The sequence below is a fragment of the Stenotrophomonas sp. YJH_SMC_4 genome, from assembly GCF_059371575.1.
The window spans coordinates 1-56673 of the sequence record NZ_JCAFUR010000004.1; the positions used below are offsets into that span (position 1 = coordinate 1).

General features: G+C 67.8%; 49 protein-coding genes. 26 read left to right on the forward strand and 23 right to left on the reverse strand.

The genetic code is table 11. The features are described from left to right. Positions 1-313: 313 nt before the first annotated feature. On the reverse strand, positions 314-1234 hold the full coding sequence (locus tag AC5P9F_RS08365; RefSeq protein ID WP_005413729.1) for a M14 family metallopeptidase: 921 nt from the start codon (positions 1232-1234) through the stop codon (positions 314-316). Positions 1235-1365: 131 nt separating this feature from the next. On the opposite strand from AC5P9F_RS08365, the gene AC5P9F_RS08370 reads away from it, so the two are divergent. The 3 genes from AC5P9F_RS08370 to AC5P9F_RS08380 all read left to right on the forward strand — a co-directional run bounded on the left by AC5P9F_RS08370 (position 1366) and on the right by AC5P9F_RS08380 (position 6127). After that, entirely contained in the window at positions 1366-3447 is a 2082-nt protein-coding gene (locus AC5P9F_RS08370) for a TonB-dependent receptor family protein (protein WP_005413731.1), read from the forward strand. A 62-nt stretch (positions 3448-3509) separates the two neighbouring features. Then, a complete protein-coding gene (locus tag AC5P9F_RS08375) occupies positions 3510-5282 on the forward strand; it encodes a chloride channel protein (RefSeq protein ID WP_050557892.1) in 1773 nt (590 codons plus the stop codon). Between the two features lie 128 nt (positions 5283-5410). Continuing rightward, positions 5411-6127: an MgtC/SapB family protein gene (locus tag AC5P9F_RS08380; RefSeq protein ID WP_049397746.1), complete on the forward strand. Its 717-nt coding sequence runs from the start codon at positions 5411-5413 to the stop codon at positions 6125-6127. 71 nt (positions 6128-6198) lie between these two features. Here AC5P9F_RS08380 and AC5P9F_RS08385 read toward each other — a convergent pair whose 3' ends face one another. Continuing rightward, positions 6199-6606, reverse strand: coding sequence for a MerR family transcriptional regulator (locus AC5P9F_RS08385; protein ID WP_005413733.1), 408 nt, complete (start codon positions 6604-6606; stop codon positions 6199-6201). A gap of 63 nt (positions 6607-6669) precedes the next feature. Between AC5P9F_RS08385 and AC5P9F_RS08390 the strand changes: the two genes are divergently transcribed. After that, positions 6670-7497 carry a class I SAM-dependent methyltransferase gene (locus AC5P9F_RS08390; protein WP_164173259.1) on the forward strand — a complete coding sequence of 276 codons (828 nt, stop codon included), beginning with the start codon at positions 6670-6672 and terminating at the stop codon, positions 7495-7497. Between the two features lie 80 nt (positions 7498-7577). Here AC5P9F_RS08390 and AC5P9F_RS08395 read toward each other — a convergent pair whose 3' ends face one another. The 4 genes from AC5P9F_RS08395 to AC5P9F_RS08410 form a co-directional block, all read right to left on the reverse strand. Continuing rightward, entirely contained in the window at positions 7578-7868 is a 291-nt protein-coding gene (locus tag AC5P9F_RS08395; RefSeq protein WP_019659952.1) for a DUF6959 family protein, read from the reverse strand. 121 nt (positions 7869-7989) lie between these two features. Next, positions 7990-8826 carry an OmpA family protein gene (locus AC5P9F_RS08400; RefSeq protein ID WP_005413735.1) on the reverse strand — a complete coding sequence of 279 codons (837 nt, stop codon included), beginning with the start codon at positions 8824-8826 and terminating at the stop codon, positions 7990-7992. Positions 8827-8889: 63 nt separating this feature from the next. Continuing rightward, positions 8890-14262: an ESPR-type extended signal peptide-containing protein gene (locus AC5P9F_RS08405; RefSeq protein ID WP_308678789.1), complete on the reverse strand. Its 5373-nt coding sequence runs from the start codon at positions 14260-14262 to the stop codon at positions 8890-8892. 235 nt (positions 14263-14497) lie between these two features. Continuing rightward, positions 14498-15478: an AraC family transcriptional regulator gene (locus tag AC5P9F_RS08410; RefSeq protein ID WP_005409990.1), complete on the reverse strand. Its 981-nt coding sequence runs from the start codon at positions 15476-15478 to the stop codon at positions 14498-14500. A gap of 694 nt (positions 15479-16172) precedes the next feature. Between AC5P9F_RS08410 and AC5P9F_RS08415 the strand changes: the two genes are divergently transcribed. The 13 genes from AC5P9F_RS08415 (at position 16173) to AC5P9F_RS08475 (ending at position 28777) form a co-directional block, all read left to right on the forward strand. Beyond that, positions 16173-16373 (forward strand): Flp family type IVb pilin, encoded by a 201-nt coding sequence (locus tag AC5P9F_RS08415; protein ID WP_005409991.1) that lies wholly within the window; start codon positions 16173-16175, stop codon positions 16371-16373. 89 nt (positions 16374-16462) lie between these two features. Next, positions 16463-17008, forward strand: a complete 546-nt coding sequence (locus AC5P9F_RS08420) for an A24 family peptidase (protein WP_099484276.1) — start codon at positions 16463-16465, stop codon at positions 17006-17008. Beyond that, positions 17005-17481, forward strand: coding sequence for a TadE/TadG family type IV pilus assembly protein (locus AC5P9F_RS08425; RefSeq protein WP_005413739.1), 477 nt, complete (start codon positions 17005-17007; stop codon positions 17479-17481). Before AC5P9F_RS08420 ends, AC5P9F_RS08425 begins: the two co-directional genes overlap by 4 nt. 23 nt (positions 17482-17504) lie before the next feature. Continuing rightward, positions 17505-18542 carry a Flp pilus assembly protein CpaB gene (gene cpaB / locus AC5P9F_RS08430; protein WP_100438611.1) on the forward strand — a complete coding sequence of 346 codons (1038 nt, stop codon included), beginning with the start codon at positions 17505-17507 and terminating at the stop codon, positions 18540-18542. 18 nt (positions 18543-18560) lie between these two features. Beyond that, entirely contained in the window at positions 18561-19916 is a 1356-nt protein-coding gene (locus AC5P9F_RS08435; RefSeq protein ID WP_049469784.1) for a type II and III secretion system protein family protein, read from the forward strand. Positions 19917-19943: 27 nt separating this feature from the next. Continuing rightward, the gene (locus AC5P9F_RS08440; protein ID WP_024958095.1) at positions 19944-21200 is read left to right on the forward strand and encodes a CpaE/TadZ family protein; all 1257 of its coding nucleotides are present in this window, start codon (positions 19944-19946) and stop codon (positions 21198-21200) included. After that, on the forward strand, positions 21185-22534 hold the full coding sequence (locus AC5P9F_RS08445; protein WP_005413742.1) for a TadA family conjugal transfer-associated ATPase: 1350 nt from the start codon (positions 21185-21187) through the stop codon (positions 22532-22534). The genes AC5P9F_RS08440 and AC5P9F_RS08445 overlap by 16 nt, the downstream gene beginning before the upstream one ends. Positions 22535-22536: 2 nt before the next feature. After that, on the forward strand, positions 22537-23493 hold the full coding sequence (locus AC5P9F_RS08450) for a type II secretion system F family protein (RefSeq protein ID WP_043035231.1): 957 nt from the start codon (positions 22537-22539) through the stop codon (positions 23491-23493). A 28-nt stretch (positions 23494-23521) separates the two neighbouring features. Next, on the forward strand, positions 23522-24457 hold the full coding sequence (locus AC5P9F_RS08455) for a type II secretion system F family protein (protein WP_100438613.1): 936 nt from the start codon (positions 23522-23524) through the stop codon (positions 24455-24457). Next, positions 24457-25347, forward strand: a complete 891-nt coding sequence (locus AC5P9F_RS08460; RefSeq protein ID WP_005410000.1) for a tetratricopeptide repeat protein — start codon at positions 24457-24459, stop codon at positions 25345-25347. The genes AC5P9F_RS08455 and AC5P9F_RS08460 overlap by 1 nt, the downstream gene beginning before the upstream one ends. After that, the gene (locus AC5P9F_RS08465; RefSeq protein ID WP_005410001.1) at positions 25344-25802 is read left to right on the forward strand and encodes a DUF3613 domain-containing protein; all 459 of its coding nucleotides are present in this window, start codon (positions 25344-25346) and stop codon (positions 25800-25802) included. The genes AC5P9F_RS08460 and AC5P9F_RS08465 overlap by 4 nt, the downstream gene beginning before the upstream one ends. Positions 25803-25810: 8 nt before the next feature. Continuing rightward, positions 25811-27964 carry a TadG family pilus assembly protein gene (locus tag AC5P9F_RS08470; RefSeq protein ID WP_164225424.1) on the forward strand — a complete coding sequence of 718 codons (2154 nt, stop codon included), beginning with the start codon at positions 25811-25813 and terminating at the stop codon, positions 27962-27964. A gap of 99 nt (positions 27965-28063) precedes the next feature. Further along, positions 28064-28777: a DUF2968 domain-containing protein gene (locus AC5P9F_RS08475; protein ID WP_495231935.1), complete on the forward strand. Its 714-nt coding sequence runs from the start codon at positions 28064-28066 to the stop codon at positions 28775-28777. A 69-nt stretch (positions 28778-28846) separates the two neighbouring features. Here AC5P9F_RS08475 and AC5P9F_RS08480 read toward each other — a convergent pair whose 3' ends face one another. Next, complete coding sequence (locus tag AC5P9F_RS08480; RefSeq protein ID WP_024958102.1) at positions 28847-29242, reverse strand: hypothetical protein; 396 nt, start codon at positions 29240-29242, stop codon at positions 28847-28849. A 185-nt stretch (positions 29243-29427) separates the two neighbouring features. On the opposite strand from AC5P9F_RS08480, the gene AC5P9F_RS08485 reads away from it, so the two are divergent. Continuing rightward, positions 29428-30252, forward strand: coding sequence for an alpha/beta fold hydrolase (locus tag AC5P9F_RS08485; protein ID WP_005410005.1), 825 nt, complete (start codon positions 29428-29430; stop codon positions 30250-30252). A gap of 326 nt (positions 30253-30578) precedes the next feature. Here the strand turns inward: AC5P9F_RS08485 and AC5P9F_RS08490 are convergent, their stop codons facing one another. The 7 genes from AC5P9F_RS08490 to AC5P9F_RS08520 all read right to left on the reverse strand — a co-directional run bounded on the left by AC5P9F_RS08490 (position 30579) and on the right by AC5P9F_RS08520 (position 37355). Continuing rightward, the gene (locus AC5P9F_RS08490; RefSeq protein WP_044570429.1) at positions 30579-32225 is read right to left on the reverse strand and encodes an MFS transporter; all 1647 of its coding nucleotides are present in this window, start codon (positions 32223-32225) and stop codon (positions 30579-30581) included. Further along, entirely contained in the window at positions 32219-33502 is a 1284-nt protein-coding gene (locus tag AC5P9F_RS08495; protein WP_261728366.1) for an alginate export family protein, read from the reverse strand. Before AC5P9F_RS08495 ends, AC5P9F_RS08490 begins: the two co-directional genes overlap by 7 nt. Beyond that, positions 33481-35328 (reverse strand): amidohydrolase, encoded by a 1848-nt coding sequence (locus tag AC5P9F_RS08500; protein ID WP_171039736.1) that lies wholly within the window; start codon positions 35326-35328, stop codon positions 33481-33483. Before AC5P9F_RS08500 ends, AC5P9F_RS08495 begins: the two co-directional genes overlap by 22 nt. 119 nt (positions 35329-35447) lie before the next feature. Next, positions 35448-35873 carry a DoxX family protein gene (locus AC5P9F_RS08505; RefSeq protein WP_005413752.1) on the reverse strand — a complete coding sequence of 142 codons (426 nt, stop codon included), beginning with the start codon at positions 35871-35873 and terminating at the stop codon, positions 35448-35450. A 2-nt stretch (positions 35874-35875) separates the two neighbouring features. Continuing rightward, positions 35876-36532, reverse strand: a complete 657-nt coding sequence (locus AC5P9F_RS08510) for a hydrolase (protein WP_012480558.1) — start codon at positions 36530-36532, stop codon at positions 35876-35878. Beyond that, positions 36529-36972, reverse strand: coding sequence for a helix-turn-helix transcriptional regulator (locus AC5P9F_RS08515; RefSeq protein ID WP_059034680.1), 444 nt, complete (start codon positions 36970-36972; stop codon positions 36529-36531). The genes AC5P9F_RS08510 and AC5P9F_RS08515 overlap by 4 nt, the downstream gene beginning before the upstream one ends. Positions 36973-37022: 50 nt before the next feature. Continuing rightward, positions 37023-37355, reverse strand: a complete 333-nt coding sequence (locus AC5P9F_RS08520) for a hypothetical protein (protein WP_005413754.1) — start codon at positions 37353-37355, stop codon at positions 37023-37025. Positions 37356-37451: 96 nt separating this feature from the next. Between AC5P9F_RS08520 and AC5P9F_RS08525 the strand changes: the two genes are divergently transcribed. Beyond that, entirely contained in the window at positions 37452-40481 is a 3030-nt protein-coding gene (locus AC5P9F_RS08525; protein ID WP_308678790.1) for a sensor histidine kinase, read from the forward strand. Then, positions 40474-41127, forward strand: a complete 654-nt coding sequence (locus tag AC5P9F_RS08530; RefSeq protein WP_043035219.1) for a response regulator — start codon at positions 40474-40476, stop codon at positions 41125-41127. The genes AC5P9F_RS08525 and AC5P9F_RS08530 overlap by 8 nt, the downstream gene beginning before the upstream one ends. Before the next feature lie 42 nt (positions 41128-41169). Here AC5P9F_RS08530 and AC5P9F_RS08535 read toward each other — a convergent pair whose 3' ends face one another. Beyond that, a complete protein-coding gene (locus tag AC5P9F_RS08535) occupies positions 41170-42360 on the reverse strand; it encodes an MFS transporter (protein WP_164225421.1) in 1191 nt (396 codons plus the stop codon). 94 nt (positions 42361-42454) lie between these two features. Between AC5P9F_RS08535 and AC5P9F_RS08540 the strand changes: the two genes are divergently transcribed. Next, the gene (locus tag AC5P9F_RS08540; protein WP_043035217.1) at positions 42455-43384 is read left to right on the forward strand and encodes a LysR family transcriptional regulator; all 930 of its coding nucleotides are present in this window, start codon (positions 42455-42457) and stop codon (positions 43382-43384) included. A 93-nt stretch (positions 43385-43477) separates the two neighbouring features. Here AC5P9F_RS08540 and AC5P9F_RS08545 read toward each other — a convergent pair whose 3' ends face one another. Together AC5P9F_RS08545 and AC5P9F_RS08550 are read right to left on the reverse strand one after the other, a co-directional pair. After that, positions 43478-44935, reverse strand: a complete 1458-nt coding sequence (locus tag AC5P9F_RS08545) for an amidohydrolase family protein (RefSeq protein ID WP_164225420.1) — start codon at positions 44933-44935, stop codon at positions 43478-43480. Between the two features lie 51 nt (positions 44936-44986). Next, on the reverse strand, positions 44987-45688 hold the full coding sequence (locus tag AC5P9F_RS08550; RefSeq protein ID WP_012480565.1) for an ankyrin repeat domain-containing protein: 702 nt from the start codon (positions 45686-45688) through the stop codon (positions 44987-44989). 122 nt (positions 45689-45810) lie between these two features. On the opposite strand from AC5P9F_RS08550, the gene AC5P9F_RS08555 reads away from it, so the two are divergent. Together AC5P9F_RS08555 and AC5P9F_RS08560 are read left to right on the forward strand one after the other, a co-directional pair. Continuing rightward, on the forward strand, positions 45811-46692 hold the full coding sequence (locus AC5P9F_RS08555) for a LysR substrate-binding domain-containing protein (RefSeq protein ID WP_012480566.1): 882 nt from the start codon (positions 45811-45813) through the stop codon (positions 46690-46692). 132 nt (positions 46693-46824) lie between these two features. Continuing rightward, entirely contained in the window at positions 46825-47262 is a 438-nt protein-coding gene (locus AC5P9F_RS08560; protein ID WP_012480567.1) for a DUF3806 domain-containing protein, read from the forward strand. A gap of 77 nt (positions 47263-47339) precedes the next feature. Here the strand turns inward: AC5P9F_RS08560 and AC5P9F_RS08565 are convergent, their stop codons facing one another. Further along, entirely contained in the window at positions 47340-48500 is a 1161-nt protein-coding gene (locus AC5P9F_RS08565; RefSeq protein WP_043035214.1) for an amidohydrolase family protein, read from the reverse strand. 182 nt (positions 48501-48682) lie between these two features. On the opposite strand from AC5P9F_RS08565, the gene AC5P9F_RS08570 reads away from it, so the two are divergent. After that, the gene (locus AC5P9F_RS08570; RefSeq protein ID WP_099474571.1) at positions 48683-49324 is read left to right on the forward strand and encodes a hypothetical protein; all 642 of its coding nucleotides are present in this window, start codon (positions 48683-48685) and stop codon (positions 49322-49324) included. 29 nt (positions 49325-49353) lie between these two features. On the opposite strand, the gene AC5P9F_RS08575 is transcribed toward AC5P9F_RS08570, so the two are convergent. Together AC5P9F_RS08575 and AC5P9F_RS08580 are read right to left on the reverse strand one after the other, a co-directional pair. Then, positions 49354-49980: a hypothetical protein gene (locus AC5P9F_RS08575; protein ID WP_109337615.1), complete on the reverse strand. Its 627-nt coding sequence runs from the start codon at positions 49978-49980 to the stop codon at positions 49354-49356. 109 nt (positions 49981-50089) lie between these two features. Further along, positions 50090-52816 carry a TonB-dependent receptor plug domain-containing protein gene (locus tag AC5P9F_RS08580; RefSeq protein WP_109337614.1) on the reverse strand — a complete coding sequence of 909 codons (2727 nt, stop codon included), beginning with the start codon at positions 52814-52816 and terminating at the stop codon, positions 50090-50092. 216 nt (positions 52817-53032) lie between these two features. Between AC5P9F_RS08580 and AC5P9F_RS08585 the strand changes: the two genes are divergently transcribed. Further along, positions 53033-53632 (forward strand): GNAT family N-acetyltransferase, encoded by a 600-nt coding sequence (locus AC5P9F_RS08585; RefSeq protein ID WP_033833900.1) that lies wholly within the window; start codon positions 53033-53035, stop codon positions 53630-53632. Here the strand turns inward: AC5P9F_RS08585 and AC5P9F_RS08590 are convergent. After that, positions 53629-54402 carry a CDP-diacylglycerol diphosphatase gene (locus tag AC5P9F_RS08590; RefSeq protein ID WP_005410028.1) on the reverse strand — a complete coding sequence of 258 codons (774 nt, stop codon included), beginning with the start codon at positions 54400-54402 and terminating at the stop codon, positions 53629-53631. The two genes, AC5P9F_RS08585 and AC5P9F_RS08590, sit on opposite strands and share 4 nt — an antisense overlap. A 68-nt stretch (positions 54403-54470) precedes the next feature. Next, positions 54471-55127 carry a decarboxylase gene (locus tag AC5P9F_RS08595; protein WP_043035211.1) on the reverse strand — a complete coding sequence of 219 codons (657 nt, stop codon included), beginning with the start codon at positions 55125-55127 and terminating at the stop codon, positions 54471-54473. A 170-nt stretch (positions 55128-55297) separates the two neighbouring features. Between AC5P9F_RS08595 and AC5P9F_RS08600 the strand changes: the two genes are divergently transcribed. Next, on the forward strand, positions 55298-55594 hold the full coding sequence (locus AC5P9F_RS08600) for a hypothetical protein (protein WP_005413768.1): 297 nt from the start codon (positions 55298-55300) through the stop codon (positions 55592-55594). Positions 55595-55688: 94 nt separating this feature from the next. On the opposite strand, the gene AC5P9F_RS08605 is transcribed toward AC5P9F_RS08600, so the two are convergent. Continuing rightward, positions 55689-56573 (reverse strand): hypothetical protein, encoded by an 885-nt coding sequence (locus tag AC5P9F_RS08605; RefSeq protein ID WP_043035210.1) that lies wholly within the window; start codon positions 56571-56573, stop codon positions 55689-55691. Positions 56574-56673 lie beyond the last annotated feature (100 nt).

The following is a 56673-nucleotide window of genomic DNA, read 5'->3' on the forward strand; positions in this document are numbered from 1 at the left end:
ACCCCGCCGGGACCGGCCGCACTGTGGTGGGCCGACGCGCTTGGATGAGGTAGTGCCGGCCGCTGGCCGGCAATCCCAGTGTCCCGTGGTTGCCGGCCAGCGGCCGGCACTACCGATCAACGATGGGCGAGCGCGTAGTCCAGCGCCGAGCACACCGCTGCCACCTGCGCGTCGTTGCACTGCTGTGGCGTCGCGACACCCCGCCGGGACCGGCCGCACTGTGGTGGGCCGACGCGCTTGGATGAGGTAGTGCCGGCCGCTGGCCGGCAATCCCAGTGTCCCGTGGTTGCCGACCAGCGGCCGGCACTGCCGATCAACGATGGGCGAGCGCGTAGTCCAGCGCCGAGCACACCGCCGCCACCTGCGCGTCGTTGCACTGCTGCGGGGTTGCCCGCGGGCTGTCCGGGTAGACCTCGGTGGTGGTGGTGTACTTCGCGCCGGTAATGCCGGCGCACAGGCCCAGCTTCACCAGCGGGTACTCGATCACGCCATGGGCCACCACCGGCGAACCGATGATCTCGCCCTTGTCGTCGGCCGGCGCGATGTGGGTGACCTTCTCCACCGCGGCGATGACGGCCTGCTGGAAGGCCGGTTGTGGGTTCTCGCTGTCGTCCACCAGGTAGAACCCATCGGGAATCAGGCCCGGCTCGAACGGCTTGCCGTCACGCGCGGCCAGCGCCGGGCGGAACTCGCTCTCGTCGCTGTCTGTGGTTTCGTGCAGGTCGATGTGGAGCACGAACTGACCCTTGTACGGCGCGATCAGTTCGATGACGGCGGTCGATTCGCGGGCCGGGCCGTCGGCGCGGAAGTTGCGGTTCGGGTCGATCGCATCGAAGTTCCAGCGGTTGATGCGCTCGAAGCCCCACGGATTCACGCACGGCGTCACCAGCAGGTTGGCCTTGCCGGCATAGTCGGCGGCGTGCTTTTCGAGGAACTCCAGCGCGCCCATCACGCCGCTGGTCTCATAGCCGTGCACGCCACCGGTGACCAGGACAGCCGGCAGCGCCGGGTTCCAGTCGCGGCTGCGCAGGGCGAACAAGGTGTAGGTCTCGCCCGCGTAGTCGAGCTGGCCGTAGGCCACCTTGTCAAAGCGCGAAGCCAACGCCTCGATGCGCGGCAGCACCTCTTCGTCATAGCGACGCAGGCGCTGCTGGCGGCCACGCCACGCCTCCCGCTCCGCCGCTCCCCACGGCTGGCCAGGCGTTCCGACGGGGTAGAAAGCAGCTTGGGACATGGCGGATGTCAGCGGGTCAGGAAGCAATCGCCCACTCTACCACCGGGGCATCGGCATGAACCGGAGGCGCATTCCCATAGCGAATGGAATCCGCAATAATTCTCATTTACGACCTTCCGCAACCCGCACCGATGCCCATCCACGCCCTGCAACCGGCCCGCCTGCCCCTGGCTGCCGCCCTCGCCCTGTGCCTGCTCCCGGCCACCCGTGCCTTCGCCCAGGACGGCGCCACCACGCTGGACAGCATCCAGGTTTCCGGCAGCTGGCTGGGCACCGGCCTGCATGACAGCGTGAAGAGCTTCGCCGGCGCACGCACGGTGGTCGACCGCCAGCGCATCGAGGCCAGTGGCGCAGCCAGCATCGGCGATGCCATGCGCCGCATCCCCGGCGTGCAGGTCACCGACAACTCCGGCACGGCCGGCAGCTCGGTCTCGCTGAACATCGGCGTGCGCGGCCTGACCGGGCGCTACTCGCCACGCTCGACCGTACTGCTGGACGGCGTGCCGCTGGCGGTGGCGCCGTATGGCCAGCCACAGCTGTCGTTCGCACCGACCAGCCTGTCCAACATCGAATCGATCGACGTGGTGCGCGGCGGCGGCGCGGTGCGCTACGGCCCACAGAACGTGGGCGGCATCATCAACTTCAGCACCCGCGCCATTCCGACCGGCGCGGGCCTGCACGGCGAAGCGGGTGTGCGCTACACCGCCTACGACCATGGCGGCGGTGACAGCACCCAGTACAACGCCTTCCTCGGCGGCACCGGCGGCAACGGTCTGGGCGCGGCGCTGCTCTACTCGGGCCAGGACGGGCGCGGCTGGCGCCAGGGCAGCGATGACCGCTTCAACGACCTCGCGCTGAAGTTCGCCTATGCCATCGACGAACAGCAGGAACTGCGCGCCAAACTGTCCTACTACGATGTGCGTTCGCTGACCCCGGGCGGCCTGACCCGCGCCCAGTACCAGGCCGATCCGTTCCAGAACACCCGCCCCACCGATTTCTGGAAGGGCCACCGCACCGGCATCGACCTGGGCTACACCAACACGCTGTCGGCCAACAGCGAGTTCGAGGTGCTGGCCTATTACAACGAAAGCAGCCGCGCCAGCTCGCTGATCAACGCCGCCAACACCCAGCTGACCGTGCAGCCGCGTGACTACCGCGTGCTCGGCATCGAGCCGCGCTACACCCAACGCCTGCACTGGGGCGCCAGCGTGCACGACATCACCGCCGGCTACCGCTTCCTGCGCGAACGTGGCAACGACCGCAGCTACACCGTCACCCGCCGCACCGGCGTGGCCAGCGCCACCAACCGCTTCGACAACGCCACCGACGCCCACGCGTTCTACATCGACGACCGCATTGCGATCGGCCAGTGGCGGATCACCCCGGGCGTGCGCATGGAATGGATCGACATGGACCGCCGCCAGGCCGGTGGCACGGCGACCTTCAGCAGCCGCAACGACAAGGCCCTGCCCTCGCTCAACATCGCCTACCTGCTGACCCCGCAGCTGACCGTGTTCGGCAACTACACCACCTCGTTCGGGCCGGTGCAGAACATCCAGCTGAATTCGCAGACCGCCAGCAATCCGCTGAACCCGGAAGTTGCAAAGACCACCGAACTCGGTGCGCGCTGGCAGGACGGTGCACTGCGCGCGGAAGTAACCGTGTTCAAGATGCGCTTCGACAACCAGATCCTGCAGGTGCCGGGGATCACTCCGCCGACTTTCCAGAACATCGGCGCCACCGATCACAAGGGTGTGGAGAGCGCACTGGAATACCGCTTCGCCGAGGACAGCGCGCTGGCCGGGCTGGAGCTGTACGCCAACTACACCTGGACCAAGGCGATCCAGCAGTCCGGCGACAACCGTGGCCTGGACGTGCCCTTCTACGCGCGCGACACCGACAGCGTCGGCGCCCGCTACGCACTGGCCGGCTGGACCTTCAATGTCTCCAGCACCCACCAGAGCGGCCAGTACGCCGACGCCGCCAACACCTGGGCCGAGAGCGCCGATGCGCGCGTGGGCCGCGTGCCGGGTGTTCGCCTGTGGAACGCGCAGGTGGCCTGGCAGGTGCCGGGACTGGGTGACAGCGAGATCGCACTGGGCGTGAACAACCTGGCCGACAAGCGCTGGTACACCCGCAATGTCGATGGCAACGCCGGCCGCATGGTGGCCGCGCCGCGTACCTTCTACGTGCAGGGCCACTACCGCTTCTGAAGCGGTAATCGCCCGATGCAGTGACGGTGGCGATCACGGTGGCGGCGTATCATGCCGCCACCATGTCACCGTCTGCTTTGCCATCGCGCCTGCATCTGGCCTTCCAGGGCCTGCGCCTGCGACTGCGTGGCAGTGATCTGTGGTTCATCGCACTCGCGCTGCTGGTCGGCCTGATCGCCGGCTACCTGACCCTGCTGCAGTCGGGCATCGCGCGCTGGTTGCAGGGCACGCTGTATGGGCTGGACGAAGGCATGCGCCTGAGCTCCCTGCCCTCGCTGACCTGGACCGCGCTGCTGGTGCTGCCACTGGGCGGCCTGCTGGTCGGCCTGGTCAGCCTGGCCGCGACCCGGCTCAAGCGCCCCCTGCTCGATGCGGTGGAAGCCAATGCCCTGCATGGCGGCCGCATGTCGATGCGCGACAACCTGATCGTGCTGACCCAGACCCTGCTGTCCAATGGCTGCGGCGCCTCGGTCGGGCTGGAGGCTTCGTATACGCAGATGGGCGCCGGCAGCGGTTCCCAGCTGGGCCGGGTGATGCGCCTGCGCCGCAACGATGTGCGTATCCTGGTCGGCGCCGGTGCCGCCGGTGCCATCGCCGCCGCCTTCGGTGCGCCCTTGGCCGGTGCGTTCTACGCCTTCGAGATCGTCATCGGCGCCTACACCCCGGCCGCTCTGGCGCCGGTGGCCGTGGCCGCGTTGGCCGGCGCGTTCGTGGCCGACCAGGCGGGGATCGAGGCCTACCTGCTGCCCGCCGCCTCGACGATTGATGTCCGCGCCGCCGACTACGCCATCTACGGCCTGCTCGGCTGCTGCTGCGCGATGGTCGGCATCGCCGTCATGCGCCTGATCGCCTCGATCGAGGGCACGGTCAAGCGCAGCCCGTTGCCGCTGTGGGGTCGCCCGGTGGTGGGCGGCCTGCTGCTGATTCCGCTGGCCCTGGCCAGCCCGCAGGTGCTGTCGTCCGGCCACGGCGCCCTGCACCTGGACCTGACCACGCACCTGCCACTGATCTGGATCGGCGGCCTGCTGACCCTGAAGTGCCTGGCCTCAGGCATCTCGCTGGGCTTCGGCTTCCGTGGCGGCCTGTTTTTCGCCTCGCTGTTCATGGGCACCCTGGTCGGCGCGTTGTTCGCCGGCCTGCTGGCCATGGCCACCGGCGTGCCGGTGATCGACGCCACCTCCGCCGCACTGGCCGGCATGGCAGCGCTGGCCGCGGCGGTGGTCGGCGCGCCGATGACCATGGCCATGCTGGTGCTGGAAGGCACCCACGACTTCCTGCTGACCAGCGTGGTGATGAGCGCGGTGCTGGTGTCCAGCACGCTGGTACGGCAGTGGTTCGGCTACTCGTTCTCGACCTGGCGCATGCACCTGCGCGGCGAGACCATCAAGAGCGCCCGCGACGTGGGCTGGGTGCAGAACCTCAACGCCGGCCGGCTGATGCGCAAGGGCGTGGCGACCGCGCCGGCCGATCTCGATGCCGCCGCGTTCCGCCAGCGCTTCCCGCTGGGTTCGGGCAGCCGGGTGATCCTGATCGACAGCGAGGGCCACTACGCCGGCATCGTGCAGATTCCGCGCGTCTACGGCGACGGCGTGAAGCCGGAAACCACGATTGGCGAGCTGGCCGAGAACCGTGATGTGTCGCTGTCGCCAGCGGCGGACGTGGTCAGCGTGATGCAGCGCTTCGACCAGACCCAGGCCGACGAACTGGCCGTGGTCGCCGCCGACGGCCAGGTGCTGGGCGTGGTTTCCGAAGCCTTCGTACGCAAGCGCTACGCCGAGGAACTGGACAAGCGCCAGCGCGAACTGATGGGCGAGCGCGTCGAGGACACCGACTGATCGCGCAAAAAGGGGACGGAGGGGATGAAGTCGTTTCTGGCACGCTGACTAACCACGCGTGGCGTGGACCGCTGGAAATCCACGCATGGCGTGGATCTACTGTCACCATGACCGGGTAGACTCCGGCCATGCGCTTCATTGAGACCTTCCAGGCCGGTCCCTTCGCCGACACCGTGGTGAGCCTGCTGGCCGCCTTCGTGCTGGGCACGCTGATCGGCGCCGAGCGCCAGTACCGGCAACGCACCGCCGGCCTGCGCACCAACGTGCTGGTCGCCGTCGGCGCCGCCGCCTTCGTCGACCTGGGCATGCGCATCGCCGGCAGCGCCGAGGCGGTGCGGGTGATCTCCTACGTGGTCTCCGGCGTCGGCTTCCTCGGTGCCGGCGTGATCATGAAGGAAGGCATGAACGTGCGCGGTCTGAACACCGCAGCCACCCTGTGGTGCTCGGCGGCGGTGGGCAGCTGCACCGGCGCGGACATGCTGGCCGAAGGCGTGCTGCTGACCGTGCTGATCATCGCCGGCAACACCCTGCTGCGGCCGCTGGTGAATGCGATCAACCGCATCCCGATCAACGAGGCCGCCACCGAAGCGACCTACGAAGTGCGCCTGAGCGTGGATGCCGAAGCCGTGCCGCGCGTGCGCGAGCGCCTCGTCGATGCGCTGGAGGCTGCGCAGTATCCGGTCGGCGACGTGCAGGTGGTCGAGCATGCCGATGCACCCACCGATGTGATCGCGATACTGGTCAGTACCGCCGTGAGTGCCGATGAGCTGGATGTGGTGCTGGCGCGGATGGAACACGTGCCGGGCGTGCTGCACGCCACTTGGGAAGTCAGCACCCGCGATTGATTCATCCACGCATGGCGTGGATCTACCGAGGTCGTGGTGAAGTAGATCCACGCCATGCGTGGATGCTTCTCTCACCCACCCGCCATGCGCTGCTGTGCGCGCAGCAGCTTGCGGAATGAACCGCACTGCCGCGCGTCCTGCGCTTCCGGGCAGGCCGCCGCGCGCTGCAGGTGCCGGCGCACCCGCTGCAGCTGGGTGATCTGCCGCTGGAGCACATCGGCCTGTGCCAGCAGCGCCTCACGGTCCAGCGAGATACATCCATCCTGCGGCGGCAGCGACAACCCGATCTGCTGCAGCGACAACCCGGCCGCCTGGCCAAGACCGATCAGCGCCAGCCGTTCCAGCACGCGCTCGTCGTACTGCCGGCGCAGGCCGCGACGGCCCAGTGCCTGCAGCAGCCCAAGCTGTTCGTAGTAGCGCAGGGTCGAGGCCGGCACGCCACTGCGCTTGACCACCTCGCCGATATCCAGTTCACGCACGGGCTTGACCTCAAGTGACCTTCAAGCGCCAACCTATGGGCGACTTCCCCGCAAGGCAAGACCATGACCAGTACATCCCCCGTTGATCAGAGCGCGCTGTGGAACGGCCCCGGCGGTCAGATCTGGGTTGCGCAGCAGGCCATCCTCGACGGCCTGTTCCAACCCCTGGCCGACCTGCTGGTCGACGAACTGCCCGACACCGTCACGCAACTGCTGGATGTAGGCTGCGGGACCGGTGCCAGCCTGCTGGCCTCAGCCGCCGCACGCCCGTCGGCGCACTGCACCGGCCTGGACATCTCCGCGCCGATGCTGGCGCTGGCCCGTCAACGCGCCGAGGCAGCAGGACTGGGCGCAGACTTCATCGTCGCCGACGCACAGCAGCATCCGTTGCCCACCGCGCACTTCGACTGGATCCAATCTCGGTTGGGCGTGATGTTCTTCGAAGATACCGAGGCCGCCTTCGCCAACCTGCACCGTGCCGCGCGGCCAGGTGCCGGCCTGCGTTTCATCGCCTGGCGCAGCGCAGCGGAGAACCCGTTCATGACAACGGCCGAACGCGCCATCGGCGATGCACTGGATCTTCCGCCCCGCGCGCCCGGCGCACCGGGCCAGTTCGCCTTTGCCGATGGCGAGCGCGTGCAGCACCTGCTGCAGGCCGCCGGCTGGAATGACGTGGAGGTTGTTGCGGTCGACCTGCCCTGCTCGCTCGCCCGCGAAGACCTGCCGACCTATGTCGGCCAGCTGGGCCCGTTGGGCCTGGCGCTGCGCAATCTGCCCGAAGACCGGGCCACCTCGCTCCGGAACAAGGCGGTAGCGGCATTCACCCCGTTCATCGAGGGCGACCGCGTACGCGTGGATGCCGCCTGCTGGCTGGTCCGCGCCCGCGCCTAGGAAAAGGGGACGGAGGGGATTAAGTCGCTCTTGCCCCGAGTGTGCCGGAAACGACTTAATCCCCTCCGTCCCCTTTTTCCCTACAGCGCCTCGCCCGCGTCGGCCAGGCGCGATTCGATCAGCGCATACCACTGCTGCAGCACGTCGATCAGCATGTCCAGCTCGGCGTCGGTACGCTGTGCGCGGCCACTGCGCAGGCAGGCCTGGGCCTCCTGCAGCTGGGCCAGGAACCCGGCCACGGTATCGGCCTGCAGGATCAGCCCCGGCAGGCGCCGCCCGGGAATGCGTACCACGGCATGGTTGCCGAGCTGGCCGTACACGCTGAGTGTGGTTTCCGTCTTCATGGAAAGAGGCAGGAATTGAGCGTTCATCGCGTGCACCATGGAAAACCTGAGCCGCCGGCAGGCGTGGTCAACGGGGGAGACGTAACCACGTCCTGCCGACGGTCAGGGGGGACTCGGGATACCGGGGCATGGCCCCGGGGCGGGACTCTCAGCGCGGCTTGGCGATTCCGGCGATCTGCACGCGACGGTTCGGCGCCAGGCAGGCGATCAGCTCGCGCCGATTGCGCTGCTCGCACTGCACGATCGACTCGGCTGCGCCCCGCCCTTCGGCGCTGATGCTGGCCGCAGGCACCCCGCCCTGCACCAGCGCGCTGCGTACGGCCTCGGCACGTCGCTGCGACAGGGTCTGGTTGTAGCTGGCACTGCCGATACGGTCGGTGTACCCGGTCACCCGGATCGACTGCACCTGCGCGGCCTCGCGCACCTGCGCCAGGATGCCCTGCACCGCCTGCTGGCCTTCGGCGCTGAGTACCGCGCTGTCGAATCCGAACAGCGCGTCGGCCGACAGCCGCAGGGGTTGCTCCGGCAGCGGTGCCGGTGCAGGCGGCGCCGGTGGCCGTGGCGGTTCGATCACCGCCGCGCACGATTCCGGCTTCCAGTAGCCCCCCTGGGCGATGCCCTTGCTGTCGAAGCGCACCTGGAACTGGCAGGTGAAATACTCCGCGCCCTGCGCGGTGCGGAAGTTGAACAGGTAGTTCCACTCGCGCACGCCCCACATGCCTTCGTTGAAGTGCGGCGTGCCCAGCAAGGTATACAGCTGCCGCTTGCTCATGCCCGGCGCGAATCTGCGCAGGTCGGCGACGTCGGGATAGATGCCCTCCTTCAACGAAGCCTTCGACGCCTCCGGGAACTGCACGGCGGTGGTGTCGGCAGGACGGTCGGCGGCCGGCGCATGGCTGCGGCAGGCGGCCAGCAGGCCCATCCCCAGGACCAGGCCCAGCACTGCGGCCATCTGGCCGGTGTGGGCGATGCGATGCTGTTTCATGTCATTCCCCCCCTTTGGACGTTTCCGCGGTGCCGGGCCGCGCGTGCGGCCCGGCCGCGGGGATCACCACTGGATGCCGGCACCGACGGCCACACCGGCCTCGCCACGGCTGTTGGTGGAGCCGCTGAACTTGTAGATCCAGCGACCACCTTCAGAGACACCGGAGATACCGATCGCCACGCCCGACTCGCCGTTGTAGCTGCCAGCGGCGACCGAGGCCATGCTGCGGCCCGCTTCGCTGGGCTGCGGCAGCGCTGCGGTGGCCATCGCCGACGCGATACCGGCCGAGGCGCGGTTGTCGGTCTTGCGCAGGTCGCGCTCGAAGCCGCCCATGCGCTCGTCGGTGTACGCCTTCGACCAATCCAGGGTCTGCGCCATGCCCGACTTCAGCTGGTCCACGTTGACCGCGTCGGTACCGGCGGTGCCGGCGGCGACGTTGCGCACCGTGGTCGGGCCGCTGCTGGTGCTGCCCAGGGTGACGCTGTTGTAGTTGGTCGCACCGTTCACCGTGGTGTCGTAGCGGATCGTGCCCTGCTGCGAGGCCTGCAGCTGGCGTACGTTGACCGCATCGGTGGCCTGCGAACCGTCGGCCACGTTGACCACCTGGCGTTCGGCACCAGCGGCACCCACCGAGACCGTGTTGGCCCGGTTCGCCACCGAACCCGCACCCAGCGCCACCGAGTTGTCGGCCTGCGCCTGCGAACCATTGCCCAGCGCGGTCGAGTTGGCGCCGGCTGCGGTTGAGCCTGCACCACCGGCGGCCGAGTTGGCACCGCTGGCGGACGGGTCGGCCAGGTTGTTGGTGTTGTTGGCGCGGAAGCTGCCGGCCACGTTGGTGATGTTCTGGATCTTCTGGTCGGTGTACTTCTTCGATTCGTCGATGGCGTAGTTCACGCCGTTCTTCAGCTGGCCGACATTGGTTGCGTCGTACGTATCGGAACCGTCGGCGACATGGGTGATCTTGCGCTCACTGCCAGTACTGCCGACCGAGACCTCACCGGCCGAGTTGCTGGCACCGGTCTGGCCATAGGCACCGGTGTAGCCGCTCTGCGCACCGACGCTGGCCACCGAACCTGCACCCAGTGCCACGCTGTTGCCGGCACTGGCGCTGGCGCCGTTGCCGACCGCCACGCTGTTGGCACCGGCCGCACGGGCCTGCGGGCCGACCGCCACCGCCTCCGCCCCGGCCGCCGTTGCGGCCGCTGCCGTCGAGTTCACCGCCAGGTAGGCACTGCCACCGCCGCCGTTGGTGATGCGCTGGTTGAGGACCTTCAGCGAGCCGTCCACCGCAGTGAAGGCGGCGGTGACATTGTTGTAGTCGCCGCTGGTGAAAGTGCCATCGGTGGCGATGCTGGAGATGCTGAACTTCGGCGCGGTCCACACGTTGGTGGTGCCGTTGTAGGCGGTGGTGCCACCGAAGTAGCTGGCAATGGTGCTGTTCGTGCTGAACAGCTGGTCGCCGGTGATGGCATCGCTGCTGCCGGCCAGGATGCTGCCGGCGGCGACGTTGGTGATCTTCACCGCGCCGGTGCCGGTGCCCGTCAGCGTCACGCTGTTGAGCACGTTGCCGCTGGCGTCGACATCGTACTTCACGGCCAGCTTGTCGATCTCGCCGGTCTGGTCGGCAACGTTGGCCAGCGAATTGCTGACCGCGTCGAAGGCGGTACCGACGTCGTTGTAGTTGCCCTTGGTAATCGTGCCGTTGGCGGCCACGTTGTTGATCGAATAGGTCGGTGCGGTCAGTACGCCGCTCGCGTTGACCGCCGCGCCACCACCGAGGTGGGTGGCAACGGCCTGGTTGGCCGCAAACAGCTGGGCACCGTTGATGGCCTCGCTGCTGGTGGCACTGACCTGGCCCGGGCCCAGGTTGCGCAGCGTGGTGGCGGTGCCGCTCTGGCCCAGCGTGGCACTGGCGTAGTTGACGCTGCCGTCGCCGTTGAGGTCATAGCGCAGGGCACCCTGCTCCGACGCCTGCAGCTGGCCCAGGTTGACCGCATCGGTCGCGGCGGTACCGGCGGCCATGTTGGTGACCTGGCGTTCGGCACCGGCCGCACCGATGGACACGCTGTTGGCACGGTCGGCCAGGCTGCCGGCACCCACCGCGATACTGTTGGCGGCGGTGGCGCGGGCGTTGGTACCGACCGCGATCGAGTCGGCGCCAGTGGCCAGCGCCTCGGTACCGGTCGAGTTCACCCGCAGGTACTTGGTGCCACCGTTGCGGATATCGGTGATCTGCGTGTTGAGATTGACCAGCGAGCCGTCGACCGCGGCGAAAGCATCGGTGGCGTTCTCATACAGGCCCTTGGCGATGGCGCCGCCGGTGGAGATGGTGCTGATCTCGAACAGCGGTGCAGTGAACGCGCCGCTGGCCGGATCGAAGGCCGCGCGGCCGCCGAAGAAGCTGGCGATGGCAGCATTGGTCGCCGCCAGCTGGCCGCCATTGACCGCTTCCAGGCTGCCGGCAGTGACCGCACCGCCGGCCAGGTTGCCGATGGTGGTGGTGCCGGTGCCCGCGCCAAGCGTGACACGACGGTAGTTCGGATTGCCGCCAGCATCCAGGTCGTAGGTGACGGCGGCATCGGCCACGCCGTTGATCAGGCTGATCGCGCCCCTCAGCTGGGCTACGTTGACCGCATCGGTGTTGACGCTACCGGCAGCCACGTTGGTGATCTGGCGCTCGCCACCACCGGCGGTGCCCACCGACACTTCGCCCGCCGAAACCTGCGGAGCAGTCAGGCCGTAAGCACTGTAGCTGGCCTGCGCGCCGCGCAGTGCGGCCGAGCGGTAGCCCAGTGCGACCGAGTTGGCCTGGTTGGAGGTGGCTTCAGCACCGAGCAGGGTCTGCCCGTTTGCGGTACCGACGGCACTGTCGCCGACGATCACCGAATGGCCCATGCGCGCAGCGTAGTCGGCGGTCGGCACACCGGTCGGATTGCTCGGGTCGTTGACCCCATCACCCGGGAAGGCGACGTTGGCATCGACCTTCGGCAATTCGTGCCGTGCATTGGCACCGATCACCACTTCCTTCGAACCGTTGGCGAAGGCGCCATCGCCCATCAGCACCTGGTAGTCCTGCGCGGCGTTCACGGCCCAGCACGAGATGTCAGCCAGGGCGACGTCCAGGCACTTGGCGGCCCACGCCGGCGAGTCCTTCGGCAGCAGCAAGCCCAGCAGGCCACCCGGATTGCCGTTGTTGATGTTGTAGATGTAGCTGTCGGAGGTGACGCCACCGATCAGGGTCAGGTGCGAGCTGCCACCGGTAGCGGCACCGCCCAGCCCGTTGAGGGTGCTGCCGACCGGCGACAGGTTGACCACCGGCAGGCCCAGCACATTGACCGTCGAGTAGGTCTGCATCACGTTGGCATTGCTGAGCTTGAGGTTGCCGTTGCTCAGGTAGCCATCGCCACCGAACAGGCTGGTGGTGGTCGGGCCGATCAGCTGCCCCACATTGCCGACCAGGCCGCCGGTGCCGATGATCAGGCCCGCGTTCGGATCGGCCGGAGCCGGCGCCTTCGGGCTGGTGGGCGGGATCGCCGAGGGCTTGGTCAGGCCGAGGCCACCGAGCGTGCCGCCGACCAGGCCGCCGACCGCGCTGCCCAGATTGCCGAGGGTGCCATTGAGGTTGCCGTTGAGCAGGTTGCCCACGGCACTGCCGACGTTGCCGAGCGTGTTGCCCAGCAGGCCACCCAGGCCAGTGCCGGAGCCGGTGGCGCCATTGAGCAGACCGCCGACGGAACCGACGGTGTTGTTGAGCGTGCCGCCGACCGCAGTGCCGACACTGCCAACCGTGCCGCCGACTGCGCCACCCACGCTGCCGACCGTGCCATTGAGGGCTCCGCCGACCGCACCACCGACGCTGCCTACGGCGCCGTTCAGTGCGCCGCCTACGGCGCCTACAGTGTTGTTGAGTGTGCCGCCCACGGCACCGCCGACGCTGCCGACCGTGCCATTCAGGGCTCCGCCGACCGCACCACCGACGGTGCCTACGGTGCCATTCAGTGCGCCACCCACCGCGCCTACAGTGTTGTTGAGCGTGCCGCCCACGGCACCGCCGACGCTGCCTACGGTGCCATTCAGCGCGCCACCCACGGCGCCTACAGTGTTGTTGAGCGTGCCGCCTACGGCGCCGCCCACGCTGCCGACCGTGCCATTGAGGGCGCCGCCGACCGCACCACCGACGGTGCCTACGGCGCCGTTCAGTGCGCCGCCTACGGCGCCTACAGTGTTGTTGAGTGTGCCGCCTCCGGCGCCGCCCACGCTGCCGACCGTGCCGTTGAGGGCGCCGCCGACCGCACCACCGACGGTGCCTACGGTGCCGTTCAGTGTGCCGCCTACGGCGCCGCCCACGCTGCCAACCGTGCCATTCAGGGCACCACCGACCGTACCACCGACGCTGCCTACGGTGCCATTCAGTGCGCCACCCACGGCGCCTACAGTGTTGTTGAGCGTGCCGCCTACGGCGCCGCCCACGCTGCCCACCGTGCCATTGAGGGCACCACCGACCGCGCTGCCGACCGTACCGACGGTGCCGTTGAGCGCACCACCGACTGCATTGCCTGCGGCGCCGACCGCACTACCCACCAGCCCACCGACACCCAGCGCGCTGTTCTGCGCCGCAACCGTTGCCTGGCCGGCCAGTTTCAGATTGCGATCGGCAACCACTTCCTGGCCATTCGGCGCCTGCACGCGCACCTTGCCGGCAGCACCAGCATCGAATGCTGCGGTGATCGCGCGATCGTGGGTTTCTCCCGGCAGTTCCTCCTTGGCGGGCAGCGTGATCGCCGCCGTCGCCTTTACCTGGCCCTGGGCGTCGATCTGGTGGCCTGCCACCTTCAGCTTCGAATCCAGCGCCCCATCCACAGACGCCTTCAGACCCCGCAGTGCGCCCGCCGACGCGCCGCTGATGCCGGCGGCCGCCTTTGCACCGGTATCGATTGATGCCACCTGCGCGCCGCCAAGACCGATGTTGGCATTCGCTCGGACATCAGCGGCAAGCCTTGGCACGGCGACCTGCTTCGGCGCCGTGTTCGCGGCCAGCTTGACCTGCACGGAGGCCGGCAGCACGTCACGCACCACCGGCAGCGACGCGGTGCTCAACTGCAGGCCGACACGCGCATCCGCGCTGATCGCCGGGCTGCTCTGGGCCTGGCTTGCGGCAGCCGCGAGGGCTACCTCGGCATCGACCTTGACTGGCATTGGCTGGGTGTACTTGGCTGCAAGAGCCTGCAGATCACGCAGCGACTGATTGGATTCGGATGCTCCTGCGTGGCCACTGGCCATCACGCACAGCAGGGCCAGGGCGAGCGTGGTGGGCATCAGCAGGAAGGCGCGCGGATCCCGCGCGGCACTGCCGCCGCTGTCGCCGGTGGCCAGTTCCGAGGCCACAACCAGAGCATTGAGCTGGCGGTTCCATACACGCCGGTAGATGCGATTCATGAGCACTTCCCCCGTAGGCGAACAACTTGAATGTCAGTGGACTTGCCGTTAGGCAGGTGACTGACATTTCAGCGTTTGCAACGGTGGCTGCGCACTTCATTCCGGCACGGCAATCGCGCATTCCGGCAAATCCACGGCCGGAATCGGCAGCGGGCTATGCAGAAGCGGCAACGATATCGGCAAGCGCATGGGCAATTCCGGCAGAAACCATCCCGAAACCCTTGCGGCGCTTGATTCAGGCCGGCTGGCCGATCTGCGCGGGAGCGCGCATCAGCGTATCGCGCGGCAGCTCGCCGAAAACCTTGCGGTAGTTGTCGGCAAAGCGGGAGAGGTCCCATAGGCCACAGCTGAGGGCGATCGCCTTCACCGAACGGCGGCTGGAATCGGCCATGGACAGGCTGCGGCAGGCAGCGCACAGGCGCAGCATCGACAGATAACGGTTGGGCGAAGTTCCGAACAGATCCTCGAAGGCATAGCGCAGGCCGCGTTCGCTGACACCCGCCGCGTCGCATATCTCGTTCATGTAGATATTGCGGCGCAGGTTGAGCCGCATGAAGTTCTCCGCCCGCTGCGCGATCAGATAATGCGTGCGCCGTGCGCGGCTGCAACCGGGCCGATCGGCGGCGCCTGCGCCGAGCAGGGCCTGCACGTGCTCGTGCAGCAATCGTTCGGTTTCCTGCGGCTGCAGGCCAGCGCCCTGGCCGAGCTGAAGATGCAGCTGCTGATAATGATGGGCGAGTGGCGCCGAATCGTTCGCCAGATTGAACAGTGAAAGTGCCTGGCCCGCGGGCGGTGTGCTGCGCAGGCTGAGTTCGGTCAACTTGCGTTGCACCCGTGCGACCGGCACCAGCATCAGGGTCATGTGCGTACCAGGGCTGAGCGTAAACTCGCTGATGCCTTCGGGCATCACCGTCAGCGCCATCCCCGGTGCAAGCGGCACCCCGTGGCACCAGCTCAGTGTTTCATCGGTGGCGTGCAGATACCCCAGCATCGCCCAGTCGGGTGGCAGCATGAAGCGGCCACGGCAGTGGAAACCGCAACTGATGCTGCAGAACAGGGCTTCCTCATGCACGCGCGAAGCGAAGGCCGCCCGCGGCCCGTTGCCATCGAGCAGCAGCAGTTCGACATCGCACACGCGAAGTACGCCGCCCAGCGTCGCCAGATCGATCGATCGCAGCCCGCTGTCGTCGCTGTCTTCTACCCCACCATCGACCATGACAGTGTCGTCCCCCCGTTGATCCGCAACTCGCTGCGGCCCCCACTGCCTGACAGGGCCACACCATTCCTCCAGGAACCTTCGCCATTGCCGGGATGGCCTCGGCCGGTGCCGCGCGACCAACCCGGTTGAAAGCAGCAACGTGAGAGCGAGTATGCCCGATAATCATCGAAGGTAAACCCGAACTCCGCATTGAAGAAAATAGATACAGAGATGAAGAAAATGTCGTCGCCAGTGGCACGATATTCGCATGCACCATTTGCGCCATCACAATATCTGCACCTCGATGAATCGTTTTGCCAGCGAACGGATACGCGTCACAGAAACAACCTGAAAGTTTAAGGGCTGCCGCGTTTCTGCCGAATTTGCATATAGGTTCCAGTTGCAGCCAACCGCCATTCAGGCAAAGTCGACGACACGGTGATCCGGTCGCTTCAAAAACGACCACACCTGGGGGAGCGTATGACCACGACCGTATCGCAGAACAGTTCGACCACCGGCGCATCGCCGCGTGGTTGCGACGTTGCGGCCGGCATTTCCCCCGGGGCAGATCACCAGGAATGAGCACGGCGGGTCATTCCCGTCATGCCACCCCGCCAGGATGTGCGGGGCCCACGGACGATCCCGGCGGAGCCGGGCCACCGCCCAACAGGTGTCCTGCATCTGCAGACAACAAGTAGAGGGAGACAAGGCCATGAACGCATCCATCCGCAAGTTCCTGAAGGAAGAAGATGGCGTCACCGCGCTCGAGTACGGGCTGCTGGCCGCCGTCATCGCCGGCATCCTGATCGCGGTCGGCAACAAGGAGATCAAGGGGTTCTTCGAGACGCTGTTCAAGAACCTCTCCGAACTCGCCACCAAGGCCTCCGGGTCGGCACCTGCGACCGGCGGCTGAGCCTGCGTGCATCGCACATCCCTGCAGCGGTGCTGGGATGTGCCCGGTGGCAACTGCAGACTGTCCAATGACGGACGACGGAGTGTGCGATGACGTTGCTGGGACTATTGTCCATCGGCGTATGCCTGCGGATCGCGATCAGCGATCTGTATGCCCGCCGGGTGCCCAATGCCTGGCTGTTGTCTGCGTCCATCATTGCCGTCGCATTGATCATCGCGGGGCAGTTCAGCACGCCGCGCCAGCCGTGGCTTGCCCACGCAGCGGGCGCGGCGCTCGGCCTGGTGGCCCTGCTGCCGTTCTATGCCATCCGCTGGATGGGCGCCGGTGACGTCAAGTTCTTCGCGGTATTGGGGCTGATGCTGGGCTGGAAAGCCCTGCTGCCGATCTGGATGGTGGCCAGTCTCGCGGCCGGCCTGCACGCGGCAGTGATCATTGTTGGCCGCCGCCTGGGCGTGATGCTGCCCACAGGCCTTCAGATGCAGGTCAACCGCGCCAGCAGCCAATGGCAATCGCACCCCGCCCTGCGCGACATGCAGGCCGCGCGCCAGGGACGACATGGCATTCCCTACGCAGCCTACCTGGCCATCACCGGCATCGGCTGGGTCCTGGCAAGCGTCTATGGAGGTGTGGCATGAACATCCGCAATCCACGGCGTCAACGCGGTGTAGCCAGCATCGAATTTGCCCTGATGCTCATGCTGGGCCTGCTGCCACTGCTGCTGTTCACGTTCTCCGGCGTGATGATCATGGCCGCGCAACAGACATTGGCGACGGCCTCGGCCGAGGGCGCTCGCGCTTCGTTGCGCTATGGCAGCGCCAATGAACGGCGTACCGCAGCCTGCGTAGCAGCCCGCAGTTCGATGCAGTGGCTGTTGAAATTCTCTGGACAGGGTGTCGACTGCAGCAATGGCGGCAGCAACGCAATCGTTGTCTCCGCGCAGGCACCCTGCGCCGGCCTGGCCACTGCGCAGTGCATGACGGTGACCGTCAGCTACGACTACGCCAGCCATCCCTTCCTGCCGGGCACCGCCACGCTTTACAAGTGGGTGATGCAGGCCCCCATCCGTAGTGTCGCGGTCGCCCAGCTCGACCTCGGCAGCGGCAACTGACCATCGGCACAGGAGACGGTTCCATGCTCAAGTTGACCCGCATCGCTGCCGTCGCCCTGATCGGGCTGGCCGTGCTGCTGGCGGTGATCGCCTTGATGATCGGGCGCAAGCAGGCCGCGCCGGCCACGGTTGCCCCGGTCGCGCAGAGCGAAGTCCAGGCGATCACCGTGGTAGAGGCGGTGGCACGACTGCCGGCCGGCGAACCGATCTCTGCCAATGGGGTGCGCCTTGCGCAGCGGACCACGGCGGTAGCCGGTGCTGCCACCAGCATCTCGGCCGTGGTTGGCAAGGTACCGGTGCAGGACATCGCCGAGGGCACCGCCATCAGCAGCGGCGCCCTGGCACAGGGATTCTCGCTGCAGCTGCGCCCCGGCGAACGCGCGCTGGCCGTCCCGGTGGACGAACTGGTCGGCGCCGGAAACCGCATCCTGCCGGGTGATTTCGTCGATGTCTTCCTCAACCTGCGCAATGCCCAGCCCAACGCCAGCGGTCCGGCAGAGGCCGCGCAGACTCGCCTGCTGCTGTCGCGGCTACGCGTGCTCAGCTACGGTCAACAGGACATCGCTCCGGTCACCGGCGATGCCGTCGCCGGCAACGAAGGTGATACCCGCAACGATCCCCGCGCCGCCGACATCACCGGCAATGGCAACAACCATGGCTCGGGCAACGAGGCCACCCAGCCGGCACGCAGTGCGGTACTGGCAGTGCCGGTGGCCGATGCCAACCGGCTGCTGCTGGGTGCGCAGCAGGGAAAGCTGTTCCTTGCCCTGCGCAACCCGGCCGATACGGGGCAACCCGACCTTGCACTGTTCCCACAGGCGCGTGGCGTGATCGATCCCGTGCGTGGCCTCGATGCCGAACAGCAGCTCGCACTGCAGCGGCCGGAGAACCACGCCTTCGCCGGCATCGATGGTGATGCCCTGGCCGGCCGCGGCAACAGCGCAGCCCGCAGCAACCCGCAGCCCCCGGTGCATGCGCCGGCGGCTCGACGCAGCGCACCGCGTGCGTCGGGCATCGAGATCATCCGTGGCGACAGCTCCGCCCCCCGCGGTTCCCTTTGACCTGCATCGAGCGCATCCATGACCGAACGCCGCCGCCCACGCCCCTCCCCCCGCCAGCGCTGGCTGGCCCTGCTGCTGGTGCTGCTGGCTCCGGCAACAAGCGTGGCCGCAGACGATCTCGTGTTGCAGGCGCGTGAGCAGCGCCCGTGGACGCTTCCGGCCGATCTGGAACGGGTCGCCATCGCCGACCCAGGCGTCGCCGATATCGTGATGCTGCGTGGGCAGCGGCAGGCCCTGCTGGTCGGAAAAGCGCCGGGTACGACGACCCTCCTGCTGTGGCACCGCAAGCAGGCCGAGCCGCAACGCCTGCAGGTGCGGGTGCAGAGTGCCGTGCAGGGCGCGGCAGACGCAGGCTCCAACGGGCTGGTGTTCACCCAGCAGGACAACCAGGGCCTGCTGCAGGGAAGCACCGATAGCCTGCTCTCGCACATGCAGGAACAGAAGACCGCGGCCATGGCGCTGGGCAAGGACGGGCTGCTTGCCGACGCGTCGACGGTCAGCAGCGGCGGCGTGGTGCAGGTCGAGGTCAAGGTGGTCGAATTCAACAAGACCGCGTTGAAGCAGATCGGCATCAGCTTCCAGAACCGCAATGGCAGCTTCGCCTACGGCTTCGCCCGCCCGGGCGGCCAGTTGCCGGGCAACACCGGCATCCTGCCGGGCATGAAGGAAGGCAACTCCGGCAACGAGGCCGAGTCGCCCATCTCTTCGGCGTTCCGGCTGGTGTTCGGCTCGACCAAGGGCCTGTGGAACGCCGATGTCGACCTGTTGCAGAGCAACGGCATGGCGCGCGTGCTGGCCGAACCTACCCTGGTCGCATTATCCGGCCAGAGCGCCAGCTTCCTGGCTGGCGGCGAACTGCCGATCCTGGAGCCGCAGGGCCTGGGCACCACCACCATCACCTATAAACCGTTTGGCATCGGCCTGACGGTGACACCAACGGTACTGGCCCCCAACCGCATCGCGCTGAAGGTCGCACCGGAAGCCAGTGATCTGGACTACAGCAACGCCATTGCCCTCAATGGCGTGCAGATTCCCTCGATCACCACGCGCCGTGCCGACACCACGGTCGAACTGGGCGATGGCGAGAGCTTCGTGATCGGCGGCCTGGTCAGCTCCAATGTCGTCTCCAACGTCGGCAAGATCCCGCTGCTGGGCGACCTGCCGATCATCGGCTCGTTCTTCCGCAACTTCGACTACAAGCGCCAGGACAAGGAGCTGGTGATCATCGTCACGCCGCGGCTGGTGCAGCCGCTGGCGCGCAACACCGAGCTGCCGTTGCCTGGCGAACGCGAGGCCAAGCCGCACATGCCCGAATGGGGCGCCTGGCTGCTGGGTCCCATCAGCCAGGACCCGGTACCCGGCTTCTCACGCTGATTCCATGATGCCTGCGATACCACGCCCATGCCCTACGCCACTGCCCAGCCGCTGCATCCGCAAGGACCGCCGATGAATCTGGTCCTGTACGGAATGGATCGCGAACTGCTGCCCCGGCTGGCGGCCAAACTGCCGCCGACCACTACCCTGCACTGGCAGGACAGCAGCACGCCGACCTCCGCTCTGGACCTGCAACGCGGGCCGCAGAGCCTTGTGCTGCTGGATTTCCGCCCTGAACATGCCGCCGCCTCCAGCGTACTGGCGCAGCAACTGCAACAGACCGAACCGGATCTTGCATTGGTTGCCGTCGGTGCCACCAGTACCGGCCAGGTAGAAGGCATCGTCATCGCATTGCGGGCGGGCCTGCGCGATGTGCTGGACCTGGACAGCGACAACGTCGGCATCGAGGCCGCGCTGCGCCGCGCCCTGTCGCCACGACCGGCTGCCGCCGCGCAGCACGCGCACAAGGCGCGCCTGATCGTACTGCTGGGCGTGCGCGCCGGAGTGGGCACCAGTACGCTGGCCGCGCATCTTTCGGTGCTGGCACAGCAGACCCGTGCGCTGGCGCAGGGCGAGGCACTGCAGCAGGACGGCCTGCTGATGGAGCTGGCCCAGCCTTCGGGTGACCTCGCGCTGTACCTCAACCTGGACAGCCGCTTCCATTACGAAGACGCGCTGCGCAACGCCAGCCGCATCGACGCCACCCTCGCCCGCACTGCGATGGCTCGCCATGACACCGGCCTGGTGCTGCTGGACCGCGCCAGCGGCAGCGATGCGGTGCCGCCATCCGATCCGGCTGCGCTGCTGCAGCGCCTGCGCCACGTATTCGCCAGCGTGCTGTGCGATGCCGGTGGCTGCCCGCTGCGGCAGCTACCGCCGCTGTTGCTGGACCAGGCCGACGAGATCTGGCTGGTCACGGACGCCTCGATCGCCACGCTGGTATCGCTCGACCAGGCCTTGAAGCACTTGGCCGGCCAGCGCGAACGGGAGAAGCGCCTGCAGCTGGTGATCAACCGCCACGACGACAGCAGCGGCATGAGTCCCGACCAGATCGCACGCCGATTCGAAGTGCCACTGCTGGCCACGCTGCCCGAACGCCCGCGCGTGCGCCTGGCGGCCAGCCAGGGACATCTGCTGCTGCAGGACGCACCGCGCGACCCCTACCTGCGTGCCCTCGCCCCGCTTGTGTCGCGCCTGGATCCGGCTGCCTGCCCGGTCCAGGCCCATGGCCTGCGGGAAAGACTCTCCCTTGCCCTGGGTGGATCGCAATGGAAGACAAGGTAACCCCGTTCCCACATGCCGCCACCCGCCCGGTGCTGCCCGACAGCGCCCCGGCCCACCTGCCGTTCGCGCAGACCGAGCAGTACCAGAAGGTGCTGTCGGCCGCCCATGAGCACCTGCTCAACAGCATCGAGGACGAGCGCATCGACATCGATTCCTGGGCCCCTGACACCATCGCCCGCTGGGTGCAGGTGCAGACGGTGGGCTTCATCCAGGAATGGCGCATCCCGATCAACGAGGAGGAGATGCAGGTGGTGGCCGAAGGCCTGGTCAAGGAGCTGACCGGCTTCGGCCCGCTCGACGACCTCCTGCACGACCCGACGATCGAGGACATCCTGATCAACGGCTTCAAGGATGTGCATGTCTCGCAGGGAGGACAGCTCAAGCGCGCCACCCAGCGTTTCACCGACGACACCCACCTGCTGCGCATCCTTCGCCGCATCCTCGCGCCGCTGGGCCGCCGACTGGACGACTCCAACCCGATGGTCGATGCGCGCCTGCCCAACGGCGGCCGCCTCAACGCGATCATCTCGCCGCTGGCAGTGGATGGGCCGATGGTCTCCATCCGCAAGTTCCGCAAGGATCCGTTCACCCCGGACGAGCTGCTGGCCAAGGGCACCTTCGATGCGCCGATGCAGGCGCTGCTGAAGGCCATGGTGCTGGGCCGCTGCAACATCCTGGTGTCCGGCGGCACCAGTTCCGGCAAGACTTCACTGCTGAACGCACTGGCCAGCTACGTGCCGCCGAACGAACGCGTGATCACCGTCGAGGACACCGCCGAACTGTCACTCAACCACCCGCACGTGGTCCGCCTGGAAAGCCGCATCGGTGGCGCCGAAGGCCATGGCGCGGTGAGCATCCGCGACCTGGTCCGCAACAGCCTGCGCATGCGCCCGGACCGTATCGTGGTCGGCGAGGTGCGCGGCGCCGAAGTACTGGAAATGCTGCAGGCGATGAACACCGGCCATGACGGCTCGATGGCGACCATCCATGCCAACTCTCCGCGCGACTGCCTGTACCGCATCGAGATGCTGGCCGGGTTCGCCGGGTTCCAGGGCAGCGAGGACAGCCTGCGCCGGCAGATCGCCAGCGCCATCGACTTCATCGTGCAGATCTCGCGGCTGGGCAGCGGCCGGCGCGTGCTGGTCTCGATCACGGAGATCACCGGTGTCAGTGACAACCTGATCACGACCCAGGAAATGTTCCGTCACGAACTGCAGATCGATGGCAACGGCAAGGAAATCGATCGCTGGATCGGACTGGGCTTCCACCCGCATTCGCACAAGCTGGAGCCGTTCCGGCAGCAGTTGCGCGAATCGTTGTACGGAGACTTCTGAGCATGGGCACGGGCCTGCTGCTGGGTGTACTGAGCATCATCTCGGTGCTGCTGGCGCTTGCGGTATGGCTGTGGGGCACCGCCAGCAACCGGGAGCAACGCCAGGCTTCGCTGCAGCACGCCGAGCAGCAGCTGGCTCGCGGAGGCGCCAGTGGCGGAGCCCCGGCCGGGGCATCCGTAGCCGCCGCCAACGACCCGGCGCGACCGGCAAGTGCCGGGCGCCGGGTGTTGCCGCTGGACGGCCTGCTGCAACGTGCGGGCCTGCAGACGGGTTGGAAGCTGCCCATCATGATGCTGGTGCCGGGACTGGTGCTTTCGGTCGTGGCCATGCTCAGGCTCGGTACGGCGTGGATGTTCCCCCTGACCCTGCTGCTGTACCTGCTGGCCTGCTGGCTGTGGGTCATGCGCCGCACCACGAAACTGCGTGCACAGCTGCTGCACCAGCTGCCCGACTTCCTCGACAACCTGGTGCGGCTGACCGCGCTCGGCAACAGCCTGCAGGCTGCCTTCCAGGTGGCATCGATGCAGACCAGCGCGCCGCTGCGCGGACTGCTGGATACCACCGTGCGCTACGCGCGCAGCGGCATGGACCTGGACCGTGCCCTGAGCCTGGCGGCACAGCCCTACCGGATGGATGTGCTCAAGGTGCTGTCCGTCGTGATCGGTGTCAGCGTACGCATCGGCGGACGCTCCGATCAGATCCTGCAGCGCATGGGCGATTTCATGCGCGACCTGGAGCAGGCCCAGCAGGAGCTGGCCGCGACCACGTCGGAAACGCGCATGTCAGCCTGGGTGCTCGGCCTGCTGCCTCCGGCCAGCGCGGTGCTGATGGCCATATCGAGCCCCGAATTCTTCCAGCCGGTGCTGCACGATCCGCTCGGTCACAAGATCCTGTTGATCGCGCTGGGGCTGGAGCTGTTTGGCGCTTTCCTGCTCTACCGCCTGGCCAAGTCGCTATGACCACCCGGATCCGCCACGGAGGTGCCCGATGAGTGCCAGCACCTGGTTTGCCCTGTCGCTGCTGGTTCTGGCCGCCGGTGTTGCCCTGCTGGGCATCGCCGGATGGGTACGCAGCCATCGCGAACAGCGCACTTCGGCCACCTTGAAGACCGCACTGCAACCGCGGGATGAGGCGCGCGACACGGAGGCCGCGCGCCGTGATTCGCTGGGTTGGCTGGAACGCTTCGGGCGCGCGCTCAGTGGCGGCCGCCTGGAATCTGCATTGCTGGCCAATGAAGACCGGCTGCTGCTGGACCTGGCGGGCTGGAACACACGTCGTGGCACCGCCATCTATCTTGGCCTTCGCCTGCTGCTGGGCGTGCTGGTGCTGGTGCTGGCCCTGGCGTTCAGCAGCGCCCAGGGGCTGGCCAGGATGATGGTTGTGATCGGTGCGCTCGCGGCAGGCCTGCTGCTGCCGAAGTTCATCCTCTCTTCTTGGGTGAAGCGGCGCCGGCGCGCCGTCGACAACGAGCTGCCCCTGCTGATCGACCTGCTGCGCCTGCTGCAGGGCGTGGGCTTCAGCATGGACCAGAGCCTGCAGACGCTGGGCGACAAGCTGCGCGACGCGTTGCCGGTGCTTGGCGGCGAGTTGCAGGAGGCCAACGTCGCGTACACCCATGGCCGCACGCGCGCGCAGTCCCTGCGCCGGCTGAGCGAGGTCTACGCGGATGATGACCTGACCAGCCTGATGCAGTTGATCCTGCAGGTGCACGCGCATGGCGGCGCAGTGCAGGAACCACTGCGGCAGTTCAGCACCCGGTTGCGCGAACAGCGCCGCAACACCCTGAAGGAAAAGGTTGGCAAACTCTCGGTGAAGATGACCGTGGTGATGATGCTGACCCTGCTGCCAGCGCTGATGCTGGTTCTTGCCGGACCGGCGCTGGTCGCGCTGGCCACCACCATGTCCAAGATGGGATCGCCCTGATGCCTGCCCTGCGCACCTCCTGCCTGTTGCTCGCCCTTGCCGCCGTCGCCAGTGGTTGTGCGTCGACAACGCCGAAGTACCTGCGCGCGCCCAGCCTGGCCGCGCCCGAACCGGCGCCGCAGGACAGCCGCAATGCCTACCTGGAACTGATCGGGCGCATGCAGCAGCAGGGTGCCTGGTATGCCTCGCTGGCCCACGTCGATGCCTTCCGCCAGCGCTATGGCGACCCGCCGGCGTTGCGCCTGCTGCAGGCCGACGCCCTGCGCGAGACCGGCCAGGCCGACGCTGCCATCGCCCTGTACCACGAGCTCTCCAGTGGCCCGCAGGCCGCTGCCGCCGCACACGGCCTGGGCCTGATCGCCGCGCGCCGTGACGATGATGGCGGCAGCGAGGAGGCACTGGCCCGAGCCACGCAGCTGCAGCCATTGAACACCGATTACCTGGGCGATCTCGGCTATGCACGTCTGCGTGCAGGTCAGTTCGAACAGGCGCGTGAACCGTTGGCCAAGGCGCTGGAGCTGTCTCCAGGCAATCCCAAGGCCACCGCCAACCTCGCCCTGTGGGCGGTGCTGCGTGGCGACACCACCACGGCAGAGCGCCTCGCCGGACAGGCCAATCTCAACGAGGACACCCGCCGCAGCATCCAGCAACAGGCCGCGCAGATCCGTGCCCGCCTGCAGCAGCGCCAGGCCGCCGCGGCAGCTGCCGCAGTCGTGCCGGCCCCTGCGCGTGCTACCGCCAGCGATGCCGGCAGCAACCGGCCCGGCGCCACGCGACTGGCGGCGGAACCACGCCGCGACAGCCGCGATGAGCGCGATCCGCAGCGCCTGCCGCCCTCGATGCTGGAACGCTTCAGCACCTCCGATCAGCCGAACGGAAACACTCCATGAGCGCCATGCCCCTGACCCGACACCTGTTGCCTGCACTGGCCTGCCTGCTGTTGACCGGCGGCGCGCAGGCGCAGCAGCAACCCCTGACCGGGCAGATGCTTGGCGGCAGCACGCCCGCTGCGCCGGCTTCGCAGCCGCTGCAGTCCGAGTCACTGGCCACCGTGGACCTGGCGACCCCGCCGGCACCGGTGCCGCAGGCGGCGCCTGCAGCGGTCGCCATCACCGACGGCACCGCTGCAGCCGCGCGACCCGGCCGCAGCCAGATCGGCGACACCACGCGCGACCTGTTCCGCCTGCAGGCATCAGGGCAGCAGGCCGGGCAACGCCTGCCGATCCTCGGCGACCAGGCTACGTTGAGTTACGCCCGCTACATGAAGAGCTTCGAACACGAGATCCCGGACTTCTTTGAAACCGATGTCGCCAAGTCCAAGGGATCATCCTCATCGGGACGCTGAGGTAGGCCATGAAACGCCCACGCCAGTTCAGTTTCGGCCGCCCACGCGGCGGCATGTCGGTCACCATGATGCTGGTCATGCTGGCGCTGCTCGCCATGCTGGGCCTGGTAGAGATCGGCTATCTGTTCTGGGCCAAGCGTGACGCACAGAAAGTCGCGGACCTCGCTGCACTGGCCGGTGCACAACGGCTGGAGCTGTGCACGTCTGACAACAGCGACAACAGTGCAGCGCGGCAGAGCGCGGTCACCCAGAACAGGTTTGCAGGCACCGTGCAGATCCGCTGCGGCAACTGGAGCGCCACACGCAGCACGTCGAACCGCTTCGTCACCACCGTCGATGCCAGCAACCCGCGCAATGCCGTGCAGGTGGTCGCGCAGCGCAGCGTGCTGCCGTTCTTCGGCCAGAACACCGGCCTGCCCACCGTCAGCGTGGAGGCCGTAGCCCGCCGTTCGGAGCCCACTGCAGTATTCGCGGTCGGTTCGCAGCTGCTGCGCACCAATGGCGACTCGGTACTGTTGTCGACCCTGCGCCTGGTCGGCCTGGATGTGACCAACGCCACCGTGCTCTCCTATGACGGCCTCGCCCAGGCCAACGTCACGCCGTCGGGCCTGCTCAAGGCGTTGAACATCCCGGTCAGCGCCAACCTCAGCGTGGCTGACTTCAACCGGCTGCTGTCGGTCAACAAGGTCTCGCTGGCACAGCTGGTCGATGCCACCGCCACCGTGGTCGGCCGCGACAGCACCGTGGGCGTACAGCTGCGTGCACTGTCCGATCTGGTCGCCACCCAGCTGGACATCAACAAGCTCAACATCGTGCTGGGCAGCCAGTCCGGTGGCGGCGGTCTGTTCGCCGAAGTGGTCTCGCCCGATGGCACGGTCGGCAGCGCGCTGGAAACGAAGGTCAACGTGCTCAACCTGATCAGTACCGCCATCTCCATCGCCAACGACGGCAATGGCGTTGCGGTGAAGGGACTGGACCTGCTGGGCATCAACATCCAGGCCGGCGTGGTGGAACCGCCCTCGATCGCCATCGGTGGCGTCGGCACACGCGCGTACAACGCGCAGGTGCGGCTGATGGTGGACGTGGACAGCAACAACCTGTTCGCGGTGGGCCCGTTGCTGAACCTGCTCGGCACGCGCCTGCACCTGCCACTGCATGTCGATGTCGCCAACGCGATGGGCACGCTGACCGGTATCCAGTGCGGCGCCAGTCCACCCAAGGCCACCATCCAGGTCGATTCGTCGGTGCTGCGCGCCTGCGTCGGTAATGTCGACCCGGCGCAACGCTTTTCCAGGAGCAATGTCTGCGACGCCACCCTGAAGAACGAGCAGTTGCTGAAACTGCTCGGACAACCCTTGATCAATGACAGGATCACCCTGCCCGCCCTGACCAGCTCCCAGAACCTGACCCTGGCCGCCGGCGAGACCGCCTCGACCCGGATCAACCCGCTGGCAGTAGGGAACGCGGTGTCTGACCTGGTCAATGAACTGCTGCGCGTGCTGTCAGGCATGCTCAGCTCACCCAAGCAGGGCATGAGCGCCAACGACACTGCCAAGGCACTGGCCGACCGCTACCTGCAGGCGGCCTTCCCGCCGAACACCCGCTATGAGGTGGACAAGTTGATTCCACTGCTGCGCGATGGCGACGCAAGCCGGCAACTGGCCCCGCTCAACAGCTGGACCGTACCCGGAGGCCTGCCCTACGCCTGCGGCCTGCTGAACCTGGCCACCTGCCACAAGGACGGTCCGGTCTGGGACGCGTTCAAGGTGACCGTCACCGGCCAGGGACTGGGCGTGCTCGATGGGCTGCTGGGATCGCTGGTGGGCGGCCTGCTGATCAACCGCTGCGACAGCCTGCTGGGCAACCTGATCGACTACAACGGGTGTGTACGCAACAACCTGGCCTCGTACATCCAGACCGCGCCGGCCGGCTTCCTCGATGGTACCGGTGGAACCGGCGTCACCAATCCGGATGGCAGCGTGAGCTGCAGCGGCCTGCTGTGCACGCTGCTCAAGCCGATCCTGACCGCCCTGCGGCCGGTGCTCAACAGCGTCGGCACCCTGCTGACCAACCTGCTGGCGAGCGTGCTGGGCCTGGAACTCGGCCGCACCGACGTCAACGTGCAGTCGATCCAGTGCAGCGCGGCGCAGCTGGTCTACTGACCCGTGACGGGCGCCCTTGGCGGCGCCTGCGCCCATGCTAGACTCCCGGCGGGGAACCACCTTCATCTCAACCCACACTCATCCGTGGATGGTCTAGACATGCGAGAAACTTCAGGGGGCGCGGTCTTCGCCCGGCACGCGCGCGGCGCGGCACTGCTGGCCGTGGCCATGATGCTGGTGGCACCCGCGGCAATGGCTGCCCGTGGCGACCGCGAAGCAGCCGCAGAGCCGGCCGCACGCAGCGCGCCGGTGGTGCGCAACACCGTTGACGAGCTCAAGCAGCTGATGGATTCGCGCCAGCTGACCGAGCTGCGCACGACCTACAACGGCAACTATGGCGCCAGCCTGCTGTTCAACGCCAACACCCTGACCTATTACGTCGCCCTGTTCCAGGAGAAGAACTTCTGGCGGGTGATCAAGACCGATGCGGTCGACAACGCCGAGCGCGTCTACCGCACCTTTGCCCAGCAATCGGAACAGCTGGCGCAGGTCTACATCGATACGACCCGCCTGGAAGCCGGCAAGCGCTACACCGAGCGCCTGGTGGCCTACAACGAGGAGCGCCTGCGCACCCTGCAGCAGGAAATGGAACAGCAGCAGGCGCAGTCGGCCCAGGTCAGCGCGGCCCTGCAGCAGGCGCAGCAGCAGGCAGTCAGCCTCAGCACCGACGTGCAGAGCACCAACAGCCAGCTGGGTGCCCTGCAGCGCCGCATCCAGATCCTGCAGGCCGAACAGGGCAACCCGGAACTGAGCCTGCCCAAGCCGGAAGGCGTGCCCTCGCCGGCACCGGCTGCCGCCAGCGACGGGCGCTGAAGGCCAGCGCACAGTAGTCCCGCACGACGGCGCCCTTGGGCGCCGTTGTCGTTTCCATCATTACCGGATTCAGCGGCACGCGTCGTACACCGCGTCATCGAGCTGCCGACGCTGTACGAAGTCCAGGCGCTTGGCCTTGGCCAGCACCTCCCCGCGGCGCTGTCGTGCGCGCTCACAGGCCCTGGGGTCCGTGCTGATGGGTATCAGCGCGGCCTGCGGCCGCCCCGAGCGCACGGTGCGCGGTCGCGCCGGCACCGCGCTGCCCGCGCCGGCCGGCTTTGGCACCGGTCCGCGTGACAGCGACTGCTCCTCGGGCACCTCCCAGCGCCATTCCGCATGCCCCTGGCAGGGTGTCTGCTGATAGACCGGATGTGGCCCGTCCACGCATTTGTACACGTTGGTCTGCGCATGAACCGCCGTGACCAGCATCAGGCACAACAGTGGGCTGCATCGCATTCTCGGCATCGCGGGCTCCTCGACCAGCTGCCGCCATCGTCTGTGCGGTGGCCGCTTCATGCCAGAGCGATACGCGTCACAGCCCGGGCAATCCAGCACAGCCGTGCAAGCCGTCCGATGTGCACTGCGATGTACTGCCGAAGGCACCGGCACCGCTGCCAGTGCCTTCCCTCCCTTCCGCCAAGGAACCCGCAATGAGCAATTACGTCACCGTCGCCGATGGCGCCCGCATCTTCTACAAGGATTGGGGCACCGGCCAGCCGGTCGTGTTCGCCCACGGCTGGCCGCTGTCGTCCGATGCCTGGGACCCGCAGATGCTGTTCATGGGCCAGAACGGCTTCCGCGTGATCGCCCACGACCGTCGCAGCCACGGCCGTTCGAGCCAGACCTGGGATGGCAACAACATGGACACCTACGCCGATGACCTGGCCGCGGTGATCGAGGCGCTGGACCTGAAGGACGCGATCCTGGTCGGTCATTCCACCGGCGGCGGCGAAGTGGCCCACTACATCGGCCGCCACGGCAGCAAGCGCGTGTCAAAAGTGGTGCTGGTCGGCGCCGTGCCGCCGCTGATGCTGAAAACCGACGCCAATCCCGCCGGTACCCCGCTGGACGTCTTCGACGGCATCCGCAAGGGCACGGGCGGTGACCGCTCGCAGTTCTTCAAGGACCTGACCACACCGTTCTTCGGTGCCAACCGCGATGGCAATACCGTTACCCAGGGCATGCGTGATTCGTTCTGGCTGCAGGGCATGCTCGGCGGCGTCAAGGGCCAGTACGACTGCGTGCACGAATTCTCGGAAGTGGACTACACCGAGGACCTGAAGAAGATCGACGTGCCGGCGCTGGTGGTGCACGGCGATGACGACCAGATCGTCCCGTTCGATGCCTCGGCGAAGCTGTCCTCGCAGATCATCAAGGATGCCGAGCTGAAGGTGTACGCCGGTGCGCCGCATGGCCTGACCGTCACCCACGCCGACCAGTTCAACGCCGACCTGCTCGCGTTCGCGCGCAGCTGATGTACCGCGGCGGCGCTGCACCGGTGCCGCCGCCCCTTCGGTAGTGCCGGCCGCTGGCCGGCAACCCCGATCACCCATCGTGATCACACACAGCCGGCCAGCGGCCGGCTCTACCACCGGCGGGTCAACCGCCTCTGCTTCGGTAGTGCCGGCCGCTGGCCGGCAACCCGATCACCATCGTGATCACGCACAGCCGGCCAGCGGCCGGCTCTACCACCGGCGGGTCAACCGCCTCTGCTTCGGTAGTGCCGGCCGCTGGCCGGCAACCCCGATCACCCATCGTGATCACGCACAGCCGGCCAGCGGCCGGCTCTACCACCGGCGGGTCAGATGTCGGTGTGGTGATGCGGCACGGCGGCAGGCAGCGGGTCATGCCCACCCACGAAGTGACGCACCACGGGGGCACGCTCACCGCGATGCAGCTCCCGCAACACTTCCTGGATGGCCTTGTCATCAGCGGTGATGCGTTCGTGCTGGCGCAGGTGCTCCAGCCACGACGGGGTCACGAAATACTCCAGGTGGATGCCTGGACTGGCCACGTCCTCGACCACGCCCCAGACCACCGCGCCATCGCGGCGGCGGATCGTGCCCAGCGCGCGCATCTGCGACTGGAACGCGGCACGATCAGCACCGTCGATGCGGTACTCGATGGTGACCAGCACCGGGCCGCGATCGTTCGACACCGGCACCGACAGCTCGGGTGCGGGCCAATGCCCGGCCGGACGCAGGTTCAGATCCTCGGTGCCAGCAATCCGCACGCGCCACACCAGCAGTCCGCCGATCACCGCACCTGCGGCAGCCACCAGCAACGCCAGCTCCGGCGAGGTGCGCTGTGCCAGCGCGCCCCAGCTCAGGCCACCGGCCGCCATGCCGGCCGAGAACACCATGATGTACAGCGCCAGCGCACGCGCACGTACCCATGCCGGCACCGCCGTCTGCGCGGCGATCTGCAGCGACGACAGTACGGTGATCCAGGCGAAGCCATTGACCAGCATCACAGCCGGAAGCACGTACCAGCTGCGGGTCAGCGCCAGCCCGACCAGGCTGAGCGCCAGCGACAGCGTGGCCAGCAGCACCAGCAGGTCGCGATCCAACTGCGCGCGCAGCTTCGGCAGCAGCAAGGCACCACCTACGGCACCGATACCGATGCAGCCCAGCAGCATGCCGTACTGCCCCGCCCCACCCTGCATCTGGCCGCGTACCACCACCGGCAGCAGTGCATTCATCGCCGCAGCAAAGAAGAAGAAGCCCACCGACTTGATCAGCACGGCCTGCAGGCGTCCAGCGCGGCTGGCATAGCGCAGGCCCGCCTTCAGCCCTGCACCAAAGCCCTCCGGTGGCAGGCTGGATTGCTTGGGATCACGCTTCCAGCCCCACACCACGAACAGCATCGCGGCAAAGGTGATGGCATTGAAGCCGAACGCCCACACCGCACCCAGCTGCGCCACGATCACGCCACCAATGGCCGGGCCGATCGAGCGGGCGATGTTGATGCCGATCGAGTTCAGCGCCACCGCCGAGGCCAGCATCGGCTGCGGCACCAGCTCGGACACGATCGCGGCCTGCGCCGGCATTGCCATCGCTGCACCGCAACCCATGCAGAAGGTCAGCAGTACCAGCAGCTGCGGAGTCAGCATGTCCATCGCAGTCAGCGCCGCCATCACGGCCGCGACCAGCAGCATCCAGCCCTGGGTCGCCAACAGGTACCTGCGGCGATCGACGATGTCGGCCAGCGTTCCGGCGGCGAGTGCCAACAGCACGATCGGTACCGTTGTGGCCGACTGCACCAGCGCCACCATCAGCGGCGAACCGGTGCGTTCGGCCATCACCCAGGCGGCGGCCACGTCGTTGACCCAGGTGCCGATGTTGCTGGCCAGGATCGCCAGCCAGATCGAACGGAACATCTGGATCTTCAGCGGGGACCAGGCACCTGCGGCCTGTACGGGGGGTTGCGACGCGCTTGCGTTCACCATTGCCATGCTCCAACGATCGAGGCGAACAGCGTGTCCTGGCCACCGGCCTGCTTCAGCGCAGGACCGGCATCGACCCAGGCCAGCTGCAGCTGCCATTGCCAGTGTTCGCTGGCCTGCCAGCGGGTTTCGGATTTGTATTGATTACCGATGCGGCGCGCAGCACCGGCACTGCCTGGCAACGCCACCAACGGCGCCGGCGTGGTGTAGACCGCATCGGCGCGACGATGCTTCCAGGCCATCTGTACGCCCAGCTCCGTCGTCACCGCGTCGTGCAGGCGCAGGGTCAGGGTCGGCTGCACGTCCATCAGATTGGCCGGGGCCAGCAGGCTGGCCTCGCTGAAGTAGGCAGATTTCGGGAACAGCGCATTGAAGGTCCCCAGGCGGCCGTCACGCGGATTGCCATCGCCACTGGCGATGTCGGCCTTCAGCCCCAGACGCGGCTGCAGCGGCAGCTCCGCCCAGCGCCACCCTGTATCGGTGGCCAGCGTCCAGGCGCGGATATCGAGCGTGCCGACGGCCGTTCGCAGTTCACCGCCCTGCGCCACCAGCTCGCTGTTCCAGTCCAGTGCACCGGCCTGGCCGAACCAGCGCGCACCCAAGGTCTGCCGCCGCTCGATGCCGGAACCCGCCGCGAAGCGTGTGCCTTCGCGGCGGTAGTCCAGCAGATACAGATCCCACTGCCCCGCGCCCTGCCCGCGTGCCGTGGTGGCATAGGCACCCCACAGGTGGGCACCGTGCTCCCCGCGATCATCAAAGGCACCCGGCCGGTTCTCCACCGGTCGCAGTGCCATCAGATCAAGCGTGCCGAGGCGGCCCTTCCAGCCCAGGCGCGCACCATCGAAGGCCAGGCGGATGTTCGGCCCATCGCGCACCGACAACAGTCGTGAGCTTCCGTAGCCGGCTTCCTGCCGACCGAGTTGCAGGTGGAAGCCGCCGCGCTGCCAGCGCCAATACGCCTGCTGCACGTCCAACGCGCTGCGGTCGGTGCGGCCGGGTCCGCCGGCCCTGCCATTCTCAGCATGCACGCCCAGCTGCAGCTTTGCCTGCCAGCGGTCCTCCACATAGGTGGCCGAGGCCAGCGCACGCAGCAGGCCATGGCCATCTTCGCTGCCACCAATACCGAACCGGGTCGGGTCGTAGTACAGGCCACGCACGCGCAGTGAGGCATCCCACTGCAATTGGCCGTCACCGGCGTCAGTGCAGTGGCCACCCTCGCAGGCCAGCGCCAGCGATGGCACGGCCAGCAGCGCCAGGCTCAGAACGCGAAGCACGAGCATCCCATCGCGCCCCAGAACGCGGTCAGGTCATTGGTCGGCGCCGCGTGCTGCGCGGCATGCCCGTGCGCACCGTGGGTACTGCAGGCCACGCCGTGATGGCGGCGATGGGTGGTGGCCAACCCGGTGGCCGCACCGCCGACGTGGTAGCCACCGAACCGGTTGACCGGCGACCAGTCCGGCATCGCCGGCGGCAGCTGCGGCGCCAGCCCTGCATAGTCGGCATCTGCATGCACGATGCGTCCGCCGACCACGGTCAGCACGCTGGTGATGTCGGCGATCTGCGCGTCGTCGACGCGGAAGAAGTCGGCCGAGAGCAGGATGAAATCAGCCAGCTGACCGGCTTTCAGCGTGCCCTTCACCGCTTCGTCGCCGGAGAACCAGGCGCTGCCCTGGGTCCACAGGCGCAGCGCCTGCTCGCGTTCGAGCAGGTTCTCATCGCCATACAGGGCCAGACCGCCCACGGTGCGCCCGGTCACCAGCCAGGACAACGCCACCCACGGGTTGTAACTGGCCACGCGGGTGGCGTCGGTACCGGCACCGACCGGCACGCCTTCGGCCAGCATGCGCTTGACCGGCGGCGTGTGCCGCGCGGCCTGCACGCCATAGCGCTCGACGAAGGCTTCGCCCTGGTAGGCCATGCGGTGCTGCACGGCAATGCCGCCACCCAGCGCACGGATGCGTTCGATGTTGCGCGGGGTGATGGTCTCGGCGTGGTCGATGAACCAGTGCAGGCCATCGAACGGCACCTCGCGGTTGACCTGTTCGTACACATCCAGGATGCGGGTGATGCTCTCGTCGTAGGTGGCGTGGATGCGGAACGGCCAGCGCTTCTCGACCAGCAGCTTCACCACGTCGTGCAGTTCCGGCTCAAGCTCCGGCGGCAGTTCCGGGCGGGGCTCGTTGAACAGTTCGAAGTCGGCGGCGGAGAACACCAGCATCTCGCCGGCACCGTTGTGGCGCAGCAGGTCATCGCCCTGGCGCGGCTGCAGGATCTCGCTCCAGCCACGGAAGTCATCCACTTCCCTGCCCTTGTTCTGGGTGAACAGGTTGTAGGCAATGCGCACCGTCAGCTGGTCATCGCGGTGCAGCTGCTCGATGACCTGGTAATCCTCGGGATAGTTCTGGAAGCCACCGCCGGCGTCGATCACCGAGGTGATGCCAAGCCGGTTCAGTTCGCGCATGAAGTGGCGTGTCGAGTTCGCCTGGTACTCGATCGGCAGGCGCGGTCCCTTGGCCAGCGTCGCGTACAGGATCAACGCATTCGGCTTGGCCAGCAGCAGCCCGGTCGGGTTGCCCAGCGAGTCACGCACGATCTGCCCGCCCGGCGGATCCGGCGTGTCCTTGGTGTAGCCGCAGGCGCGCAGCGCGGCACGGTTGAGGAGTGCGCGGTCATACAGGTGCAGCAGGAACACCGGTGTATCCGGCGCGATGTCGTTGAGCTCCTGCAGGGTCGGCAAGCGCTTCTCGTTGAACTGCGCGGCAGTGAAGCCACCGACCACGCGTACCCACTGCGGCGCGGGCGTGCGGTCGACCTGGGCCTTCAGCATGTCCAGGGCGTCGCCCAGCGAGCGCAGGCCGTCCCAGCGCAGTTCCAGGTTGTAGTTCAGGCCACCGCGGATCAGGTGGGTGTGGCTGTCGTTGAGGCCGGGCAGCAGGCGCCGGCCCTGAGCGTCGATCAAGGTCGCTTCATTGCCCCAGCCACGCATGATCTCCTCGTCGCTGCCGACGGCAACAATGCGTCCTTCCTGCACGGCCAGCGCCTGCGCATGCGGCTGCTGCGGGTCGAGGGTGGTGATGCGGGCATTGCGGATGACCAGCGTGCTCATGCGACGCTCCTTGGAAGTGGAATCGAGTTCGGCACCGGCACGGCCGGCCAGACCGAGCGCAACAGCGGCGCCGCTGGCCAGCAGCACGTTGCGGCGGCCGTGATCGAGGGGATCGTGACTCATGCGAGGTCTCCCGGAAGGCGATGGACGTCCAGTGCCCAGGTGCCGGGCCCGGCCAACGCGATGGCCAGCAGTACCGTGGTCCACATCAACGGGTACTCACTGCCACCGCGCATCCAGAACCAGCCCCTGGGCAGGGCCAACAGGACGGTGAAACCGATGAAGGCGGCCGCTGCAAGCGCGGCGATGCGGGTCTGCCATCCCAGCAGCACGGCCAGCCCGGACAGCACCTGCAGCAGGGCCAGCAACAGCGGCAACGGTGCCACCGCTGGCAGCCCGAAGCTGCGCAGCTCGGTAGCGAAGCCGGACAGCCCCGGTCCACCGAACCAGCCGAACAGCTTGCCCAGTGCGTGCGGCAGCAGGAAGCCTCCTGCCGCCAAGCGCAGCATCAGCAGGGCCAGGTCGAGGCCATGGCCAGCCAGCATGCTCAGTGCCCGCCTTCCTGCGCGCCGAACATGCGCTTGGCGTACTGGATGCCGATGCCGTAGCCGCCGGCATGGTCGCGGGCAATGCCGGTGGTCAGGTCGTAGGTTTCACCGCGTGCCCAGTCGCGCTGCAGTTCGAGCAGGTACTGCACGCTGGTCATCGGCACCGCGCCGGCCTGCACCATGCGGGTGATCGCACGCTCGTGCGCTTCTTCGCTGACATCGCCGCAGGCATCGGTGATCACGTAGACCTCGAAACCCTGCGCCAGCGCCGACAGCGCCGGCCCGACGATGCAGACGCTGGTCCAGAGGCCGGCAAGCACCAGGCGGCGCTTGCCGATGCGGTTGATCTCGTCGATCACCGCCCGGTCTTCCCAGGTATTCATCGAGGTGCGGTCGAACACCGGCTGGCCTGGGAAGATCTGCGGCAGTTCCGGGAACATCGGGCCGGAGAACGACGCTTCTGCAACCGTGGTCAGCACCACCGGCACATTGAAGCCCTTGGCCCCCTTGCTGATCAACGACACGTTGTTGCGCAGCGCGGAGATGTCGATGGTATGGGTAGCGAATGCCATCTGTGACTGGAAGTCGATCAGCACCAGGGCATGGTCGGTGGGCGACAACAGGGCCGGGGCGGGCGTGGCGGTGGCAAGGCTCATGGGTGGACTCCGTTGGAAACACGATCAGGGGGAAGCAACAGGGCTGCATCGCCGGCCAGGTACTGGCCGGGGCTGCAGCCGGTCTCGGCGCGGAAGCTGCGGACGAAATGGCTCTGGTCGAAGAAGCCGAGCTGCTGCGCCAGGCAGGACATCGGCAGGTGCTGGGCCGACAACAGCTCGCGCGCACGTTCGATACGGCGACGGCGTACATAACGCAGCGGGCTGGCGCCGGTACCGCTGCGGAACAGGCGCACCAGATGGAAGCGACTGACGCAGGCGACGGCCGCCAGTTCGGTGACCCGCAGCGGCTGTGACAGGTGTTCATCGACATAGCGCAATGCACGCTGCAATGCAGCGACCTGCTGCGGCGCCAGTGAAGCGGCGGGCGGATCAGGCGGAAGGATGGTGGCCATGCGGGACGCCGCGAAGGGATGCCCCATGGTGCGTGACCCCTGCGTGATGCCCTACCCCCGTCGGTCGAGGCCAGCACCTACCCGAATGGGGGAGGCCGACGGCCGAGCAGGCGGCGCCCGAACAACCGCGCATCCAGTGAATAAGCGCCAGGGCCCAGCGCCAGCAAGGCCAGCGGCAACACCACCAGTGGCCACGGCAGTGCCTGTGCATACAGGCCCAGTGTTGCCGGCACTACCGCCAGCGGCGTCAATACGCCCAGTGCAAGCATCGCCACCGCCAGCAGGCATAGCGCCGACAGCCAGCCCGCGTGCGTGCCCGGCGTGCACAATGCAGCGGCCACGCACAGCCGCAGCCACAGCAGGCCGATGCCCGGCCCGCGGTCGGGGAACATCACGAACAGGCGCTGCATGGCCGGACTCCACAGGACATGCCGGCGTGATAGCCGACCACGGCACCAGGCGCCTACCCCGTTCGGGTCACCCGCGGCTGCCCCGCACCTGCGAGAATGCGCGCCATGCGTGGCCGCCCCTTCCCGTTCCTGCGTCGCCTGCCGGCGCTGCTGGCGTGCCTGCTGCTGTGGACCGCCCTGCCCGCCCTCGCCGTGCAGCGGCCGGCCGTGAGCAGCGGGTTGCCCGGCTACGAGCACACTGCCTGGCGGGTCGGCCAGGGTGCACCCGGTGACATCTGGGACATCAGCCAGGACCGTGACGGCCTGTTGTGGTTGGCTACCGGTTCGGGCCTGTACCGATTCGACGGACGTCGCTTCGAACGGCAGGCGCCACCGGCTGGCACCCGCTACCCGTCCACCAACATGGTCACGTTGGAACACAGCGCCGATGGCGCACTGTGGATCGGCTACTTCCAGGCAGGCATCAGCCAGTTCGCGCGCGGCCACCTGTACAACTACGGCCGCGGCCAGGGCGTGCCGGTTGGCGTGGTACCGCACTTCAGCCAGGACCGCGACGGCCGCATGTGGGCAGCCATCAATGGAGGGCTGCGCGAGTTCGATGGCCAGCGCTGGCAGCCGCTGCCCGCAGACACGGGCGTTCCGGAACACCGCGTGCAATGGGTGCTGCACGACAGCCGTGGCACCTTCTGGGTACTGGCCAACCTCAGGATCTGGATGCGTCCTGCAGGCCAACCGCGTTTCGAGGACACCGGCGTTGCTGTATCCCAGATGGCGACGCTGACCGAGAGCCCGCAGGGCGAAGTCTGGCTGGCCGACCGTGTGCGCGGCACCTCGCCGCTGGCCAATGCGCAGGGCCTGCTGCCGGACAGCGAACGCGAAGCGCGACGCCTGCCGGACCTGGTCGCCGCGCGCCTGCAGTTCACTGCCGACGGCGCGTTATGGGCCACGATGAGCCCGCATGGCGGTGTGGCCCGGGTCACGTTCGACGGCAGCCGCGCCGTGCGCATGGAGCGTTTCGATTCGCCGCACGGGCTGACCGCCACCTCGGCCGTGCCGATCATCGCCGACCGCGAAGGCAATCTCTGGGTCGGCACCAATCTGGGCCTCAACCGCTTCCGCGTGCGCAGCGTGCACACGCTGGCGGTCGGCCCCAGTGATCCCTATCGCTCGCTGGTGCGGGCCAGCGATGGGCGTGTGTACGGCTACGGCGAGGACCTCAAGCCGTACGACCTGCGCCGGCCACTGCTGGAAGGCAGCGCCGCACAACTGCAGGCGGCCGCGCGCCGGGCGCCCACGCCGATCTGGCAGTTCGACTGGGTCAACCTGGCACGCACGGTGGCCGGCCACACCACGCTGATTCCGCTGCCCGAGCCCTTCACCGGGCAACCGCTGCATGCCCTGCTGTTCGCCGATGACGACCAGGCCTGGGTCTGCACCGGTGAACGTGGCGTGCTGCACTATCTGCACGGCCAGTGGCAGCGCGAAACGCGCCTGCCCGAACAGGCCTGCTCATCACTGGCGCTGGATGCCAATGGCCAGCTGCTGCTCGGCTATGCCGACGGCCGGCTGCGCAGCATGGGCGCGACCCGCATCGAAACCTTCGATGCCAACCACGGGCTGTTGGTCGGGCCGGTCACCGCGCTGCTGCACCACCAGGACCTGTTGCTGGTGGCCGGTGAGGCCGGGCTGGCCGCCCGCCTCGGCAATGGCCGCTTCATGCCGGTCAGCACCGACATGGCCGGCGTGCTGGAGGGCATCACCGGCATGGTTGCCGATGCGCACGGTCACCTGTGGCTCAATGGCAGTCGTGGCCTGGTCCGGTTGGGGAGCGATCAGTTGCGGCGGGCGCTGCGTACCGGGCAGCCGGTGACGCCACGCCTGTTCGATGCGGTGGATGGCATGCCGGGCATCGCCCTGCAGAGCGGACCGATCCCCACCGCCGTGCTGGCCGACGACGGCCTGCTATGGCTGGCCACCAACCAGGGCCTGGCCTGGCTGGACACCACCCGGTCGCACGTCAATGCGATGGCTCCCAGCGTGCGCATCGGCGACGTGCTGCATGGCAGCGAACGGCAACCACTGCGGGACGGCCTGCGCCTGCCGGCCGGCACCAGCCAGCTGCAGATCGACTACGTGGCGCTGTCGCTGGCACGCCCGGAACGCAACCGCTACCGCTATCGCCTGTCCGGCGTTGACGATAGCTGGCAGGACGCGGGCAGCAGCACCCGCGCGTATTACACCAACCTCGCGCCAGGCAACTACCGGTTCGAGGTGGAAGCCGCCAATGAGGACGGCATCTGGAGCACCGCACCGGCCAGCCGCAGCTTCCGCATCGCGCCTACCTTCATCCAGACCGTGTGGTTCAAACTGCTGTGCACCGCCGCCGTGCTCGCACTACTGGTGCTGGCAGTACGCATCCGCAGCGGGCAGCTGGCCGCGCTGTTCCGTGCGCGCCTGCAGGAACGCAATGGCGAACGCGAACGCATCGCGCGCGACCTGCACGACACCCTGCTGCAGGGCAGCCAGGGCCTTATCCTGCGCCTGCATGCGATCAGCCAGTCACCCCAGACCCCCGAGCCGGTGCGCAGCCAGCTGGAGTCGGCGATGCAGCTGGCCGAGCGCAACCTGGCCGAGGGCCGCGAGCGGGTCAATGCGCTGCGCGAGGGGCCGTTCGCGGGTCGCGACCTCGCTTCGGCACTGGCCGATGTGCACGCCGAGTATGCCGGGCACGGCACCAATCCGCTGCGCCTGACCGTGGAAGGCCCCCACCCACCGCTGCAGGCTGATGCCGCCGAGGAAGTGTTCCTGATCGGACGCGAGGCGATCCGCAATGCGCTGCGCCATGCCAATGCCAGCGCCATCGAAGTGGAGCTGTCCTACGGCACGCGGTGCTTCCTTCTACACGTGCGCGATGATGGCGTGGGCATCGCCGACGAAAATGCCGGCCATGGCCATTGGGGCCTGCAGGGCATGCGCGAGCGCGCGCAGCGCCTTGGCGCGGAACTGCAGCTGTGGACCCGCCCCGGGCTGGGGACCGAAGTCGCGCTGGCAGTTCCCGCCCGGCGCCTGTATCACCGCCGCCCATCACGTTGGCGCTGGCCCTGGAGTAGAACGAGCCATGACTGAAACCCCTGCCCCGATCGGCGTACTGGTGGTCGACGACCACCCGCTGCTGCGTGACGGCCTGGCCGCCCTGCTGGGCGCACAACCCGATCTGCGCCTGCTCGGTGAAGCCGCCGACGGCGAGGAAGCCATCGCACGCTACCAGCAGCTGCAGCCGGACGTGGTGCTGATGGACCTGCAGATGCCCCGCCTGGATGGTGTGGAAGCCATCGTGCGGATCCGCGCGACGGACCCGCGCGCGCGCATCATCGTGCTGACCACCTACCGCGGTGACGTACGTGCGGTGCGGGCGTTGCAGGCCGGCGCCAGCGCCTACCTGCTGAAGGACATGCTGCGCCACGAGCTGGTCGACACGATCCGCATGGTTGCGGGCGGCCGGCGCGCGCCGATTCCACCAGCGGTGGCGGCGAGCATCGCCGCGCATGTGGTGGAAGACCGGTTGTCGCCGCGCGAGACCGAAGTGCTGCGGCACGTGGCCGGTGGCCTGTCGAACAAGCGCATCGGCGAGCGCATGCAGATTTCAGAGCAGACGGTGAAGGCGCACATGAAGAGCCTGATGGACAAGCTGGGCGTGGGCGATCGCACGCACGCGGTGACCCAGGCGCTGCGGCGCGGCATCATCAGCCTGGACGACAGCGGTCACGATTAGGGGGTTGTTCGGCAGGGCTGCAAGCCCTGCCGAACGCCCCCCTTACTTCAAGCGCAGGAGCAGGCTGCCGCCCGCACACACCACTGCCAGCCAGGCCACGCCGTGCCACCCCCACTGCGCCAGCGCCAGGCTGCCCAGCGCACCACCGGCGGCCATGCCGATGAACATGCCCGTGAACAGCAGCGCATTGAGGCGGCTGCGGGCCGGCGGCACCAGGCCATAGACCAGCGTCTGGTGCGCCACCAGCGCCGACTGGAAACCGAAGTCGAACAGCAGCGCACTTACCACCAGCAGCGGCAGCAGCGCAACGGCCGGCAACCAGGCTTCGGCCAGCAGCAGCCCGAAACCCACCAGCGCCACTGCGATCGCCAGCCGCGCCACCGCACGGCAACCCAGGCGATCGGCGAAACGTCCTGCAAACGGCGCAGCCAATGCGCCGGCCGCGCCGGCGATACCGAACGCACCCGCCGCCGCACTGCCCAGCCCCAGGCGGGCATGCAGCATCAGCGCCAGCGTCGACCAGAACGCGCTGAAGCCCACTGCCAGCAACGACTGGCTGGCCACCGCACGGCGCAGCTGCGGCTGCTCGCGCCACAACGCCAGCAACGAACCCAGCAACGCCGGATAGCGCAGCGTGCTGGTCGGTGCGAAACGCGGCAGCGCGCGCGCCATCACCGCGCCCATCACCGCCACCGATACCGCGGCCAGTACGAACTGCGTGCGCCAACCCCATGCTTCAGCCACCACGCCACTGACCACGCGCGACAGCAGGATACCGAGCAGCAGGCCGGTCATCACCCGGCCGACGATCTGGCCGCGTTGTGCATCCGGCGCCAGCACCGCAGCGGCGGGCACGATGTCCTGTGCCAGCGTGGCCATCAACCCGACCAGCAGGCTGGCCATCAGCAGGCCCGGCAGGTGCCCGGCCATCGCTGCAGCGCCCAATGCCAGTGCCAGCAACGCGGACTTCAACAGGATCAGGGTGCGGCGGTCGAAGCGGTCGCCCAACGGCGCCAGCAGGAGAATGCCAAGCGCATACCCAAGCTGGGTCAAGGTCGGCACCAGGCCGGCGGCGCGCTCGCCTGCGCCGAGGTCCTGGGCGATCAGGCCCAGCATCGGCTGGCTGTAGTACAGCGAGGCGACCGAGAAGCCGGCGCCAGCCGCCATTGCCAGCACCAGCGGGGTGGAGGGTGCGGTCGCGGGCGCGGCGACGGATAGCGAAGGGGTAGACATTGGGGGAGTCCGGAGGAGGAAGTGGGCGTATCCTGCCGGTATTCGCCCGGCGTCTGTAGTAGGCTCCTGCACATACACTTCATACGTGAAACGCATGAATGACCTTGCCACCGGCGCGGATCGCCTGGATCTGCTGCGCACCTTCCTGCGCATCGTCGATGCCGGCAGCCTGTCTGCTGCTGCCGTGCAGCTGGGCACCACCCAGCCGACGGTCAGTCGCCGCCTGCAGGCACTGGAGCGACAGCTCGGCCTGCGCCTGCTGCAGCGCTCCACCCACGGCCTGCAGCTGACCGAAGATGGCCTGCGCTGCCAGCGCCATGCGCAACGCGTGGTCGACGAATGGGAGTCGCTGCAGGCCGAACTGCACGGCGAACCGGAAACGCTGCGCGGACGCCTGCGGGTAATGGTGCCGCACGCCTTCGGCCAGGCGCAGCTGCTGCCGACCATGCTCGCGTTCCTCGCCCAGCACCCACAGCTGAGCCTGGAGTGGATCCTTGAAGATCGTCGCCCGGATTTCATCGCCGAAGGCATCGACTGCGCGGTGCGGGTGGGTCCGGTCGACGAACCGCGCATGGTCGCACTGCCGCTCGCCGAAGTGCCGCGCATCGTCGTGGCAGCGCCGTCGCTGGTGCAGGCCACCGCGATCAGCACACCAGAACAAGCGCAGGCACTGCCGTGGATCTCACTGGTCACCTACTACCGCGAACGCCTGCTGCTGCATGACGCACAGGGCCGCGCGCATACGCTGTCGATCAGCCCACGCCTGCTCAGCGACAACCTGTTCGTGGTGCAGCAGGCTGCACGCGCCGGGCTGGGCGCAGCGGTGGTCTCGGCCTGGCTGGTGGCCGACGACCTCGCACAAGGACGTCTGGTGCAGCTGCTGCCGGACTGGCAGGCGCCGGCACTGCCGGTGCATGTCGTGTTTCCTGCTGCGCGCCAGCAGCCGCCGCGGCTGCGCGCCTTCATCGATGCGATGAAGGCCGCACTGCCGCAGCTGCATGGCATGCGGCCGGCACCGCGTTAGGCCAACGGCCGTGTCATCCACGCATGGCGTGGATGCCGTCCAACTCCATGGGTCGGATCCCTTCCCACTCGGGAAGGGCTCTGACCCTGTCGATCACTGCGTCTTCGCCGCCTCGGCATTCCACGCCGCCACCTTGGCCTTGGTATCAGCCAACATCCTGTCCAGCGCAGCGCGGTCATACACGCTGCCACGCAGGATCACGCTGTCGATCTTCCCGGTGGCGGCGATGTCCTGCAGCGGGTTGGCGGTCAGCAGCACCAGATCGGCGGCCTTGCCCTGTGCGACACCACCGTAGCGGTCCATCTGGCCGAACCAGGCCGGACCGGAACGGGTTGCGGCCGACAGCGCCTGCGGTGCGGTCAGGCCTTCCTTCACGAACAGCTGCAGTTCCTGGTGCAGCGCGATGCCCGGGAAGTTGAACGAATTGAGGAAGCCCGCATCGGTACCGGCGATGATCGTCACGCCCGCCTCCTGCAGCAGCGGCAGCACCGCGGCCACCTGGTGGTACTGCGCGTGGCGCGCTTCAATCTGCGCCGGCGTGGCCTTGGCTGCGCGGTCCACGCGCCACTGGTAGGTCGCGCGCAGGCCAGGGCCGATGTAGGCCAGGTACGGATCGTTGGCGTGGTCATCCTGGTCAAGGAAGTCGAGGATGCGGCCACCGTTGAGGGTCGGGGTCACGAATACGCCGCGCTTTGCGAAATCACGGTAGGCATGCATCGCAGTGTCACGGTCGAAGCTGGCGTCGAGGCGCCGGTTGGCTTCGGCACGGTCGATGCGGCCGGCTCCAAAGTCAGCGGCGATCTGCGCCTCATCCTTGCTGCCGGCCTTGAATGCGTAGTCCAGATGCTCGATCGAAGCCAGGCCGGCATCGACCGCCTGCTCCACGGTCAGTGCCATCGGAATATGCCCCGAGGCTTTGAAGCCGGCCTTTCGCGCAGCGCTGGCCGAGTACAGGAACAGTTCCGGCTTCAGCGTGCTGTCGGTGATCTTCACGAAATCGACCTTGTCATGCTGCAGGCGGGTAATCGCCTTGTCGGCGTCGGCCTCGCTGCCCACTTCGATCGTGCCCTTCCAGACCGGCTTGATGCCTTCGATCTTCGCGCCGGAACTGAGCAGGCGCGGGCCGAACAAGGTGCCCTTGGCGATCTCGCCACGCCACTGCAGCACCTGCTCGGGCAGATCGCCGGAGCAGTCACGCACCGTGGTGATGCCATGCGCGATGTACAGCGGCAGCAGCGCCTTGTTCTCTTCGATCAGCGCCGGACCACCACCGAAGTGCACATGCATGTCCCACAGGCCCGGAATCAGGTACTTGCCCTTGGCATCGATCTGGCGGGCCGCACTCCATTGGCTGCGCAGCTGCGCGTCCGGACCGACGGCGACGATGTCCTCGCCACGGATCACCACGCTCTGCCCGGCCAGCGTGCTGGCGTGCTCGACATCGACCACGGTGGCATTGCGGATCAGCAGGTCGGCGCGCTCGGCGGCAGACGCCGACAGCGGTGCTACCGCAAGGAGGATGGCAAGGGACAACGGACGGGAACGGAACATGGACAGCATCCTGATGGGCACGCCCAGCGTGCGGGTGGAAGGGGGTTGCATTCAACGCACCGCGCCGTGCTGGCGCAGCAGGGTCTCAATTCCGGTATAGCCGCGCTGGCGCGCGTGCGCCAGCGGCGTCACGCCGTCGCCGTCGGCAAGCTCCGGGTCGGCACCGGCCTCCAGCAGCAGCTGCACGATCTGCACGTGGCGCGCACCGCCATCGCCGAGCAGGATCGCTTCCAGCAGCGCGGTCCAGTGCAGCCGGTTGACATGGTCCACCGCCACACCGGCCCGCAGCAGCGTGCGCACAGTGGCGACGTGACCGCGCTCGGCGGCCGGAATCAGCGCGGTGCCGCCATAGCGGTTGGTGCTGCGCAGATCGGCGCCATGCGCCAGGGTCATCGCCAGGATCTCGTCCAGGCCGCGCGCACCGGCGTACAGGTAGGCGCTGTCCTGCAACGCGTCCTTGGCGTTGACGTCTGCCCCGGCCTCGATCAGCTCACGCGCGGCATCCACGTTGTTGCCATGCGTGGCCAGCAGCAGCGCGGTGCGGCCCTGGCCATCGCGCGCCTCCAGCGTGGCGCCATCCTCGATCGCCTGTCGCACCGCATCGGCGTCGCCGCGGCTGGCGGCATCCCGCAGGCGCGCGTCTGCGTCGGCCCTGGACGTGGCGGTGCAGGCAGGGGTGACCATGGCCAGCAGGCACAACAGCAGCACGCGCGTGAACGGCGCAGGCCAACCAGCGGAATGATGGACGCGCATGACAGTGTCTCCTCATGTCCGTCGCCACGGAACGCCGTGCGACGGTAGCAACAGCCGGGCGTTGCCGGCCCCTGCCCTGCATGGTAGAAGTCGGCCTGGGTATCCAGAAGTGAAATGTTCAAATGCAAGACAGTGCCAAATCGAATAGAACCCTGTTCGAACTGGACCTGCTGCGGGCGCTGGTGATGGTGGCCGACTGCGGCAGCTTCACCACGGCGGCCACGCGCCTGCATTCGACCCAGTCCACGGTCAGCCAGAAGGTGCGCCGGCTGGAGGAACTGGCCGGGCATCGCCTGCTTGAACGCGGCCATCGCGACGTGCACCCCACTGATGCCGGCCACACCCTGCTCGGCTACGCGCGGCGCATGCTCGACCTGAACGAGGAAATGGCGCAGGCGCTGGCCGGTGCGATGGTGGAGACCGCAGTCCGCATCGGCGTGCCCGAGGATTTCGTCAACGCGCAGACCACGCGCATGCTGGCCGCCTTCAGCCGTCGCCACCCGCAGGTGAAGCTGGAGATCAGCAGCGGCCTCAGCCGCGACTTGGCGCAGGGCTTCGATCATGGCGAGTTGGATCTGGTGCTGGTCAAGCAGCGCCGCAACAGCCGCCAGGCCGTGCACTGCCGCCGCGAGCCGATGCACTGGATCGACAGCCTGCGCAGCAGCTGCCTGCAGCAGGACCCGCTGCCGCTGGTCACCTTCCCCCCGCGCGGGCTGTACCGCGACGAGATGATCCATGCCGTGGAAGCGCTGGGCCTGCGCTGGCGCATCGCCTTCACCAGCTCGTCGCTGAGCGGCATCCAGGGCGCGGTGGCCGATGGCATCGGCATCAGCCTGCTGCCACGCCGCGCGGTCAGCCGCGAGCACCGCATCATCGATGGCGAGCGCGAGCTGCCGGTGATCGACAACTACGAAATCGGCCTGCTGCACCGTGCCGACGCCGACGATGCCGTGCGTGCGCTGGCCAGCGAGCTGTGGCGGCAGGTGCAGCGCGAACCGGACTGACCACGGTAGATCCACGCCATGCGTGGATGCCTTTCGCGCATCACGCATCGAAACATGGTCACTCCGGCCGTATAGCGGGCAACAATCGCCTCGTAGAGTGCCTGTTGTTTCCGTGCCCCACGGCGCCCTGCCATGTCCGACGAAATCCCCACCCGCTTCGATCCCCTGCCCGCTGCCCTGCAGACGCATCTGCAGCACCAGCGCTCGCTGATCGCCGCGCGCGTGGCGGCCGGCTTCCCGACGTTGCCGGTGCAGTGGCCGCTGGCGGCCAGCACACTGCAGCGCGTGATCGATGCCAAGCTGATCGACCGTGCCGACTGCGATGGCTGGGAAGCGCTGGGCGTGGCATTCGGTGACACCCTGGCCCAGCGCGTGCCGGGCCTGGCCTGGATGCAGGTCACCGATGCATGGGGCATCGACGCGGTGCTGCGTTATGCCGACAGCAGCCTGCAGATCGGCGCCAGCACACTGCTGCTCAAGCGCGTCGAACAGGGCGAGATCATCGACATCGCCCACCTGCTTGCGTGGCTTGAGGAATTCGTCGCCACCCGCGCCGACGATTACGCCTGACGGTACATCGGGGTAGATCCACGCCATGCGTGGATGAATGAGACCACGCGATGGCGCATCCACGCCATGACGTGGATCTACAGCCAGCGGCCGTCGACCACCACGCGGCGCTCCACCGGCACCCCGGCCACAGCGGCCGGGCCGTGGTCGGCACGCACGGCCACGAACGTCGCCGGCCGGCCTTCGGCAATACCATGCTGCGGCAGGCCGATCGCCTGCGCGGCGTGGGTGGTGACCATGTCCAGCGCCAGCATCAGGTCGGCATCGGTGTAGAAGCCGGACCGGTAGCCCAGCAACATCGCCCGCTGCAGCAGGTCGCCGTTACCGTACGGCCACCAGCAGTCGCGGATGTTGTCGTTGCCTGCGAACACGCGCACACCGGCATCATGCAGCGCGCGCAGCGGCGGGAAAGGATGATCGCCCGGCGCGTTGCTCATGATCGCCACACCCGCCGTGGCCAGTGCTTCGCCCACCTGCAGCGCGCGCGCCAGCGGCACGTCGCCCAGCGAATAGGCATGGCTGACCGCAACCCGCCCCTGCAGGCCGGCGGCCCGCGTCCGCGCCGCGATGCGCAGCAGCTGGGCCAGGCCGGTTTCGCCGGGCTCGTGCAGATGGATGTCCAGCTGCACGCCGTAACGCTCGGCCAGGCCGAACAGCAGCGCCAGCTGGCCTTCGGCATCACCATCGAGCGTGGTCGGGTCGATGCCGCCGAGCACCTCCACGCCCGCGGCAAGCGCCTGCTCCAGTACGGCGGCGGTGCCGGGACAGGACATCACCCCGGCCTGCGGAAACGCCACCAGCTGGATCCGCATGATGTCGGCGCAGCGCAGTGCCGCCTCGCGCACCGCTTCGAGATGGCCGAGACCGGTGCTGCCGTCGATATCGACATGGCAGCGCATCGCCACCGTACCGAAAGCACTGCATTGGCGGATCAGCGCCTCGGCACGGTCCACCATCGGTGCCGCACCCGCCACCGCCGCCTTCTCCACCGCCAGCCGCTCACGCAGGCTGTTCACCGGCTGGTGCGGGTGCCAACGGTCGCCGACGAAGCTCTTGTCGAGGTGAATGTGGCCGTCGACCAGCCCGGGCAGCACCGCGAAGCCCTGCAGGTCGACGCATTCCGCCGCGTCGGCCGGCGCCGCCTCGCCATTGAGCCCGCTGATGCGGCCATCACGGATATGGAAATGCAGTGGCGCACCGTCGCGGTCGACACCGCCATGGACGAACTGGAGGGTCATCGGGAACTCCCGGAATGCCAAGAATGGCGCCATCGTGCGCCTCGCCGCAGCCATCGGCCAACGAAATATCTGGATGGCACGCATTCACCAGAACGATGACTGCCCTGCGACAACCGGTCGCAGCCACGCCGTGCACACCCCTGAACGGGTAACATGGGCGCCTGTTTCCGCTGTGATGCCGCATGGGCCCGTCCGACCGCCACGATCGTCTCCGCCGCTGGCAGGCCGCGTCCCTGCTTGCCGCCGCCCCGATCGCCAGCCTGTCCGCCACTGATGCGGCGGCCGCTGCGCCGCTGCAGTCGCCGCCGGGCCAGCAGCGCATTGCCCCGGCTGCACTGGTCGAGCGCCTGCACCAGCGCGTGCTGTCCGGGCAGAGCGCCACTGCCACGCTGGAACACTGGTGCGCCGAGCACGGCCTGGCCGAACAGGCGCGGGTGCGTGCAGTGCGCGTACACGGCCAGGACAAGCCCGCGCCCACCGACGTGCTGCAGGCGCTGGGCGTGAAGCCGGGTACCGACCTGCGCTATCGCCGCGTGCAGCTGGTCTGCGGTAGCCGCGTACTGTCCGAGGCCGACAACTGGTACCTGCCTGGCCACCTCAGCCCGGCCATGAACCAGGTGCTGGACAGCACCGATGAACCGTTCGGTCGCGTGGTCGGCCCGCTCGGTTTCCAGCGCCAGACCTTGGCTGACCAGACGTTCTGGCCGCCGCGGGGCGAAGGCGACCGCGGCGTGATCCTGGAGGTGCGTGCCCTGCTGCGCGACCGCCAGCAGCAGCCTTTCAGCTACGTCATCGAGTCGTACCTGCAACAGGCGCTTCCGTAACGCGCCGTGGCGCCGGTCATCCGCCGGCGCTACGGGCCCGTGATGCCGTTGGCGGCCGGATCCACCGAGAACACGAAGCGCCCACCATGCTGGTCCCTGCCCCATGTCATCGGCGCCGTGGCCAGGCTGTAGACCGGGGCCGCCTTGTCCATGCCGATCGCCTCGGACCAGGCACTGAAATCCTCATCGGTACGGCTGCGGATCTCGCCAACGCACAGGCTGTAGCCGCAGGCAAAAGACACCAGCGTGCCGTCGTTGCCGATGAGCCGGGTCGCGGCCGCCCTGTAGAGCCGGGTCAGGTCCTGCACTTCCGGGTGACCGGCTGCATCGCGCTCGAACTGGCTGATCGCCTGCGCGAAGGCCTTGTCGAAACCCAGCACCGCCTGGCTCCTCTGTGCGGACACCGCACCCTCGTTCAGCAGCATGCGCTCGCCCTCGAGGAAGTGACCCTCCGCATCCGGAGGCCCCTGCTTGGCCGTCACCCGCATCGATGCCGTTTGCCCGTGCGTTGAGCCCGCATCGGCCGTTGCGTTGGGCTGGGACGGCACGGGCGCGGCGCTGGCCGCCTCCGCAGCCTCGTCCACGCTGGCCGCCTGCCTGCCACTGCAACCTGCAATGGCCAGCACGGCAATCACACTCCACCCCCTGACATCCATGCGCATCCTCCTCCGTGTATCGCCACAGCATGCCACGTGCGCGCCGGCAGCACGGATGCACTGCGCAAAGAAAAGCCCGGCATTGCCGGGCCTTTCGTTCGCCCCGGGATCAGCGGAACCGGTAGTCCAGCTGCACCCAGTACTGGCGGCCATACGGGTCGTAGTTGCCGACCGGGTAGAACGGCCAGCCGCCACCGTTCTTGTCCGCCGGCGGGCGGCTGTCACGCAGGTTGTTGACGATCACGCCCACCGACAGGTTCTCGCCGAACTGGCGGAACACGCTGGCGTTGTAGGTCATGTACGGCGCGATGCGGCCACTGCCATCGGTCTTCGGCAGCGAGCCGAAGCGGTTGCCGTACAGCGTAGTGGTCCAGTCACCCTGGTTCCAGGTGATGCTGCCGTTGGCCTTGCTGCGCCACTGGTAGTCATCCAGCGAATTGCGGATGTCACGCTCCGGATCATCGGAGAACTGCCGGTACTTGTGCTCCAGCACCACGGTGTAGGCCAGGCGCGTGGTGAAGCGGCCATAGCGACCGGCATCGAAACGCCAGTTGCCCTTCAGGTCCAGCCCGCGAACCGATTCGGAGGCGGCGTTGATCGGATTGATCAGCACACGGGTCACCTGGTCCGGCTGCACGGTTGCATTGGACGGGTTGCGGATCACACGCGACAGCGCGTCCAGGCACAGCGGTGAGCCGATGTCACGCGCCTCGCCGCCCAGCGTCTTTCCCAACCGGCAATCGGCCTCGTCGCGCAGGATGCGGCTGGTATCAAGGCTGGTCACCTCGTTGTCGATGCGGATGTCGTAGTAGTCGGCACTGAAATCCAGGCCAGCCAGCGGCGACCAGACCACGCCGAAGCCATACGACTTGGCCGACTCCGGCTGCAGCTGCGGGTTGGCACGGTTGCTGTAATCGATCGACAGGCCGTTGTAGTCGCAGTTGTCATACGACTGGCCTGCGGTGCGGCAGCGCCAGTAGTCGGTCATGCCCGGGTTGTAACCACGCGTCTCTGTCGCGAACACGTAGTTCATGTCCGGCGCCCGGAAGCTGGTGGCAGCGGTACCACGGATCAGCAGGCTCTCGATCGGGCGGAACTCGACGCCGAAGCTCCAGGTCGCCTTGCCGATATGCTCACCACCGGCTCGGTACTGGTCATAGCGCCCGGCCAGGGTGGTGGTGAGCGACTGCAGCAACGGCAGCTGCAGCTCCACGCCGGCAGCATAGCGGTCGCGCTCGCCACCGGCACCAATACCGGCGCTGGTGTTCCAGAATTCACCGGTGCCCAGTCGCGGGTCCGGTCGATTGCGATAGCCTTGGCTGCCAGCCTCGACCACCGCGGCCAGCGCAGCGTCGCCACCGGGCAGTGCGAACAGCCGGCCGTTGACGCTGGCGCTGAAGGTCTGCAGCCACGCCGCGTTGCGGCTCTCCTGGTAGCCGGACAGGTCCTGGTACTCATTCGGGCTCAGCGGCTGGAACAGGCGCGCCGGGTCCGGCGCATAGACCTCTACGCCATTTCGCACGCCCAGCTTCGGGCCAAGCAGGTATTCATTGATGCCGGCCAGCAGCACCGGGCGACGGGTGCGGTTCTCGTAGCGTGAGCGGCTGTAGACCGCTTCATAATCCCAGCCACTGTCACCGATCTGGCCGCGCGCGCCGACGTTGAACGACCAGGAATTTTCCAGGAAACGGTTGGCATTGCGCGGCAGGCCACCGATTTCCTCGGGTGCAAAGCGGCGGTACCAGCTTTCCAGGTTGCCGGTGGTCTGGTTGTAGAAGTAATTGCGGGCCGAGGTCCAGGTGGGCGCACGGGTGTTGTTGGTGATGCGTGCGCTGCCCACGGCCAGATCGGCGAACAGGTCGGTGGTCTCGTTGACGTGGAAGGTCAGCAGGCCGTAGCCGTTGAGATTGCGCTTCTCGGTCTGCACCGTCCAGTAGCTGGCGGCGGCCTCGTTGCTGCCGCAATACCAGCCCTGGCGCGGGTTGAAGGCGCGGAACACGCTGCCGCCATAGATGTCCGACGCCGCGTCGCAGCCATTGACGCCCGGATCGATGTTGCGACCGGTGGCAGCGTTGCGGCGATACGCGATCGCGGTCGCCTGCGGCGCCTTGCCAGCCGGGTCATCATCCAGCGAGTCCATGAAATCGCGCTGGCGCGCATGGATCGCCTTGCGCACATCGAACTCGAAGCCGAACAGCGCATCCCAGCGCTCGCCGGAACTGCCACCAACCACCTGCGCGCGCTGGTTGTCGCCACCGCCCTGCTGGGTGCCGCCGGCCCGCACGTTCACGTCCACACCCTCAAAGCGGTCCTTGAGGATGATGTTGACCACGCCGGCGATGGCGTCGGAGCCATACACCGCCGACGCACCGGCCGCCAAGACCTCGATGCGCTCAATCAGCGCACTGGGAATGTTGGCCAGGTTGACCACGTTCACCGAGCCCTCGTAGGCCAGCGGGTAGTCGGCCTGGCGGCGTCCGTTGACCAGCACCAGCGTGCGGTTCGGGCCCAGCCCGCGCAGGTTGATGGTGTTGGCCGCCGGAGTGAAGGTGTTGCCGAAGTCCTCACCCTGCACGTTGCCGGTGTTTTCGGTCAGGGCGCTCAGCGCGTCGAACGCGTTGCGGTAGCCCTGCGCGTCGATCTGCTCGCGGCTGATCACGGTCACCGGCGACGGCCCTTCGACACTGGCGCGCGGAATGCGCGAGCCGGTGACCTTCACTTCCTGCAATGAGGTGGGTGCGCTTTCCTGCGCGAAGGCCGGCGACGAGACCAGCATCAGGGACGACAGCGCGAGCACCAGCGGACGCGGGCGCAGCGCCTTGTGGGAGGCGGACATGGGCTTCCTGGGGGAGTTGACGGGTGGTATGGGACCGGAGGCCTGCGCGGCGCATAACGATCCCGTAACGAAAGTGTCCTGAATGGATGGTTTCAACGGAAATGACCAGCCCTGATGGACTTATGCCTGAACCGAATCAGGCTCCGCCCGGTGGTCGTCGCGTTTTTGCAATCTTTTGAATGGTCTGGCGAAGCGGGCATTGCCATCGTTCCGGGGATGATGACCCCGTACCCCACATCCCTCCTCCCCCCGCTGCGCCCTGTGTCGCGCCGCCATCTGCTGCAGCTGCAGGTGGCACCGGTCACCCTGCGCCCGTTCCAGCGGGCCGATCTGCCGGCCTGGCGCCTGTTCGACGACCGCCGCCGACGCGGGCGCCGCCATCCGGCCGGTATCGACGAAGAAGCCCGCTTCCTTGCCCACATGCATCGCTCGCGGCTGGAGCAGGACAACGACCAGCTGCTGCTGGGTGTGTTCGATGACGAGCACGGCACTGTCCTGGACCAGCTGCATGTCCGCCTGCAGTCCCTGCATACGCGCTGCGCCGAGCTGCTGTCGCTGCAGCACTGGCACCCGCACGTGGATGCAGCGCTGCGCGCGCTGTGCCCGTTCCTGTTCGAGGATGTGGGCGTGCACCGCCTGTTCGTGATGCTGCCACCGGACTGCAGTGACCCGTTCGCCACTGCGCTGCACGCCTTCGGCTTCGAGCACGAAGGCCTGTTGCGCGACCATCATCTGGATCTGGATGGCTGGCAGGACCGCCAGCTGCTGGCGCTGACTGCACCGGTCTGGCGCAGCCGCCAGCAGCCACCGGGTTAGCGGACCCGCTCCAACGCGTCGCCTGCGCCGGTCAGCACCGAGCAGGCGTGGTCCTGCAGTTCTTCGGCGCTGGCCTCGTTGCCGGTGCCGGCGTCCACCCGGGTCGCCAGCAGGATGAAACCCGGGCCGCCCTGCACGGCGTCCCGGCCGGCCACGACCAGGCTCCACTGACCAACATCGTCCACGCCTGCGAGGTCGTAAGCCAGCAGATTGAGCGGATTGGCGGTCAGTTCCGCGCCCGCCAGCAGGCGTGCCTGGTATTGATGGCCGCGCAGCAGGACCGGCAGCGGTGCCCAGCGGCTGCCGAGGGCGGCAGCATGCGTGTCCAGCGCCTGCAGCACGTCGGCACGCAGGCAATCCACGTGGATATGCAGCTGGTGCTGCGAGCGGCCGTGCGGCGAGTTCAACGCCAGGCTGGCGACGTTGCGCGGCAGTGGTTGCCGCAAGGCCTGTTCGGTGTGGCTGCGCGCCTGCCAGGCGGCAGCGAAGTAGTTCGGTGCACCACGCTGGTACAGGCTGCGGCTCTCGATACCGCTCACCTTGTCCAGCGGCATCAGCAGGAACTGGTAGTCGCCGTGCGCATCCTTGACCAGCACATCGCGGCGGTCTGCGGCCGTCTCCACGCGCAGGCAGTCGCCGCGTGGACCTTCGGCGCCCCGGCAGTCACGTTCGATCAATCGCCACAATGCATCGGAATGGGCCGGCGGCGGCGCACTGGCACAGGCGGACAACAGCAGCAGGGACGACAGCAGGAAGGGGCGCAGGGACACGGCAACGACTCACGGAGCAGGCACGGCAGACAGCGCCGCGCTGCATTCTAGCCAGTGCGAAGCTGCAATCAGTAGGTGCCGAACGGCACTTCAACCACGATCGGGGCGGCACCCTCGCCGGCCTGCAGGCTGTAGCGGTCCAGCGCCCCATCGTCATCGGCGTGCGGCTGGCGCTGGAAATGCAGCGGGTAGCGGGTGTCCCCCAGGCGCACGGCGCTGCCGTCGGCCTCCAGCGCTGCACCTTCCGGAATCAGCAGCCCGCCCAGGTCACTGTAGGCGCCAGGCACATCGGCGAAGCTGTAGTCGACCAGCTCGTCCACCCGCTGCATCGCATAGACGTGCGGCACATAGGGGCGTGCGGGGCTGCGGCCATTGCTCAGGTCGGTCACCCAGGCCTGCGGCAGGTGGTACTGCTCGCGCAGCGCAGCCACGCCCAGCGAGGGACTGGCCACCTGCAGGCAGCACACCGTCCGCTTGCCTTCACGGTCGAGGATGGCGAAACGATCGCCTCGGGTCGCCGCCTGCGGCAGCATGGCAAACGCCAGGTTGCGCTGCGCAGGCTCGTAGCCCGCTTCGGTCTGCAGGTTGCGCCAGGCACCGAATACCGGGGTTTCGACCGGCGCGGGTTCCGGATCGGCAGCGGAGGCGGCAAACGCCACGCCCAGCAACGACAACACCAGCGCCGTCATCGTCTTGTCTTTGCCGCGGAAACTGCCTGCCGTCATACCGTATCCAACATCTGCGCCGGAAAGGCCCGGCCTGCCCGCTGGCGTACTGCCAGCCATTCCTCCCACTATGCAATGACCACGCTGTGCCGGCAATGACCGGGACGCTGACGCCTTTCGCACGCTCGGTGCTATCGTTCCCGCCATCTTCCCTGCGCAGGAGCGCTCGCATGTCTGCATTCCGTCTGTCCTTGTTGCTGCCGGCCTCTGCCCTGCTGCTGTCGGCCTGTGTCAGTACGCCTGGCCCGGAAGTCAAAGGCAGCGGCCGCTGCGACGCCAGCCAGCTGGGCTGGGCGATCGGCCAGCCGGCCAATGAGCCCAACATCCGCCGCCTGTCCCGCGAGAGTGGCGCCGGCCTGGTCAACCCGATCGGCCCCAGCACCATCACCACCAAGGACATCCGCCAGGACCGCCTGCGCGTGTTCGTGGACAAGGACAACATCATCACGTCCACGCGCTGCGAGTAAGCGCCGCCACCGCTTTTGTAGGGTCGAGCCATGCTCGACTGGCTTTTCGCGCCGCCCGTCCGAAGACCCGTCGAGCATCGCTCGACGCTACAATTCAGGGTTCGGTATAGCCGGCACAGTCCGGCAGTGCCTGGTCCGGGTGGAACATCCCCGCCCCGAAGCGGAACAGCCGGGTGTAGGTACACGCCGGGTCCTGTTCGATGCGCAGATCCTGCTTCTTCAGCGGCCCCCTGGCCAGCGAATCCTCGAAGCGCGAAACACCGGCCGGGTACCGGGTCGCCACGGTCTGGTAGCGCAGCACTGGCATGCCCTCGGCAACCGTATCCAGCGCCAGCTTCGCCGAGAACCCGTATTCGTCGTGGCAGGCACCGGCGCGCTGCTTGATGTCCTGCTCGCTGAAACAGGCGCGGATCATCGCATTGCCCAGCCATGGCACGGTCAGCACGTCGTCGTCCACCTGGATGTCGTCCTGCAGGTGACGCACGCGTGCCAGCTGCAGCGTGGACGCGTCGGCACCTCCACCGGAGTACATGGTGCTGAACTTGACGATGCCACCCACCAGCACATTCTGGCGGGCGCGCTGCTGCGGGTCGGTCACCGGTTCATCGCTGCCCACGCCAGGGGCCAGCCGCACGATCCATGGCCACAGCGACAGCTCGCTTTCCTGCGGCACGTCGATGCTGACGTGGTAGCTGTGCGGCTTGCCCTGGCCCGGTGCCTTCTCAAGCACTTCCAGCACGGTCGGCCGGTCACCCTCCTCGGCAACCGGCTGCACGCGCACGCACCAGTTGCCGTCCCGCGTGCAGTCATAAAGCCCCGACGGTCCAGTCTCACTCGCGATCAGTACCTGTCCCAGCGGCTCCATCACGTTGCCGGCGGCATCGCGCTGCTGCGGCAGGATCGCGCTCTGGGCCAGCGCCAGCAGCGGGGTCGCCAGCAATGCAGTGCACAGGGTGGCGCGGACGGCGGCGGTGGGCATGGATGGCTCCTGCGGATGGGCTTCCGATGGTAACCGTTGCCCGGGCGGCGTCGAGCCATGCTCGTCTGCTGTCTGTCGGCAGGAGCAGCCGAGCATAGGG

Bases quoted from the DNA above. Each gene is read 5' to 3' on its own strand.
- AC5P9F_RS08575 (WP_109337615.1), bottom strand. From the start codon at position 49,980: ATGGATGTCAGGGGGTGGAGTGTGATTGCCGTGCTGGCCATTGCAGGT.
- cpaB (WP_100438611.1), top strand. From the start codon at position 17,505: ATGCTCAAGTTGACCCGCATCGCTGCCGTCGCCCTGATCGGGCTGGCC.
- AC5P9F_RS08515 (WP_059034680.1), bottom strand. From the start codon at position 36,972: ATGGGGCATCCCTTCGCGGCGTCCCGCATGGCCACCATCCTTCCGCCT.
- AC5P9F_RS08460 (WP_005410000.1), top strand. From the start codon at position 24,457: ATGCCTGCCCTGCGCACCTCCTGCCTGTTGCTCGCCCTTGCCGCCGTC.
- AC5P9F_RS08470 (WP_164225424.1), top strand. From the start codon at position 25,811: ATGAAACGCCCACGCCAGTTCAGTTTCGGCCGCCCACGCGGCGGCATG.
- AC5P9F_RS08380 (WP_049397746.1), top strand. From the start codon at position 5,411: ATGCGCTTCATTGAGACCTTCCAGGCCGGTCCCTTCGCCGACACCGTG.
- AC5P9F_RS08420 (WP_099484276.1), top strand. From the start codon at position 16,463: ATGACGTTGCTGGGACTATTGTCCATCGGCGTATGCCTGCGGATCGCG.
- AC5P9F_RS08410 (WP_005409990.1), bottom strand. From the start codon at position 15,478: ATGGTCGATGGTGGGGTAGAAGACAGCGACGACAGCGGGCTGCGATCG.
- AC5P9F_RS08475 (WP_495231935.1), top strand. From the start codon at position 28,064: ATGCGAGAAACTTCAGGGGGCGCGGTCTTCGCCCGGCACGCGCGCGGC.
- AC5P9F_RS08425 (WP_005413739.1), top strand. From the start codon at position 17,005: ATGAACATCCGCAATCCACGGCGTCAACGCGGTGTAGCCAGCATCGAA.
- AC5P9F_RS08505 (WP_005413752.1), bottom strand. From the start codon at position 35,873: ATGCTGGCTGGCCATGGCCTCGACCTGGCCCTGCTGATGCTGCGCTTG.
- AC5P9F_RS08605 (WP_043035210.1), bottom strand. From the start codon at position 56,573: ATGCCCACCGCCGCCGTCCGCGCCACCCTGTGCACTGCATTGCTGGCG.
- AC5P9F_RS08600 (WP_005413768.1), top strand. From the start codon at position 55,298: ATGTCTGCATTCCGTCTGTCCTTGTTGCTGCCGGCCTCTGCCCTGCTG.
- AC5P9F_RS08555 (WP_012480566.1), top strand. From the start codon at position 45,811: ATGCAAGACAGTGCCAAATCGAATAGAACCCTGTTCGAACTGGACCTG.
- AC5P9F_RS08485 (WP_005410005.1), top strand. From the start codon at position 29,428: ATGAGCAATTACGTCACCGTCGCCGATGGCGCCCGCATCTTCTACAAG.
- AC5P9F_RS08450 (WP_043035231.1), top strand. From the start codon at position 22,537: ATGGGCACGGGCCTGCTGCTGGGTGTACTGAGCATCATCTCGGTGCTG.
- AC5P9F_RS08445 (WP_005413742.1), top strand. From the start codon at position 21,185: ATGGAAGACAAGGTAACCCCGTTCCCACATGCCGCCACCCGCCCGGTG.
- AC5P9F_RS08455 (WP_100438613.1), top strand. From the start codon at position 23,522: ATGAGTGCCAGCACCTGGTTTGCCCTGTCGCTGCTGGTTCTGGCCGCC.
- AC5P9F_RS08405 (WP_308678789.1), bottom strand. From the start codon at position 14,262: ATGAATCGCATCTACCGGCGTGTATGGAACCGCCAGCTCAATGCTCTG.
- AC5P9F_RS08390 (WP_164173259.1), top strand. From the start codon at position 6,670: ATGACCAGTACATCCCCCGTTGATCAGAGCGCGCTGTGGAACGGCCCC.
- AC5P9F_RS08490 (WP_044570429.1), bottom strand. From the start codon at position 32,225: ATGGTGAACGCAAGCGCGTCGCAACCCCCCGTACAGGCCGCAGGTGCC.
- AC5P9F_RS08465 (WP_005410001.1), top strand. From the start codon at position 25,344: ATGAGCGCCATGCCCCTGACCCGACACCTGTTGCCTGCACTGGCCTGC.
- AC5P9F_RS08400 (WP_005413735.1), bottom strand. From the start codon at position 8,826: ATGAAACAGCATCGCATCGCCCACACCGGCCAGATGGCCGCAGTGCTG.
- AC5P9F_RS08440 (WP_024958095.1), top strand. From the start codon at position 19,944: ATGCCCTACGCCACTGCCCAGCCGCTGCATCCGCAAGGACCGCCGATG.
- AC5P9F_RS08510 (WP_012480558.1), bottom strand. From the start codon at position 36,532: ATGAGCCTTGCCACCGCCACGCCCGCCCCGGCCCTGTTGTCGCCCACC.
- AC5P9F_RS08495 (WP_261728366.1), bottom strand. From the start codon at position 33,502: ATGCTCGTGCTTCGCGTTCTGAGCCTGGCGCTGCTGGCCGTGCCATCG.
- AC5P9F_RS08520 (WP_005413754.1), bottom strand. From the start codon at position 37,355: ATGCAGCGCCTGTTCGTGATGTTCCCCGACCGCGGGCCGGGCATCGGC.
- AC5P9F_RS08580 (WP_109337614.1), bottom strand. From the start codon at position 52,816: ATGTCCGCCTCCCACAAGGCGCTGCGCCCGCGTCCGCTGGTGCTCGCG.
- AC5P9F_RS08560 (WP_012480567.1), top strand. From the start codon at position 46,825: ATGTCCGACGAAATCCCCACCCGCTTCGATCCCCTGCCCGCTGCCCTG.
- AC5P9F_RS08535 (WP_164225421.1), bottom strand. From the start codon at position 42,360: ATGTCTACCCCTTCGCTATCCGTCGCCGCGCCCGCGACCGCACCCTCC.
- AC5P9F_RS08545 (WP_164225420.1), bottom strand. From the start codon at position 44,935: ATGTTCCGTTCCCGTCCGTTGTCCCTTGCCATCCTCCTTGCGGTAGCA.
- AC5P9F_RS08435 (WP_049469784.1), top strand. From the start codon at position 18,561: ATGACCGAACGCCGCCGCCCACGCCCCTCCCCCCGCCAGCGCTGGCTG.
- AC5P9F_RS08525 (WP_308678790.1), top strand. From the start codon at position 37,452: ATGCGCGCCATGCGTGGCCGCCCCTTCCCGTTCCTGCGTCGCCTGCCG.
- AC5P9F_RS08540 (WP_043035217.1), top strand. From the start codon at position 42,455: ATGAATGACCTTGCCACCGGCGCGGATCGCCTGGATCTGCTGCGCACC.
- AC5P9F_RS08500 (WP_171039736.1), bottom strand. From the start codon at position 35,328: ATGAGCACGCTGGTCATCCGCAATGCCCGCATCACCACCCTCGACCCG.
- AC5P9F_RS08370 (WP_005413731.1), top strand. From the start codon at position 1,366: ATGCCCATCCACGCCCTGCAACCGGCCCGCCTGCCCCTGGCTGCCGCC.
- AC5P9F_RS08375 (WP_050557892.1), top strand. From the start codon at position 3,510: ATGTCACCGTCTGCTTTGCCATCGCGCCTGCATCTGGCCTTCCAGGGC.
- AC5P9F_RS08550 (WP_012480565.1), bottom strand. From the start codon at position 45,688: ATGCGCGTCCATCATTCCGCTGGTTGGCCTGCGCCGTTCACGCGCGTG.
- AC5P9F_RS08480 (WP_024958102.1), bottom strand. From the start codon at position 29,242: ATGCCGAGAATGCGATGCAGCCCACTGTTGTGCCTGATGCTGGTCACG.
- AC5P9F_RS08415 (WP_005409991.1), top strand. From the start codon at position 16,173: ATGAACGCATCCATCCGCAAGTTCCTGAAGGAAGAAGATGGCGTCACC.
- AC5P9F_RS08395 (WP_019659952.1), bottom strand. From the start codon at position 7,868: ATGAACGCTCAATTCCTGCCTCTTTCCATGAAGACGGAAACCACACTC.
- AC5P9F_RS08570 (WP_099474571.1), top strand. From the start codon at position 48,683: ATGGGCCCGTCCGACCGCCACGATCGTCTCCGCCGCTGGCAGGCCGCG.
- AC5P9F_RS08595 (WP_043035211.1), bottom strand. From the start codon at position 55,127: ATGACGGCAGGCAGTTTCCGCGGCAAAGACAAGACGATGACGGCGCTG.
- AC5P9F_RS08585 (WP_033833900.1), top strand. From the start codon at position 53,033: ATGATGACCCCGTACCCCACATCCCTCCTCCCCCCGCTGCGCCCTGTG.
- AC5P9F_RS08565 (WP_043035214.1), bottom strand. From the start codon at position 48,500: ATGACCCTCCAGTTCGTCCATGGCGGTGTCGACCGCGACGGTGCGCCA.
- AC5P9F_RS08530 (WP_043035219.1), top strand. From the start codon at position 40,474: ATGACTGAAACCCCTGCCCCGATCGGCGTACTGGTGGTCGACGACCAC.
- AC5P9F_RS08365 (WP_005413729.1), bottom strand. From the start codon at position 1,234: ATGTCCCAAGCTGCTTTCTACCCCGTCGGAACGCCTGGCCAGCCGTGG.